The sequence below is a fragment of the Streptomyces olindensis genome, from assembly GCF_040645895.1.
Classification (GTDB): Bacteria; Actinomycetota; Actinomycetes; order Streptomycetales; family Streptomycetaceae; genus Streptomyces; species Streptomyces olindensis.
Map to the genome: position 1 here is coordinate 55,636 of NZ_JBEYZD010000003.1, position 57,671 is coordinate 113,306.

Here is a 57,671-nt window from a genome sequence, read left to right on the forward strand (position 1 = left end):
CTCGACGCCGGCCTCCTGGGCGGGCACCACGTTCATGATCACGGAGGACGGGTACACCGACCGGCCGCCGGGCGCGTACAGTCCGACCCGCTCGACCGGCACCCACTTCTCGGTCACGGAGCCGCCGGGCACGACCTGCGTGGTGTGCGGGGAGCGGCGCTGCTCGCGGTGGACGATCCGGGCGCGGCGGATGGACTCCTCCAGGGCCGCGCGCACGGCCGGGTCGAGCTCCTCGAGCGCGCGCGTGAGCGCGGCGGCCGGCACCCGCACCTGGTCCAGCCGGACCCCGTCGAACCGCTCGGCGTACTCGATCAGCGCCGCGTCGCCCCGATGATGCACGTCCTCGCAGATCGGACGCACCTTCTCCAGGGCGGCCGATACGTCGAACTCGGCTCGGGGCAGCAGGTCACGCAGGGCGGGGCCCTCGGGAAGGGCGTCGCCGCGCAGATCGATTCGGGAGATCACGTGCTCAATTCTCTCAGACCCGGGTGAGGCATCGTCCGCGCGTATCAATGGCTGATACAGAGTGTCGCCGACTCCGGAAGATCCCCTTCACCCAGTGCTTTCGGGGCATCACGCAGCGGGCATGAACAGTTGTACGAAGAACCCAACCGGCGAGTATCCGGGGAGGAAGGAAGAGCTGTGACCGAGGGGGCCGGCGTGCGCGCCGGAGATCTGCCCGACGACCTGACCGCGGCCGAGGCCGGCATGTGGCAGGCCTTCCGCAACGGCACGGTGTACGACCTGAGCAGCGGCGACACCGTGGTGGACGATCCGCACGGCGGCCACCCGTGGGGCGCGGAGCGGACCGTGCGGGCCCGGATCGTGTGCTGGCTGCTGCTCGACGGCCCGCCCGCCCTGGCCGGCCGGGTGTCGTCGCTGAAGCTGGTCGGTGTGCAGGTCAGCGGCTCGCTGGACCTCGCGGGCGGCCAGGTGGTGCCGTACGTCGAGATGCGCCAGTGCCGGTTCGAGCAGGACGTGCTGCTGCCGGAGGCCCGCTTCACGACCGTACGGATGGTGGACTGCTCGGTGCCGCGGCTGGAGGCGGCCCGGGTGCACACCGAGGGCGATCTGCACCTGCCGCGCTGCCGCTTCCACCGCGGCATCCGGCTCACGGACGCGCAGATCGGCACGGACCTGATGCTCAACCAGGCGATCGTGCACCGCGACCGCAGCGGCCGGTCGATCGCCGCGGACGGCATGACCGTCGGGCAGGACTTACAGGCGGAGCTGCTGGAGTCGCACGGCGAGCTGAGCCTGCGCGCCGCGACCATCGGCGTCTCCCTGAGTCTGCGCGGGGCGCGCCTGGCCAATCCCTACGAGCGGCTCGCGCTGAACGCCCCGCAGCTGACCGTCGAGCGCAGCCTGTACCTCACCCCGGCGGGCGTCGGCGCCCAGGCGATGAGCGGCATGACCCCGGCGCGCGGGACCCGGATACAGCGCTTCGAGTGCGAGGGCGGGATCCGGCTGGACGACGGGCGGTTCGGCGACGCCGTCGACTTCGAGCGGGCCCGGTTCACCCTCACGGACGACCAGGAGCTGTCGCTGCGCCGGGTGCAGACGCCGGAGCTGCGCTTCCTCGGGGAGCCTCCGGCGCGCGGGCGGGTGGTGCTGTCGGGCGCGAAGGTCATCAACCTGATGGACCGGGCCGACGCCTGGCCCGGCCCCGGGCGGCTGCACATGGGCGGTTTCACGTACGAGAACCTCGTGCCGCGCGGGCCGTTCCCGCTGGCCGAGCGGCTGGACTGGGTGGCGGCGGCGACCGCCGAGTACAACCCGGAGCCGTACGAGCGGCTGGCGGCCGTGCTGCGGGCCGGCGGGGAGGACGAGGACGCCCGGGAGGTGCTGCTCGCCAAGCAGCGCCGGCACCGCGAGAGCCTGCCGCTCGCCGCCAAGCTGTGGGGCTACGCGCAGGACTGGACGGTCGCCTACGGGTACCGGCCGGGCCGGGCGGCCGTGTGGATGGCGGTGCTGTGGGCGGCGGGCTCGCTGGCGTTCGCGCAGGCCGGCCACCCACCGCTGAAGCGGGGCGAGCATCCGGAGTGGAACCCCACGCTCTTCACCCTCGATCTGCTGCTGCCGGTCATCGACCTGGGCCAGGTGGGCTTCTGGCAGCTGCGCGGGGGCTGGCAGTGGCTGGCGACGGCGATGATCCTGCTGGGCTGGATCCTGGCGACGACGGTGGCGGCGGGGGCGACGCGGCTGCTGCGGCGCAACTGATGGTGCTGCTGTGACTGTAGTTGTTGAACTGTCACATCTTTACGCTCTCTTGACCATCGGGCGTACAACTTTCCGGAGGTTCGATGAACCCTCTGGCGCCGCCGTGACCAGCGGTCTTTCAATGGTCGGCACCATGGCAATGCAGCTGCCGTTCATCCGCGCGAGCCGGATGACAAGGACCGCTCCCCACCCCGTCGGCGAGCCGTGCACCGACGACGAGGTGCTGCTCGACGCGCCCGACGCGCGACTGAGCCCGGCGCTGGTCGCCGCCGCCCGGGGCGATCATGGACCTGCCGCGGGGCTGCTCCTGGCCACCCGCGCGGCAGGCGAGTGGGAGCGGCGCGACCGCTACGTGACCCGGCTGGCCGCCTTCGCCCGCTCGCGCCCCGAGTGGCTGGACGCCTGGCTCGCCACCGCCCCGCAGGACCCCGACGCGCTGCTGGTCGGGGCGCAGCTGGCGGTGGACCGCGCCTGGCAGTCACCGGCCCGGGCGGAGGCGCTGCGCGAGGTCAGTCCGCTGATCACGGCGGCGGCCCGGGGCGACCAGCGGGACCCGGTGCCGTGGCGGCTCGCGCTCGACCACGCCCGGGGCGCGCAGGCCGGGCACACCTACTTCGAGGAGCTGTGGGCGGCGGCCGTGCGCCGGGCCCCGCACCACTACGGCTGCCATGTGGCGGCGCTGCGCTACCTGGCCACGTACTGGCACGGCTCGCACCACGAGTGCTTCGACTTCGCCGACCGGGCCGCGCAGGACGCGCCCGCCGACGCGCTCGTCCAGGCGCTCGGGGTGCGGGCGGCCTTCGGCTACCTCACCGACAGCTGTGGGCCCGAGGTGCCGCGCGAGCGGCTGGACGCGGCCGTCGACCGGGCGATCGCGCTGTCCCCGCTGCTCCCGGCGACCGACCCCTGGCCCGCCCGGATGCGGAACCTGCTCATCTACGTCCTGGTGCGGCTGGAACGCTGGCCGGACGCCGCCGAACAGCTGCGTCTGAACGGCCCGTACGCCACCTCTTTCCCCTGGGACCAGGTGTCGGAGGATCCGCTCGGCCACTTCCTCCGGGTGCGCGACGACGTCCGGGCCGCGGCGGCCGGTGAGCCGTCCGGGCATCCACGGAGTGAACGGGGCGGACGAGTCCGCTCCGGCGACCATTAGGCTTTTGCGTCGTGACCACCGTCCGGCTCCCCCTCTTCCCCCTGAACTCGGTGCTGTTCCCGGGGCTCGTGCTCCCGCTCAACGTCTTCGAGGAGCGGTATCGCGCCATGATGCGCGAGCTGTTGAAGACGCCGGAGGACGAGCCGCGCCGGTTCGCCGTCGTGGCGATCCGTGACGGCCACGAGGTGGCTCCCAGCGCGCCCGGCATGCCCGACCCGACGGCCGTGCCCGAGCGGGGGCCCGCGGCCGGTTTCGGCGCGGACCCGGCGAAGGCGTTCCACAAGGTGGGCTGCATCGCGGACGCGGCGACGATCCGGGAGCGCACCGACGGCTCCTTCGAGGTGCTGGCGACGGGCACGACCCGGGTGAAGCTGCTGTCGGTCGAGGCGTCGGGTCCCTTCCTGACGGCCGAGCTGGAGCCGCTGGCGGAGGAGCCGGGGGACGAGGCGGCGCCGCTGGCCGAGGGGGTGCTGCGGTCGTTCCGCCAGTACCAGAAGCGGCTGGCGGGCGCGCGGGAACGGTCCCTGACGACCGGCGCCGATCTGCCCGACGAGCCGGGCGTGGTGTCGTACCTCGTGGCGGCGGCGATGATGCTGGACACGCCGACCAAGCAGCGCCTGCTCCAGGCGCCCGACACGGCGTCCCGCCTGCGCGACGAGCTGAAAGTCCTTCGCTCCGAGACGGCGATCATCCGTAGTCTGCCGTCATTGCCCGCGTCGGAGCTGACGCGCGGCCCGATGAGCCTCAACTGACCGGCCCGAGCGAGCGGATCGCATGGCGAAGAAGTCGAAGAAGCAGCAGTCCGGCGGCACACCCGCGACCGTGGCCCTCACGGCGGCGGGGGCGGAGTACACGGTCCACTCCTACGAGCACGACCCCGCCCATCCGTCCTACGGCGAGGAGGCGGCCGAGGCGATGGGCGTCTCCCCGGACCGCGTCTTCAAGACCCTGGTCGCGGACGTCGACGGCGCGTTGACGGTGGCGGTGGTCCCGGTGGCGGGCCAGCTGGACCTGAAGGCCCTCGCGGCGGCGGTGGGCGGCAAGCGCGCGACGATGGCCGACCCGGCCCTGGCGGAGCGCACGACGGGTTACGTCCGGGGCGGCATCTCACCCCTGGGCCAGCGCAAGAAGCTCCCGACGGTCCTGGACGCCTCGGCCTCGGCCCACACGACGATCTGCGTGTCGGCGGGGAGGAGGGGGCTGGAGGTGGAGCTGGCGCCGGAGACCCTGACCAAGCTGACGGAAGCGACCCTGGCGCCGATCGGACGCGCCTAGCCTGCGGGCAATCGTGCCGCCAAGGGCGGCACGGGTGGGCGCAGGCGGCACCCCGTACCGCCGGGCTGCGGATCCACCCGGCCCCAGCACCCACACCGGGTTCTAAGCAGCCGGCTGTGACGGATACGCCCCGTGCTCGAACTCCGGCTCGGGATCCCGCGGCCCGAACAACGCCGTGAGCCCCAGGTGCAGCACCAGCGCGGCGAGCGGCCAGGCCAGCAGCGCCCCCTTCGCGCCCAGCTTCAACGGCGCCGAGAACGTCACGCCCTTGCCCACCTCGCGCGCGTGCGCGACCACGTCCTCCGCGGGCCCGAGCCACACGCCGAGCCGCCAGGCCAGCAACGACCCGAGCAGCCCGCCGAGCGCGAGACCCACCACCAGCGGCACACCCCCGCGCCGCCGCAGCAGGAAGACCACGAGCGCGCTCACGACCCCGAACCCCAGCCCGAGCAGGGTGAACGTGCCGTCCACCCCCACGGCCTGCTCCCCCTCGGTGTCCTTGAGGTAGACGACCCAGGAGCCCTCCGCCACGTCACCGACCAGCGGCACGTGCGGCGCGAGCCACCACCACAGCAGGCCCAGCAGCACCCCACCGAGCGCCACGGCCAGGGCGACCACACCGGCCTCCCGCACTTCCGTCTTCATGCCGGGGCCGTCCTGTCCGTACCAGCCGTGCGCGTACTCGGCGTACTCGGCCTGCTGGGACCCGGGAGCCGCAGCCCCGGGCGCCGCGGCCGGCGGCTGCCACGGACCCTGTGCGGAACGTTCATGCGGTGGCGGAGTCAGTGGTGCGGTCACCCTGCCATCGTGCCAGGCCCGCCTGTGCCCCGCGTCACCGGACGATCCCTCCCCGCTCATCGGACGGCCGCCCGACGGTAGGCCCAGGTCGCCACGGCCAGCGACACGACTCCCACGACCCCGCACACGGCCAGGTCGCCGAGGACGAACGCCCAGTCGGGATCCGGCCCGAACGTGCGCGCGAAGGCCTCCACGCCGTAGGTCGAGGGCAGCAGGTCCCGCGCGAAGCGGACCACCTCCGGCATCCGGTCCGCCGGCAGCACGCCCAGCAGCAGCGCCGCCGACATGCCCAGCTGCCCGAGCAGCGTGGCCAGCTCCGGCCGGGGCGCGAGCAGCCCGAGCGCCGCCCCCAGCCCGGCGAGCGCGGCGCCCGCCAGCGGGATCACGGCCATCAGGATCCACAGGTGGGCCAGCGGCAGCCCGAACAGCACACTGCCGGACACCGCCGTCACGACGGTCCCCGGCACCGTGAACGACGCGTACGCGCCCGCCGCGCCGAGCACCACCGCCGCGGGCGGCACCGGCAGGGTCGCGTAGTGGTCGAGCCCGCCGCTGGCCCGCAGCTGACCGAAGTACTGCGCGAGCAGGTTCAGCGCCACGAAGGCGACGACCAGCACCGACGATCCGGCGACGACGGCCTGCGCCTCCGCCCCGTCGTCGACGACCCCGCGCATCAGGATCATGATCCCGATCGACTGGAACGTCGCCACGAACAGCAGCGGGATCCGCGCGACCCGCGCCCGGGACAGCTGCGCCCGGTACACGGCCGCCAGCGACGGCCACAGCCGCGCCCGAGGTCCGAGTTCGGCCGCGCCCGCGGCGGGCTCCTCCGCGGCCAGGGCACTGCCCGGCAGGACATCGGCGGGTACGACACTCACGTCGCGCTGCTCCCCTTCGTCGGGTCCACTGCGGCAGTCGCCCTGTTCGGTACGTACACGGCGGCCCAGGTACTCACGTCCGTCATGCTCCCCACCCCCGCGCTCGGGGCCTTCGTCCTTCTCACGCCTTCACCAGCCCCTGCTGCGCGGCACCGCCCAGGGCCAGGTACACGTCCTCCAGGCTCGGCGTGGCCAGCGTGAAGTCGTCCAGGGCGGCGAAGGCGGCCCCGCCGGTGACGGTGGCGACGACCGCCCGGGCCTCCTCGGGCCCGAGCCGGAGCGTCCAGCGGCGGCCCGACTCCACGGCCCGGTCCCGCAGCGCGGCCACCTCCGGCACGTGCAGCGGCGCCGCGTCCCGCCACACCAGGTCGACGCGCACCTCACCGGCGACCTGTTCCTTCAGCCCGGCCGGGGTGTCGCAGGCGATCACCCGCCCCCGGTCCATGACGGCCACCCGGTCCAGCACGGTCTCGGCCTCGATGACGTTGTGGGTGACGAGCAGCACGGTCGTCCCGCGCTCGGCCCGCCGCCGGTCGACCGCGGACCACACGGCCCGCCGCGCCACCGGGTCCATGCCGGTGGTGGGCTCGTCCAGCACGAGCAGCGGCCGCTCCCCCACCAGCGCCGCGGCGAAGCACGCCAGGCGCCGCTGACCCCCGGAGAGCTTCTTCAGCGGCCGCCCGGCCAGCGGTGTGAGCCCCAGCTCGGCGAGGACGTCGTCCCGCTCGGCCCGCGCCCGCCGGACGTCCAGGCCGCGCAGCCGCCCGGTGGTCTCGGCGGCGAGCGACACGGTCAGTTCGTCGAGGGCGGTCGACTCCTGCCCGAGGTAGGCGAGGATGCGCGCGGCCCGCTCCGGGTGGCGCACGATGTCGTGTCCGAGGATCTCCACGCTGCCGTGGTCGGGCCGCATCAGCCCGGTGAGCTGTCGTACGAGGGTGGACTTGCCGGCGCCGTTCGGCCCGAGCAGGCCGAAGATCTCGCCGCGGCGGATGTCCAGCCGTACGTCGTCCGTGGCCCGGACCTCGGGGGTACCGGGCGTGCCGCGCCGGCCGCGTACCGCCGGATAGGTCTTGGTCAGCCCGCGCACGGCGCACACGACGTCACCATCGTGCCGAAATGCCTGTGCCGCGCGCGTACTCACAAGGGACGAGACTACGGGGTCGGCGGCCCCGGTCCGCCCTCGGGTCGGTACGGGGCCGGAAATCCGGCGGCAAAGTCCTCAGTCGCCGACCGGGGCGTGCTCCACGCCCGTGCGCACGCCGATCTCCTTCCAGAAGCCGGCCCGGATGGCGTACCGGTCGCGTTCGTCGATCTGGTCGTCCTTGTGGGCGAGCAGGCCGAAGCGGGCGGCGTAGCGCAGCAGCTCCCCGTCGACGCGGTGCGGGATGCGCGGGTACATCCCGGAGAGTTTCTGCAGGTGGCTCTGGTCGCCGAGGCGTTCCACCCAGCGCCGGGCGAAGACCTGCCCCACCTCGTAGGGGTCGCCGCCGACGGTGGTGATGTCCTCCTCGCGGTCCGCCCACCGCTGCTCGGCGGTGGTCAGCTGGGCGAGCGTCGGCATCGAGGCGGCCTCGGGGGGCTCGACCGGGGGCCGGTCGACCCAGCCTTTGTCGGAGGACCACCGGAGGGTGGCGGAGGCGGGGGGCTGGGCGGGCTGGGTGCCGGGGGCGCGCAGGGCGGCCAGGTCTTTGGGCGTGGGGACCCCTTTGGCGGCGGGCACCCGCTCCTCGCTGCCGTTCTGCCCGGGGCCGGGCACCGGGTGCGGGGGCTGCGGGGCGGGCCGCTCGGGCGGCGCGGAGAGGGCGGAGTCGGGCAGCGGCGCGGAGAGGATCGCGGCGATCTCGGGCCGGGGCGCGGGCTGCGGGGCGCACACGCCGGTGTGCTCCTTGGCACGGACGGCCTTGGTGATCCACGTGCGGTCGAGGACGCGCCGCTCGTCGGCCTCGGCGACGAGGTCCTCGGACTGGTTGTAGTCGCCGTCGGCGGCCTGCACGGCCCACAGGTGGACGGCGACGCCGTGCTCCTTGGCGGCCATCATGCCGGGCAGCAGGTCGCCGTCGCCGGTGACGAGGACGACGTCGGAGCAGGCGCGGTTGCGGGCCAGTTCGGTCAGCTCGGCGTGCATGGCGGCGTCCACGCCCTTCTGCGCCCAGCGGCCGTCGCTGCGGGTCAGCGCGCCCAGCCGGACGGTGACCCGGGGCATCACGCGCAGCCGGCGGTGCTCGGGCTGCGGGACGCGGTCGGGGGCGCCGTCGAACCAGTAGATGCGCAGCAGTGGCTGCTGTGTGTCGGACTCGGCGCGCTCACGCAACCCCTGGATGAGGGCCGTGTGGTCGACGGTGATGCGGGACCGCGAGGGCTCTCCGGCGAGGAGACTCGCCGCGGCTCCCAGCAGATACCCGGCGTCCACCAGGACGATGCAGCGGTCCACGCGACTCACCCTCTTCCCAGGAGGTTTGCTTCGGGCTTGCTTCGAGTCTGCCCGACGGCGCGGAGGTTAACGGCCGGAACTCGATCTTCGGCGTGGCGTTTCGCGCCACCCTGCTCCGACTCCCCCTGTCACGCAGGGTAATTGTCCGACATGCGATCGTTGTCGGCCTGTGTGAATCTGGTCCCGGCCCTGGCCCCTAGATCCCCCACAGGAGGCATCACCATGGCCAAGAACAAGAACCGTGACCGTAAGCAGCAGCGTCCGACCGAGCGCGGTCAGCGAGCGGACCGCCGTCCCACGGCGGAGACGGAGCCCCAGCCCGAGGTCGAGCTGACCCCCGGTGACGTGGCGTCCCGCAAGCGGAAGCGCAGCTTCGGCCACAACTGACGTCTGTGTGACGGGTTGTTGAGACCCAGGCGCATGCACGAGGGGCGTACCCGGGTACCGGGTACGCCCCTCACGCGCATCGAGAGCCGTCCGCGGCTCCCCCGTCATCCCGCCAGGCAGGACGGCCCGAGCAGCACCTTCAGGTCGCCGAAGAGCGCCGGGTCGGGCTTCACCCGGTGCCGGTCCAGGCGGAGCACGGTCGTCTTGGTCGGTCCCTGGAGCTTGATCCGGACCTCGCTGTCGCCCTTGTGGTGGCTGAGGACCTCGCCGAGACGGCTCACCAGCGGCGGCGTGACGCGGGTGGCCGGAATGGTGAGGACCACGGGCGCGTTGGTGCCCGCGTTCGACAGGTCCGGCACCATCAGTTCCATGGCGACGAGCCGCGGCACGTCCTCGCGCTTGTCGAGGCGGCCCTTGACGAACACCACGGCGTCCTCGACGAGTTGGGTCGAGACGAGCTGGTACGTCGCCGGGAAGAACATGCACTCGATCGAGCCGGCGAGGTCCTCGACGGTGGCGATGGCCCAGGCGTTGCCCTGCTTGGTCATCTTGCGCTGCAGGCCCGAGATGATGCCGCCGATGGTCACCACGGAGCCGTCGGAGTAGTCGCCGCCGGTCAGCTGGGAGATGCCCGCGTCGGCCTTGTCGGACAGGATGTGCTCCAGGCCGAACAGCGGGTGGTCGGAGACGTAGAGACCGAGCATCTCCCGCTCCTGCGCGAGCAGATAGGTCTTGTCCCACTCCTCGTCGGTGAACTGCACGTCGAGGCCGAAGCCGGGCTCGCTGCTCTCCTCCTCGCCCATGCCGCCGAAGAGGTCGAACTGCCCCTCGGCCTCCTTGCGCTTGACCGCGACCACGTTGTCGATCATCGGCTCGTACTGCGCGGTGAGGCCCTTGCGGGTGTGGCCCATGGCGTCGAAGGCGCCGGCCTTGATCAGCGACTCGGTGGTGCGCTTGTTGCAGACGACCGCCTCCACCTTGTCGAGGTAGTCCGGGAAGGAGGTGTACTTCCCCTTGGCCTTGCGGCACCTGATGATCGACTCGACCACGTTCGTACCGACGTTGCGGACGGCGGAGAGGCCGAAGAGGATCACGTCGTCGCCCTGGGCCGCGAAGTTCGACATCGACTCGTTGACGTCCGGCGGGAGCACCTTGATGCCCATGCGGCGGCACTCGTTGAGGTAGACGGCCGACTTGTCCTTGTCGTCCTTCACGGACGTCAGGAGCGCGGCCATGTACTCGGCCGGGTGGTTCGCCTTCAGGTACGCCGTCCAGTACGAGACGAGTCCGTACGCGGCGGAGTGCGCCTTGTTGAACGCGTAGCCGGCGAAGGGGACCAGCACGTCCCAGAGGGCCTGGATGGCTTCGTCGCTGTAGCCCTTCTTGCGGGCACCCTCCTGGAAGAGGACGAAGTTCTTCGCCAGCTCCTCGGGCTTCTTCTTGCCCATCACGCGGCGGAGGATGTCGGCCTCGCCGAGCGAGTAGCCGGCGATGATCTGGGCGGCCTTCTGCACCTGCTCCTGGTAGACGATCAGGCCGTAGGTGACGTCCAGGACCTCCTTGAGCGGCTGCTCCAGCTCGGGATGGATGGGCGTGATCTCCTGCTGGCCGTTCTTGCGCAGCGCGTAGTTCGTGTGGGAGTTCATGCCCATGGGGCCCGGGCGGTACAGGGCCGACACGGCGGAGATGTCTTCGAAGTTGTCCGGCTTCATCAGCCGGAGCAGGGAGCGCATGGGGCCGCCGTCGAACTGGAAGACGCCGAGGGTGTCGCCGCGCTGGAGCAGTTCGAAGGTCGTGGGGTCGTCGAGCGGGAGGCTCAGGAGATCGATGTCGATCCCCTTGTTGGACTTCACCATCTTGACGGCGTCGTCCATGATCGTCAGGTTGCGCAGGCCGAGGAAGTCCATCTTCAGCAGGCCGAGCGACTCGCAGCTCGGGTAGTCCCACTGCGTGATGGTCACGCCGTCGGTGTGCCGGACCCAGACGGGCACGTGGTCGGTGATGGTCTCGCTGGACATGATCACGCCGGCGGCGTGCACGCCCATCTGCCGGACCAGGCCCTCGACGCCCTTGGCGGTGTCGATGACCTTCTTCACGTCCGGCTCGTTCTCGTACATCGCCCGGATCTCGCCCGCCTCCGAGTAGCGCGGGTGCTCGGGGTTGGTGATGCCGTCGAGGTTGATGCCCTTGCCCAGGACGTCGGCGGGCATGGCCTTGGTGAGGCGGTCGCCCATCGCGTACGGGTAGCCCAGCACGCGCGCGGAGTCCTTGATCGCGTTCTTGGCCTTGATGGTGCCGTACGTGCCGATCATGGCGACCTTGTCGGCGCCGTACTTCTCCGTCACGTACCGGATCACCTCGACGCGCCGGCGCTCGTCGAAGTCGATGTCGACATCGGGCATGGAGATGCGCTCGGGGTTGAGGAACCGCTCGAAGATCAGGCCGTGCGGGATGGGGTCGAGGTCGGTGATGCCGAGGGCGTAGGCGACGATCGAGCCGGCCGCGGAGCCTCGGCCGGGGCCGACCGCGATGCCCTGCTTCTTCGCCCACATGATGAAGTCGGCGACGACGAGGAAGTAGCCCGGGAAGCCCATCGAGATGATGGTGTCCATCTCGTACTCGACCTGCTTCATGCGGTCGTCCGGGATGCCGTCCGGGAAGCGGCGGTGCATGCCGCGCAGGGTCTCCTCGCGGAACCAGCTGACCTCCGTGTACCCCTCGGGGATGTCGAACTTGGGCATGAGGTCGCGCTTCTCGAACATGCCCGTGGTGTCGACCATCTCGGCGATCAGCCGGGTGTTGGCACAGCCCTCCTGCCAGGCGTCCGAGGAGTCGATGGCGTACATCTCGTCCGTGGACTTCAGGTAGTAGCCGGTGCCGTCGAACCGGAAGCGGTCGGGGTCGGAGAGGTTCTTGCCGGTCTGGATGCACAGCAGGGCGTCGTGGGCGGACGCCTCGTGCGCGTACGTGTAGTGCGAGTCGTTGGTGACCAGCGGGGGGATGCCGAGCTTCTTGGCGATCTCCAGCAGGCCGTCGCGGACGCGGTGCTCGATCTCGATGCCGTGGTCCATCAGCTCCAGGAAGTACCGGTCCTTGCCGAAGATGTCCTGGTAGTCGGCGGCGGCCTTCAGGGCCTCGTCGAAGTGGCCGAGGCGCAGCCGGGTCTGGACCTCGCCGGAGGGGCAGCCGGTGGAGGCGACGATGCCCTCCGACCACTTGGCGATGGTCTCCTTGTCCATCCGGGGCCACTTCTGCAGCCAGCCTTCGGCGTACGCGTCGGAGGAGAGCCGGAAGAGGTTGTGCAGGCCGGTCTTGTTCACCGCCCACATCGTCTTGTGGGTGTAACCACCGGAACCGGAGACGTCGTCCCGCTTCTGGTGCGGCTGGCCCCACTGGATCTTGCGCTTGTTGCGCCGCGACTCGGGCGCGACGTACGCCTCGATGCCGATGATCGGCGTGACCCCGGCCTTCTGCGCGGAGTGGAAGAAGTCGTACGCCCCGTGGAGGTTGCCGTGGTCGGACATGGCGATGTGCGTCATGCCCATCTCGTTGCACGCGTTGAACATGTCCTTCAGCCGCGCGGCACCGTCCAGCAGCGAGTACTGGGTGTGGACGTGCAGGTGCGTGAACGGCGGCTTTGACACGGCTGCGGCCTCCAGAGGAAACATGGGTCGAATGGGGCCCGACAGGCTGCGGACAGTCTGGGGGACAGCGTCGAAGTCTATGCCTCGACACTGACACGCGGAGGGCTGACCCGCGTACCTTCGGGCGAGGGTCGCGGGCACTCCCGCGGGCCGCCACACGTTACGCAGGGGACGGACCAGCCGTCCCCGAGACGCCCTGCACCAGGAGGCACCCAGCGATGTCGTTCCCCCAGCTCAACGGCGAGCAGCGCGGCGACGAGATCCTCGCCGTCTTCGACACCGCCTTCGGCGAGCTCCTGGCCGCCGACCCGGCCGCGTTCCGGGTGAAGTTCCGGAAGATGGCGGCCTCGGCCTTCGCCTTCTACCGGGGTACGGCCTGCCTCTTCTACCGCGACCTCGACCAGGAGGGGATACTCGGCGGTCCGTACCTGGACGACCGCACCTCGCGCGTGTGGATCCACGGCGACCTGCACGCGGAGAACTTCGGCACGTACATGGACGCGAACGGCCGCCTGATCTTCAACGTCAACGACTTCGACGAGGCCTACGTCGGCCCCTTCACCTGGGACCTGCAGCGCTTCGCCGCGTCCATCGCGCTGATCGGGTACGCGAAGGCGCTCAGCGACGAGCAGATCACCGAGCTGGTGCAGATCTACGCGGGCGCCTACCGGGAGCGGATCCACGCCCTCGCGACGGGCGCCAAGAGCGACGAGGTGCCGCCGTTCACGCTGGACACCGCGCAGGGTCCGCTGCTGGACGCGCTGCGTGACGCCCGCTCGCTGACCCGCTTCGGGCTGCTGGACTCGATGACGGAGATCCGCGACTTCGAGCGCCGCTTCGCGGCGGGCGGCGGCTCCGTGGAGCTGGACGCCGCCACCCGCTACAAGGTCCTCGCCGCCTTCGACGGCTATCTGGAGACGCTCCCGGACAGCTCCCTGGCCCGCCCGGACTCCTACCGCGTGAAGGACGTCGTCGGCCGGCGCGGCATCGGCATCGGCTCGGCGGGGCTGCCGTCGTACAACATCCTCCTGGAGGGCCACAGCGACGCCCTGGAGAACGACGTCGTGATCTACATCAAGCAGGCCCAGACCCCGGCGGTCTCCCGGCACATCACGGACCCGTCGATCCGCGACTACTTCCAGCACGAGGGGCACCGCACGGTCATCTCCCAGCGCGCCCTCCAGGCGCACGCCGACCCGTGGCTGGGCTGGACCGAGCTGGACGGCGCGGGCCAGCTGGTCGCCGAGGTCTCGCCGTACGCGGTGGACCTCGACTGGGGCGACATCGACGACCCGGAGGAGATCGCCCAGGTGGTGGCCGACCTCGGCCGGGCGACGGCCACGATGCACTCGGCGGCGGACGACCAGTCCGGCGAGTCCCTGGTGCCGTTCTCCACGGAGCGGGCCATCGACGCGGCGATCGCGGCCGACGAGGACGGCTTCGCGCCGCTGCTGGTCGACTTCGCGCACGGCTACGGCGCACGCGCGCGTGCCGACCACCAGATCTTCGTGGACCTGTTCCGCAACGGCCGGATTCCGGGTCTGTGACGGCGGGTCTGTGACGGAAAGAACCTTCACAGGCATCCTTTAGGGGTCCCTTACAGGCCCCCGTGACAGACTCTTCTCTCGCTATGGACATATCCGGGATCCAGCTCAGAGCCGTACGCGCGGCGCTGTTCACGGCAGTGGTCGTGACGCTCAGCACCGCGTCGCACGTGCTGCTGTCCGGGGCCCCGCTCCCGCTGGGCACGGTGGCCGCGGTCGCCGCCGCCGTGTTCCTGATCGCCTACGCCCTCGCGGGCCGCGAGCGCTCCTTCGGGCGCATCGCGGCCCTGCTGATCCCGCTGGAGCTCGCCGCCGACACGGTGTTCACCACGGGTCAGCACGCCTGTTACGGCCGCGCGGGCGGCCCGGTGGCGGGCCCGCTGCGCTCGGTCGGCCTGGACGTGCTGTGCGGGGGCGGCGAGGTCGGCACCCCGCTGGCCCGCATGGCCGGGGCCACGGGCACGGAGCGCCTCGCGGCCGTGGTCGCCCACGCCGACCCGGCCACCGCCTGGCTGCTGCTCGGCGCGCACATCGGCGTCGGCCTGGTCGCCGCCGTGTGGCTGCGCCGCGGCGAGCGGGCCCTGGCCGAACTGCTGCGGGCGGTGGCGGCGACGTCGTTCCGGCCGCTGCTGCTGGCGGTCGCCGCGGTGACGGCGCGACGGCGACCGGCAGGGCGTCCGCTGCCGCCGCGCGCCGCCGACCGCACGGCCACCGCCCGCGACCTGGTCCTCGCGTACTCCCTGGGACGGCGCGGACCGCCGTGCTCGCCCGCCTTCGCATGAGGCATACGCCTTCGAAGGCCCCCGCCTTCGCTCAGGGCATACGCCTTCGCGCAAGGCGCTTTCGAGCACCGGCAGTCCCCCCTACGTATCCCGCACACGAGTGTGCGCGTCCCCGACGGAGAACATCACCATGAGCAAGAGGAACAGCCAGGCGGCGAAGACGGCGGCCCGTGAGCGGCTGCGCGCCGAGCGCGAGCGCGAGGCCAAGCGGGCGAAGGCCAAGCGGCAGGTCATCGTCGCCTGCTCCATCGTCGGCGTCCTGGCGATAGCCGGCGGCATCGGCTACGCGGTCGTCCAGGCCAACAAGCCGACCCACTGGGAGGCGGTGAAGGACGAGAAGGTCGTCACCCCGGCCAACACCACGGGCACCGACGGCACCACGGTCGTCATCGGCAAGGACTCCGCCAAGAAGACCCTGAAGATCTACGAGGACCCGCGCTGCCCCATCTGCGCCCAGTTCGAGCAGACGGTCGGCCCGACGGTGAAGAAGGACATCGACGACGGCAAGTTCAAGCTGCAGTTCGTCGGCGCCACCTTCATCGACAACAAGGACAACGGGGAGGGCTCCAAGAACGCGCTGAGCGCCCTGGGCGCCGCGCTGAACGTGAGCGACACGGCGTTCCTCGACTACAAGGCCGCGCTGTACTCGGCGAAGTGGCACCCGGAGGAGACGACCGACAAGTTCAAGGACGACAGCTACCTCATCAAGGTCGCGGACACCGTCCCCGAGCTGAAGGACAACAAGAAGTTCCAGGACGCGGTCGAGAAGGGCACCTACGACGCCTGGGCGATGGCCATGTCCAAGACCTTCGACGACAACAAGGACGGCGTGCAGGGCACCCCGGCCTTCGTCATGGACGGCAAGGAGCTGAACGGCGGCAACCCGCTGATGACGGTGGACGACTTCAACCGGGTGGTGGGCGAGGCCCTCAAGAAGTGACGGCAGGTCAGGGACCGGCCGGCATGTGAAGAGCGGGCGAACTTCCTTCAGTTCGCCCGCTCCGGTGCATACCGACCAGTAACCTGATCGCTCGTGACCAGTCGATACAGATCATCGAACACGTCAGAGGGCTTCAACTCCCTCACCCCGCGCCGCCGTACGGTCGTCAAGGCCGCGGCGGCGACCGCTGTCCTGGCCGGGCCGCTGGCGGCGACCCTGCCGGCGCGCGCCGTCGACCAGGCCCCCGCCTTCCTGCACGGCGTGGCCTCCGGTGACCCGCTGCCGGACGGCGTGCTGCTGTGGACCCGGGTGACGCCGGTACCGGAGGCGATACCCGGCTCCGGGCTCGGCCCGGACACCGAGGTGAGCTGGGTGGTCGCCCGGGACAGGGCGTTCACCACCGTCGTCGCCAAGGGCTCCACCACCGCGACCGCCGCCTCCGACCACACCGTGAAGGCCGACATCCGCGGCCTGGAGCCGGGCACGGACTACTGGTTCCGCTTCTCCGCCGGCGGCACCGACTCCCCCGCCGCCCGCACCCGCACCGCCCCGGCGGCCGGCGCGGCCGTCACGAACCTCCGCTTCGGTGTGGTCTCCTGCGCCAACTGGGAGGCCGGTTACTTCTCCTCGTACCGCCACCTGGCGGCCCGCGGTGACCTGGACGCCTGGCTGCACCTGGGCGACTACATCTACGAGTACGGCACCGGCGAGTACGGCACCCGCGGCACGGTCGTCCGCCCGCACGCCCCGGCCCACGAGATCGTCACCCTCGCCGACTACCGCGTCCGGCACGCGCGGTACAAGACCGACCCGGACCTCCAGGCGCTGCACGCGGCGGCCCCGGTCGTGGCGATCTGGGACGACCACGAGTTCGCCAACGACGCCTGGACGGGCGGCGCCGAGAACCACACGGAGGGCGCCGAGGGCGCCTGGTCCGCCCGCCAGGCCGCCGCCAAGCAGGCCTACTTCGAGTGGATGCCGGTGCGTCCCGCGATCGCCGGCACCACCTACCGCCGACTGCGCTTCGGCAAGCTGGCCGACCTCTCGCTCCTCGACCTGCGGTCCTTCCGCTCCCAGCAGGTCAAGGTCGGCGACGGCGAGGTCGACGACCCGGACCGCACGCTCACCGGCCGCGCCCAGCTCGACTGGCTCAAGGCGGGCCTGAAGTCCTCCGACACCACCTGGCGGCTCGTCGGCAACTCCGTGATGATCTCGCCGTTCGCCATCGGCTCGCTCTCCGCCGACCTGCTGAAGCCGCTGGCCAAGCTGCTGGGCCTGCCGCAGGAGGGCCTCGCCCTCAACACCGACCAGTGGGACGGCTACACCGACGACCGCCGCGAGATCCTGGCGCACCTGCGGACGAACGCGATCCGCAACACCGTCTTCCTCACCGGCGACATCCACATGGCCTGGGCCAACGACGTCCCCGTGGACGCGGGCACGTATCCGCTCTCCCCGTCGGCCGCCACGGAGTTCGTCGTCACCTCGGTCACCTCGGACAACCTCGACGACATCGTCAAGGTCCCGCAGGGCTCGGTCTCCGCGGTCGCCGCGCCGGTCATCCGCGCGGCCAACCGGCACGTCCACTGGGTCGACACCGACCGCCACGGCTTCGGCGTCCTGGACATCACGGCCGAGCGCGCGCAGATGGACTACTACGTCGTCTCCGACCGCGCCGAGCCCGACGCGACGGCCAAGTGGTCCCGCTCGTACCGCACGCGCAGCGGCACGCAGAAGGTCGAGCGCTCCTACGACCCGGTGTAGCCGCCGCTACAGGGTGTCGAGGAAGCCGAGTGCCACCCGCCAGGTGGCCTCGGCCGCCTCGGCGTCGTAGTCCGGCAGGTCGGGGTCGGTGTACAGGTGACCGGCCCCGGCGTACCGGTACACCTCGACGTCGGCGCCCGTGCGGCCCATCTGGAGGTACCAGGCGCTGAGCCAGTCGTCCGTCTCGAACGGGTCGGGCTCCGCCACGTGCAGCTGGACCGGCAGCTCGTCCACCGCGACGCCCGGCGCGATGTCCGACGTGCCGTGCAGGAGCAGCAGGCCGCGTGCCTTGTCGTCGCCGAGGGCGAGGGTCTGGGCGATGGAGGCGCCGAGCGAGAACCCGGCGTACACCAGCCCGCGCTCCGAGTAGGGCGCGGCCGCGAGCACGGCCCGCTTCAGCAGCTCGTCCTTGCCGATCTTCTCCTTGTGCTCCATGCCCTCCTCGACCGTCTCGAACGTGCGTCCCTCGAAGAGGTCGGGCGTCCACACCTCGTGACCGGCCGAACGCAGCCGGTCAGCGGCCTGGTGCAGCGCGGGCCGCAGTCCGAAGGCCGAGTGAAAGAGCATGATGTTCATGAGGCCATGGTGCCAGCCGGGTGTGACAAGCCAGGCTCGCGGCACTACCCAGGACGCCGCCGAAGTCACATGTTCATGCCCCCCGGGAGCCGGTTAGGTTCGGTGGCATGGAGAACCTCCTGCGACCGCTGATCGTGGTCGGTGGCTCGGTCGTGCTCACGCTGGTGATCGGCTGGGCCACCGACTTCCTGCTGCGCAAGGCCGACGAACGGCACCACGACACCCCGCTGTGGGGGCTGCTGCGCCGTGGCCGCATCCCGTACCAGCTCGTCCTCCTCGCGGCCCTGCTGAGAGGGTCCTACGACGAGGCCCAGCTGCTGGAGAGCCGCCGCGAGGGCATCGGCCAGACGCTGACCCTGGTGCTGATCGGGTCGACCGCCTGGCTGGTGATCCGTATCGCCGCGGCGATCGTGGAGACCTCGTACAGCCGCTACGCGAGCGCCCGGGCCCATCGCGACCCGGCCAGGGTCCGCCGGGTGCGCACCCAGGTGACGCTGATCATGCGGGTGGTGTCGGCGATCGTCGGCGTGGTGGCCGCGGCCAGCATGCTGCTGACGTTCCCGGCGTTCCGCGCGGCGGGTGCCTCGCTGCTGGCCTCGGCCGGCATCCTCGGCATCGTCGCCGGTGTCGCGGCGCAGTCCACGCTGAGCAACATGTTCGCGGGCTTCCAGATCGCCTTCGGCGACATGGTGCGCATCGGGGACACCGTGGTCGTGGACGGCGAGTGGGGCACGGTCGAGGAGATCACCCTGACGTTCCTGACCGTGCGCACCTGGGACGAGCGCCGGATCACCATGCCGGTGTCGTACTTCACGTCCAAGCCGTTCGAGAACTGGTCGCGCGGCACGCCGCAGATGACCGGCACCGTCTTCTGGCACGTCGACCACACGGCGCCCGTGGAGGCGATGCGCGAGAAGCTCCGCGACATCCTGCGCGAGTGCCCCGCCTGGGACGGCCGTGCCTACGACCTGTCCGTCACGGACACCACGCCGAACACCATGCAGGTGCGGGCCCTGGTGACGGCCAAGGACGCGGACGACATCTGGACCGCGCGGGTCACCGTCCGCGAGCAGATGCTCCGCTGGCTGTCCGAGGAGCACCCGTACGCCCTGCCCCGGGTCAACACGGCCGACGCGGTCCTGCCGCCGTCCTGGAACGGCCACCGCCCGTCCCCGGACGGCGTCCCGAACCAGCAGCGCCGCTTCCACGGCTCGGCCCGCCCGGAACGCTGACGGACACGGACACGGACACGGATACGGATACGGACACGGACACAGCAGGAGGGCTGCCCGCCGCTGGGGCAGGGCAGCCCTCCTGTTGGTGCCGCTGTCAGTGACCGCGCTCGGCGCCGCCGTTGACCTGGATGATCTGGGAGGTGATGTGCCCGGCCCCCGGGGAGGCGAGCCAGTGCAGCGTCCCGGCGACGTCGTCGGGGGTCCCGGCCCGGCCGGTCGAGGTCTCGCCGACGAGCCGCGCCCGCCGCTCCTCGGCCATCGAGTCCCCGAAGAACTCGGTGTCCTCGATGTAGCCGGGCGCGACGACGTTCACGGTGATGCCGCGCGGCCCCAGCTCCCGCGCCAGGTCGTGGGCGTACGGGTGCAGCCCCGCCTTGGCCGCCGCGTAGGCCCCGCTCCCGGAGCCCCGGTAGGCGGCGATGGAGCTGAGGAACAGCACCCGGCCACCGGGCTCGGCGAGCCGCGGCTTCAGCGCCTCGGTGAGCAGCGCGGCGGTCAGGGTGTTGAGCCGGAAGTTCACGGTCCAGGTGTGCGCGACGGCCTCCAGCGGATCGTCGCCCGCGGCGTCCGGTTCCAGCAGTCCGTTGCCCCCGGCACTGTGCACGAGGACGTCCACGGACCCGAACTCCCGCTCCACGAAGGCGGCGACACCCCGCACGTCCTCCGGCTCGGCGAGATCGGCCGCATACGTCAGCGCCCCGGGCACCCCGGCCTTCTCCAGCACCGCGGCCCGCCGCCCGAGCAGCAGCACCCGATCCCCGCCCGCGGCGAACATCCGGGCCGCCGCAAGCCCAATTCCCGTTCCTCCACCACTGATTACCACGTTCCGTGCCATACGAACGACCCTACGATCCGTCGGCCGCCGAGGGCGAATCAGCGCAGGCTGCGCACGTCGAGATGCCGCAAAACCCGGTCCACCACCTCGGGGTCCGCCCCGGGTTCGCTCCGCGCCGCCAGCACCTCGTGCCGCGCCGCGCTCAGCATCTCCTGCTGGATCCGCCGCACCCGCTTCACCCGCCGCGCCCGCTCCCGGTACGCCTCCCGCCGCTCGTCCTCCGCGAGTTCGGGACTGATCCGCACCCCGATGTCGAAGGCCCGCCGCAGCATCTGCTCGGAGAGGTCCTCCGGCAGCTCCTCGTCCTCCTCGATCTCCCGGAGCCTGCGCTTCGCCGCCTTCGCCGCCCGGATCGCCAGCGCCTTCGCGAACTCCTTCTCCTGGTCGGTGTCGGCCTTCACCCCGAGCCGCCGCACCAGCCACGGCAACGTCAGGCCCTGCACCACCAGCGTCGCCATGATCACCCCGAAGGCGATGAAGATGAGCTCGTCCCGGTTCGGGAACGGCGCCCCGGAATCCGTCTCCAGCGGAATGGCCAGCACCAGCGCCACCGACGCCACCCCGCGCATCCCGGACCACCACATCACCACGGTCTCGCGCCAGCTCACCGGGATGTCCTCGTCGTAGTCCCGCCGCGCGTGCAGCCGCTTGGTCAGCCACGTCGCCGGCAGCAGCCACAGCAGCCGTACGAGGACGACCACGCACACCACGAGCGCCGCCCACCCGAGCAACTGGCCCCACCGGCCGGTCGCGGTGTGGATGGCGTTGTGCAGTTCGAGCCCGACCAGCCCGAACGCCACACCGGTGACGAGGGTGTCGACGATGTTCCAGAACGTGTGCCCGGCCAGCCGCGTCATGACGTCGTCGGCGTCCGAGCCGTACTCCGCGAGGAACAGCGCGGTGGTGAGCACGGCGAGCACCCCGGACCCGTGCAGTTCCTCCGCCATGACGTAGGAGGCGTACGGCACCAGCAGGGTCAGGCCGATCTGCAGGGTCGCGTCCCCGAGCAGCTCCATCAGCTTGTTGGCGCCCCAGCCCAGCGCCAGGCCGACGGCCACCGCCACCACGGCCGACAGCACCAGGTCGAGGCCGGCCTTCCAGGGAGAGAACGTCCCGCTCACGGCGGCGGCGATCGCCACGTGGTAGAGGACGATGGCCGTCACGTCGTTGAACAGCCCCTCGCCCTCCAGGATCGACACCAGCCGGCGCGGCAGCCCCAGCTGCCCGGCGACGGCCGTCGCCGCGACCGGGTCCGGCGGCGCGACCAGCGCGCCGAGCGCGAACGCCGCGGCGAGCGGCAGCCCCGGCACGATCGCGTTGGCCGCGGCGGCCACGCAGGCCATGGTGACGAACACCAGGGCCACGGCCAGCAGGAAGATCGGTCTCTTGTTCGCCGCGAACTGCCGCCACGAGGTGCGCCGTACGGCCGCGTACAGCAGGGGCGGCAGCAGCAGCGGCAGGATCAGGTCCGGCGGGATGTCGACGTTCGGCACGAAGTCGAGCAGGGCGAGGACTATGCCCAGGAGCGTCATCAGCACCGGCGCGGGCACCCCGAGCCGGTCCCCGACCGGCACGCTGATCACGGCCCCGAGCAGCAGCACGAACAACAGGGCCAACTGATCCACGGTCAGCGCTCCGGGAGGTCAGACGGTCACACGACTGCCCTCAAGCCTGCCACGCAACTCCCAGGACAAACCGTTCCGGCGCCCATCGCGACGGGCCGGTGCCTCTCGTGCGGCTCAGGCCTGGAGCGAACGCCGCATACCCCGGTGGGCGATGCCCGCCTCCAGGTACTCCGGTCCGTACGGCTCGTAGCCGAGCCGCTCGTAGAAGCCGAGGGCGTGCGTCTGCGCGTGGAGGTCGACGGCCGTGAGGCCTCGCGCGCGTGCCGCGTCCTCGATGGCCCGCACGAGGGCGGCGCCGACGCCGAGCCCGCGCGCACGGCTCGTCACGGCGAGCCGGCCGAGGGAGCCCACGGACGGGTCGGCTCCGGTCTGCGCCACGGCCGCCTCCCCGTACAGCAGCCGCCCGGTCCCCAGCGGCACGCCGTCCTCCCGGACCGCCAGCACATGGACGGCCCCCGCGTCGTAGGCGTCGTACTCCAGGTCCTCCGGCACGCCCTGCTCGCCGACGAAGACCTCCTTGCGCACCGCGAAGCACGCCTCACGGTCGCCCGGGCCCTCGGCGACCCGCACCACGTACGCCGGGCTGCTCACGCGTAGGTCTCCTCCCGGACCTGGTCCAGGGCCTTTTGCAGGTCCTCCGGGTAGTCGCAGGAGAACTCCGCCCACTGTCCGTCCCCGGGGTGCTCGAAGCCGAGCCGCACCGCGTGCAGCCACTGGCGGGTCAGACCGAGGCGCTTGGCGAGCGTCGGGTCGGCGCCGTAGGTCAGGTCGCCGACGCAGGGGTGCCGGTGTGCGGCCATGTGGACGCGGATCTGGTGCGTGCGGCCGGTCTCCAGCTTCACGTCGAGCAGGGAGGCGGCGCGGAAGGCCTCGATGAGGTCGTAGTGCGTGACGGACGGCTTGCCCTCGGCGGTGACGGCCCACTTGTAGTCGTGCTGCGGGTGCCGTCCGATGGGCGCGTCGATGGTGCCGCTGGTCGGGTCCGGGTGGCCCTGGACGAGCGTGTGGTACCGCTTGTCGACCGTGCGCTCCTTGAACTGGCGCTTCAGTGACGTGTACGCGTACTCGGACTTGGCGACGACCATCAGCCCGGACGTGCCGACGTCGAGGCGGTGGACGATGCCCTGGCGCTCGGCGGCACCGGAGGTGGAGATCCGGTATCCGGCGGCGGCCAGGCCCCCGATGACGGTGGGCCCGGTCCAGCCCGGCGAGGGGTGCGCGGCCACACCGACCGGCTTGACGATGACGACCACGTCATCGTCGTCGTGCACGATCTCCATGCCCTCGACCGGCTCGGCCACCACCTGCACCGGCGCGGGCGCCTGCGGCATCTCGACCTCCAGCCAGGCGCCGCCGTGCACGCGCTCCGACTTGCCGACCACCGATCCGTCGACCGTGACCTTCCCCGCGGCGGCGAGCTCGGCCGCCTTGGTCCGGGAGAAGCCGAACATGCGGGAGATGGCGGCGTCGACGCGCTCGCCCTCCAGGCCGTCGGGTACGGGCAGGGTACGGATCTCGGGAATCGTGCTCACCCGTCGAGTATGCCGGACGGGTCCGACAGCCCCGTACGAGAGTCCGACGGCCCCTCAGTCCTTGTGGACGGTGCCGTCCGGGTCGAGCCCCTTGAACGACAGCAGCACGATCAGGATGCCGCCGCACACGATCGCCGAGTCGGCCAGGTTGAACACGGCGAAGTGCTTGGGCGCGATGAAGTCCACGACCGCGCCCTCGAAGACGCCCGGTGCCCGGAAGATCCGGTCGGTGAGATTGCCCAGCGCACCGCCGAGCAGCAGGCCGAGCGCGATCGCCCAGGGCAGGCTGTACAGCTTGCGGGCGAGGCGGGCGATGACCACGATCACCGCCGCCGCGATCATGGTGAAGATCACGGTGAAGGCCTCGCCGAAGCCGAAGGCCGCGCCCGCGTTGCGGATCGCCTCGAACTTCAGCCAGTCCCCGATGATCTCGATGGGCGGGTGGTGCTCCAGCTTGGCCACCACGATCATCTTGCTGATCAGGTCGAGGGCGTAGGCGAACGTGGCGACGGCGAACAGCACCGCGATCCGGCGCCTGCCCCGGGGCCTTGCGGCCGTGGCCTCCGACTCGTCCGTGCCCGACGCGCCGGCGGCCGCCGCCGTATCGTCGGTGCCGGACTCGCCGGGCCGGTCCTGCCCGTTCCCGGCCGCGTCCGGTGTGTCCGGCGTACCGATGATGCGCTCCGCCTCTGCCACGTGAGTCCCTCAACCTAGGTGCCTGACTGAGGACGAGGGTACGGCACACGCCGGGCCGCCCACGTGCTCAGGAGGCATTCGGCGGCCGGTCAGTACCGGCGCTCCTGCTTCTGCTTGCACTCCACGCACAGCGTGGCCCGCGGGAAGGCCTGCATCCTGGCCTTGCCGATGGGGTTGCCGCAGTTCTCGCAGAGGCCGTAGGTGCCCGCGTGGAGGCGTTCCAGCGCGCGCTCGGTCTGGACGAGCATCTCGCGCGCGTTGGCGGCCAGGGCCAGCTCGTGCTCGCGCGTGATGTTCTTGGTGCCGGTGTCCGCCTGGTCGTCGCCCGCGCCGTCCCCGGAGTCCCGCATCAGGCCGGCGAGCGACCGCTCCGACGAGGTGATCTCCTCGCGCAGCCGCGCCTCCTCCGACATCAGCTCGGAGCGCGCCTCCTCGACCTCCTCCGTCGTCCAGGGGTCCTCGCCCGGGCGTACCGCCAGCTCACCGGGCTCCGCCGCGCCCGCCCGCGCCTTCGGAACGGCGGTCTTCGCCGCCGTGGCCGTGCCAGGAGTCTTCTTCGCACCCACCGTCGTCGCTCCCGTCTGCGGCGCGGCCTCGGCCGCACCCGCCTTCTTGGCCGTGCTGGTCCCGGCCATGTCCTGTGTGGCCCCGCCGGTCCGGGCAGTGCCCTTCCCGGCCGGGCCCTTCGTGGTGGTGCTCCCGCCTCCGGCGCCCTGCCCGGCGACACCCTCGGCGCTCTTCTTCGCGGCGTCGGCCTTGGCGGCCTTCGCCCTGGTGACAGCGGCCTTCTTCGCCGCCGCCCCCTTGGCGGCCGCCTTCCCGGCCCCTGGTTCCCTACCCACCGCTTCCCCAACGACCGCCTTCTCGGCCCCCGCTTCCTCGGCCCGCGCCCCCTTGGCGACGGCCCTCTTGCCCGCCGCCTTCCCGACAGCCGACTTCTTGGCGGCCGCCTTACCGGCCGCCGCCTTAGCGGCCCCAGTCCCGGCCGCCGCCTTACCGGCCCCAGTCCCGGCCGCCGTCTCCTCGGCCGCCACCTTCTTGGCCGCCGCCTTACCGGCCTCTGTCCTGGCCGCCGTCTTACCGGCCCCGGTCCTGGCCGCCGTCTTAGCGGCCCCTGTCCTGGCCGCCGTCTTACCGGCCCCTGTCCCGGCCGCCGTCTCCTCGGCCGCCACCTTCTTGGCCGCCGCCTTACCGGCCTCTGTCCTGGCCGCCGTCTTACCGGCCCCGGTCCCGGCCCCGGTCCCGGCCGCTGTCTCCTCGGCCGTCACCTTCTTGGCCGCTGACTTCTTGGGGGTCGCCTTCCCTGCAGGCGCTTCCTTGGCCGCCGTCTTCCCCGCAGGCGCCTTCTTTGCCGCCGTCTTCCCGGCCACCGCCTTCTTGGCAGGAGCCCTGTCGCCCACGGCCTTCTCGGCGACCCTCTTACCGGCCGCCGCTTTCTCGGCCGGGGCCTTCCCGGCTGCTGCCTTCCCCGCCGGGGCCTTCCCAGCCAGGGCCTTCCCAGCCAGGGCCTTCCCAGCCAGGGCCTTCCCGGCCGGTGCCTTGGCAGCCGCCTTCCCAGGCGCGGCTCTCCCGGTCGCACCCTCCTGGGCCCTGCCCTGCTGATCAGTGCCCGCACGGGCCGTGCCCGGCTCGGCCGTCCCCGGCTGGGCGGTGCCCGCCTCCGGCGGGCCCTGCTTGGCTGCGTCCTGATCGGCCGCGCCCATCCTGGCCGTCACCTTCCTGACGGCCTCCTTGGTCTTCTTGACGGCGGCCTTCGTCCCCTCGGTCGCCTTCCCCGCCGCCCCCTTCGCCGCCCGCCCCGCCGAGCCCCCCTGGGTGGACTTCTTCCCGCCCACGTCCTTGGCCGCACCGCCGGAGGCCTCCCCGGACCTGCCGGACGCCGGCTGCTGTACGGCGGTCTTCTTCGCCACCATGGCCGCGGCCCCTTCACATATTGTGATCTTGCTCGCGAATCGTGCTGGGACGATAAATCGACTCGAGTCCCGCGGCAACGGGGCACACCGCCCGATTCGCCCGCCTCGCGCACGCCGCGCGGCGAACCTGCATCCGTTGTGCCCAGCTCCCCGCCCGGTAATCCGCCGAGCCGGACGTCCCAGGATCCGAACACCCATACCACCCCATTCGGGTCATCAAACCCATAAGCCACCCCCCTGCGCCACCCCGGCTCCGGCGGCCCGGAAAAGCGGTCGGCCGCTGTCCGCCCGGCGCCGTACACTGGGCGGAGCGAAAAGCGTGGATGGGGACGAGTAGCGGCGTACGCAGCCCAGAGCGACCCGGGGACGGTGGAAGCCCGGGGGCGAGCGCGACGTGAAGATCACCCCGGAGCCGCCGGAAGAACGCCACGGCCGAGAGCGGTGGCCAGTAGACCCGGCATCGCGACCCCAATGAGGGGGCTCCTCGGCGCACACCCCGCGCCGGAGGGCCAAGGAGGGTGGTACCGCGGGAGCGCGCCGAAGGCGGCGCAGGCAGACGTAGCTCTCGTCCCTCCGGACGGAAGGCAGCAAGTCCGCCGGAGGAAGCCCGCTGATGACATCGCCGACGTACCGCCAGGTACCCGCCCAGGTCGACCTGCCCGCCCTCGAGCACGCCGTGCTCGACTTCTGGCGCGAGCAGAAGATCTTCGCCAAGAGCCTGGAGCAGTCCGAGGGCCGCCCCGAGTGGGTGTTCTACGAGGGCCCGCCCACCGCCAACGGCATGCCCGGCGCCCACCACATCGAGGCCCGCGTCTTCAAGGACGTCTTCCCCCGCTTCCGCACCATGCGCGGCTACCACGTGGCCCGCAAGGCCGGCTGGGACTGCCACGGCCTCCCGGTGGAGCTCGCCGTCGAGAAGGAGCTCGGCTTCTCCGGCAAGCAGGACATCGAGGCGTACGGCATCGCCGCGTTCAACGCCAAGTGCCGCGAGTCGGTGACCCGCCACACGGACGCCTTCGAGGCGCTCACGACCCGCATGGGCTACTGGACCGACCTCCAGGACCCGTACCGCACGATGGACCCCGAGTACATCGAGTCGGTCTGGTGGTCGCTGAAGGAGATCTTCAACAAGGGCCTGCTGGTCCAGGACCACCGCGTCGCCCCCTGGTGCCCCCGCTGCGGCACGGGCCTGTCGGACCACGAGCTGGCACAGGGCTACGAGACGGTCGTCGACCCATCCGTCTACGTCCGCTTCCCGCTCACCTCCGGCCCGCTCGCCGGCGAGGCCGCGCTCCTGGTGTGGACCACGACCCCGTGGACCCTGGTGTCCAACACCGCGGTCGCCGCCCACCCCGAGGTCACCTACGTCGTAGCGAGCAACGGCGAAGAGAAGCTGGTCGTCGCCGAGCCGCTCGTCGCCAAGGCCCTCGGCGAGGGCTGGGAGACCACCGGCCAGACCTTCACGGGCGCCGAGATGGAGCGCTGGACGTACCAGCGCCCCTTCGAGCTGGTGGAGTTCCCCGAGCCGGCGCACTTCGTCGTCAACGCCGAGTACGTCACCACCGAGGACGGCACGGGTCTGGTCCACCAGTCCCCCGCCTTCGGTGAGGACGACCTCAAGGTCTGCCGCTCCTACGGCCTGCCGGTCGTGAACCCGGTCCGCCCGGACGGCACCTTCGAGGAGGACGTCCCGCTCGTCGGCGGCGTCTTCTTCAAGAAGGCCGACGAGAAGCTCACCGCCGACCTCGACGAGCGCGGCCTGCTCTTCAAGCACATCCCGTACGAGCACAGCTACCCGCACTGCTGGCGCTGCCACACCGCGCTGCTCTACTACGCGCAGCCCTCCTGGTACATCCGCACCACGGCGCTCAAGGACCGCCTGCTCGCGGAGAACGAGAACACCAACTGGTTCCCGGAGACGGTCAAGAACGGCCGGTACGGCGACTGGCTGAACAACAACATCGACTGGGCGCTGTCCCGCAACCGCTACTGGGGCACCCCGCTGCCGATCTGGCGCTGCGAGGACGACCACCTCACCTGCGCCGGCTCCCTCACGGAGCTGACCGAGCTGACCGGCACCGACCAGTCGGGTCTGGACCCGCACCGCCCGTTCATCGACGAGGTCACCTTCGCCTGCCCGCAGGACGGCTGCGGCAGGACGGCCACGCGCGTGCCCGAGGTGATCGACGCCTGGTACGACTCGGGCTCGATGCCGTTCGCGCAGTGGGGTTACCCGTACAAGAACAAGGAGCTGTTCGAGGCCCGCTACCCGGCGCAGTTCATCTGCGAGGCCATCGACCAGACCCGCGGCTGGTTCTACACGCTGATGGCGGTCGGCACGCTCGTCTTCGACAAGTCCAGTTACGAGAACGTGGTCTGCCTCGGCCACATCCTCGCCGAGGACGGCCGCAAGATGTCCAAGCACCTGGGCAACACCCTGGAGCCGATCCCGCTCATGGACCGGCACGGCGCCGACGCGGTCCGCTGGTTCATGGCGGCCGGCGGCTCCCCGTGGGCGGCCCGCCGCGTGGGCCACGGCACCATCCAGGAGGTCGTCCGCAAGACCCTCCTGACGTACTGGAACACGGTCGCCTTCCAGGCCCTGTACGCGCGTACGACGGGCTGGGCCCCGTCCGAGGCCGACCCGGCCCCGGCCGACCGCCCGGTCCTGGACCGCTGGCTGCTGTCCGAACTGCACGCGCTCACCGACCAGGTCACGCAGGCCCTGGACGCCTACGACACCCAGCGCGCCGGCAAGCTGCTGTCCGCGTTCGTCGACGACCTGTCCAACTGGTACGTGCGCCGTTCCCGCCGCCGCTTCTGGCAGGGCGACAAGGCGGCGCTGCGCACGCTGCACGAGGTCGTCGAGACGGTCACGCAGCTGATGGCCCCGCTGACCCCGTTCATCACCGAGCGGGTCTGGCAGGACCTGATCGTCCCGGTCACCCCGGGCGCCCCGGAGTCGGTCCACCTCTCCTCCTGGCCCGAGGCGGACCTCACGGCCATCGACCCGGAGCTGTCCAGGCAGATGGTGCTGGTGCGCCGCCTGGTGGAGCTGGGCCGTGCCACGCGCGCGGAGTCGGGCGTCAAGACGCGTCAGCCGCTCTCCCGCGCCCTGATCGCCGCGACGGGCTTCGAGTCGCTGGACTCCGAGCTGCGCACGCAGATCACGGAGGAGCTGAACGTCGAGTCCCTGGCGACGCTGAGCGACGTCGGCGGCTCCCTGGTCGACACCACCGCGAAGGCCAACTTCCGCGCGCTGGGCAAGCGGTTCGGCAAGCGCGTCCAGGACGTGGCGAAGGCCATCGCCGACACGGACGCGGCCGCCCTGTCCCTGGCCCTGCGCGAGGGCACGGCGTCGGTGGAGGTCGACGGCGAGACCATCACGCTGGCGCCCGACGAGGTCATCATCACGGAGACCCCGCGCGAGGGCTGGTCGGTGGCGTCCGACGCGGGCGCGACGGTCGCCCTGGACCTGGAGATCACGGAGGAGCTGCGCCGCGCGGGCCTCGCCCGTGACGCGATCCGCCTGATCCAGGAGGCCCGCAAGAACAGCGGCCTCGACGTGGCCGACCGCATCGCGCTGCGCTGGACCGCGACCGACCCGGCCGTCGCCGAGGGCCTGACCGAGCACGCGGCCCTGATCGCCGACGAGGTCCTCGCCACGGACTTCGCCCAGGGCGAGGCGGACGACACCTACGGCGAGCCCTTCACCGACGAGGGCCTGTCCCTGACGTTCCGCCTGCGCAAGGCGTAACCGTCCAGGGCCTCCCCGGACCAAGGCCGTCAGACCGAAGGCCCGGCCCCGCCAAAGATCTTGGCGGGGCCGGGCCTTCGGCGTTGCGTACGCAGAACGCCGGTGCGCGGCGGCGAACACGCGTGGCAAAAGGGCGAGGCCCCGGGGTGAACCCGGGGCCTCGCCCTGAACGCTGCCGACGTCTACGCCGTACTACTGGCCATCAGGCCGTCAGTTGTCATCCTCGTCGATCAGGAAGCCCCGCATCGGCGAGGGCGCCTGACCCATCGGGGACGGGCCCTGCGGACGCACCGGCGCCATCGGCTGGGTCATCGCCGGCGACATCTGCTGCTGGCCGCCGTAGGACGGAGCGGACGGCGACGGGGCACCGCCCATCGTCTGGTTGCCGCCGTACGACGGGGCGCTCGCGCCGGCCGGAGCCATGGAAGGCGCCGGGGACGGCGGGAGGGACGCGGTCGCCGGAGTGCGCGGCGGGGCCAGCGAGTCGTCGGCCTGGGTCTCCAGCTGACGCAGCTGCGACTCCAGGTACGACTTCAGGCGCGTGCGGTACTCGCGCTCGAAGCCGCGCAGGTCCTCGACCTTGCGCTCCAGCGTGGCGCGGGCGGACTCCAGGGAGCCCATCGCGACGCGGTGCTTCTCCTGCGCGTCCCGCTCCAGGGCATCGGCCTTGGCTCGGGCGTCACGCTCCAGACCCTCGGCACGCGAACGCGCCTCGCCGACGATCTTGTTGGCTTCGGAACGGGCCTCGGCGATCGCCTGGTCGGCGGTCTGCTGGGCCAGCGAGAGGACACGCGCGGCGCTGTCGCCACCGGGGCCTCCCTGACCGGGGCCGCCCATCGGACCGCCCATGGGGCCGCCCATCGGACCACCCATCTGCTGCTGCATCGGGGGCTGACCCATGGGACCCGGACCCTGGCCCATCGGACCGGGACCACCAGGACCCTGGGGACCACCCTGACCGCCGGGACCGGCGGGCAGCTGCGGGGCACCGCTCGGCAGCTGGGGCGGACCACCCATGGGGCCACCCATCTGCTGCTGCGGCGGGCCCGATATGCCGGCGGGAACGGGACCGCCGGGACCGCGCATGCCCTGCTGCTGTTGCTGCTGATCCTGCTGCTGCTCCGGAGGCTTGCGCATGTTCTGCTGGTTCTGCGCAGCAGCGCGCGTGGCCGCGGCCAGTTTGGCGCGCAGGTCCTCGTTCTCACGGAGCAGGCGGGTCAGTTCGGCTTCGACCTCGTCGAGGAAGGCATCGACCTCGTCCTCGTCATAGCCTTCTCGGAGGCGGACGGTCGTGAACTGCTTGTTCCGCACGTCCTCGGGGGTCAACGGCATCTCTTCACCTCAACGTAGTCGTCGGCATTCGGCAAGACCGTATCTGTCACATCGCTCACATCGCGCTCCGCACGAGTGTGATCAGGATGTAGACGATGATCATCAACACGAAGAAGGACAGGTCGAGCGCCACGCCCCCGAGACGCAGCGGCGGGATGACCCGCCGCAGAAGCTTGAGCGGTGGATCAGTGGCAGTGTAGGTGGCCTCCAGAACGACCACCATCGCCTTGCCGGGTTGCCATGAGCGGGCGAACTGGAAGACGTAGTCCATGACCAACCGGAAAATGAGCACGATGAGGAAGACCATCAGCGCGATGTAGAGAACCTGCAGAACCACGCTCATGACCTGTCGCTTCCCTCTCCCCTGTGCCCTGCTGTAGTGCTGTCTACTGCTGTTTCCGGTGTTGCGTCTCAGCTCTGGTTGAAGAACCCGCCCTCTGCGATGCGGGCCTTGTCCTCCGCCGTGACATCGACGTTAGCAGGCGACAACAGGAACACCTTCTGCGTCACCCGCTCGATACTGCCGTGAAGACCAAACACCAAACCGGCCGCAAAGTCGACAAGTCGCTTCGCATCTGTGTCGTCCATCTCAGTCAGATTCATGATCACCGGGGTGCCTTCACGGAAGTGTTCCCCGATGGTACGGGCCTCGTTGTAGGTCCGTGGGTGGAGCGTGGTGATCCGGTAAGGCTCTCGTTCGGACACGACCTTGGGCATGATCACCGGTGCGTTCTTCTCCAGGCTTGCGCGTTCTTGTGTGATGGATGCCACGGGCGCGATGCGCGCCGGGCGGCCGGATTCCGCGGGGAGCGAAGCGGAGCGGGGAGCAGGCTCGCGAGGTGCGGGCGGTTGTACGACTCGTACCTCTTCGTCCCTTTGGGGCTGATGTGAGACATGAGGCTGATGGGACGGCTCGTGCCGTCGGTGGTCCCGCTCGGGCTCCGGGTCCAGTTCGGGTTCGAAATCGTCGTCGGGGTCGAATCCGCGGCCGTCGTACCCATCGTCCTCCACGAGGCCGAGGTAGACCGCCATCTTGCGCATCGCGCCGGCCATGCTCTGAGTCCTCCGCTCTGTGGTGGATCGGCTGACGACTGCCAGGTGCCTGCGATCCACGTGGTCCTTGAATCCGCCTTTCGGCGGCAATGACCATATTTTCTGCTGTGGTCCGACTTCTTGGCGACGTTACCCGAGCCTGGGGCGGACTCCGAGTACCGCGCTGCCGACGCGCACATGTGTCGCTCCGGCCGCCACGGCCTGTTCGAGGTCCGCACTCATCCCTGCCGAGACCATGGTGGCAGCCGGATGACTCCGGCGCAGGTCAGTCGACAAATCCATCAACCGCTCGAAGGCCGCCTGTTCGCGTCCCGCGTACTCCCCGGTGAGCGGTGCGACGGTCATCAGTCCGTCGAGCCGCAGCCCCGGGGCACCGGCCACGAGGTCGGCCAACTCCTCGATCCCGCCGGGTGCCACGCCACCGCGTTCGCCCCGCTCGCTCTCGCCCGCGTCCAGTGCGACCTGGAGGAGGCAGCCCAGCTCGCGACCTGCCCGGACGGCCTCCTTCGACAGAGCTGTGACGAGCTTGGAACGATCGACGGACTGCACGAAGTCCGCGTAACCGGCCACGGAGCGCACCTTGTTGGTCTGGAGTTGACCGACAAAGTGCCAGGTAAGGGGCAGATCCGCACAGGCCGCGGCCTTGGGTGCCGCGTCCTGGTCACGGTTCTCGGCGACATGGCGGACGCCGAGTTCCGACAGCGCCCGCACATCGCTGGCCGGATAGGTCTTCGTGACCACGATCAGGGTCACGTCCTCGCGCCCGCGGCCGGCGGCCGCGCACGCGTCGGCGATGCGCCGCTCAACTTTCGCCAGATTTGCGGCGAGTTCGTCCTTACGGTCCGTCATGTCCTGTCAGTCCAGCCACACATAACCCGCGAGCCGCCCGGTGGTGCGGTCACGGCGGTACGAGAAGTGATCACGCGATTCCAGCGTGCACACCGGCGACTGCTCCCGGTCGCGCACCCCGAGCCGTTCCAGCTGGGCGTGCACTCCGGCGCTCACATCGACCGCCGGTGTGCCCCAACTCGTCTCGGCGTACGCCGCCGGCTCGATGGCGGACACCTCGGCGCGCATCGCCTCGGGCACTTCGTAACACCGGCCGCAGACGGTGGGTCCGGTGCGGGCCACGATCCGGGAGGGGTCGGCGCCCAGGTCCGTCATCGCGCGTAGCGCGGCCGGGACGACTCCGGCGATCATGCCCGGCCGGCCCGCGTGGGCCGCGGCGGCGATCCCGGCGACCGGGTCGGCGAGCAGCACCGGCACGCAGTCGGCGGTGAGCACGGCGAGGGCGAGCCCGCGCCGCGCGGTGACGATCGCGTCGACCGGCGGGATGGCGGACGACGATTCCCACGGTCCGGCCACCACCGACACGTCCGCCCCGTGCACCTGGTTCATCCAGACCACCCGGTCCGGCTCGATGCCCAGGAACTTGGCGGCCAGTTCCCGGTTGGTGCGTACGGCGTCCGGGTCGTCTCCGACCGCTCCGCCGAGATTGAGCTCCTCATACGGAGCGGCGCTCACCCCGCCCCACCGGTCGGTGAAGGCGAAGTGCGCGCCGCTCGCGCTCTCGCGCTGTCCTATCACGTCAGAAGGATCACTTGAGGAAGTCCGGTACGTCCAGCTCCTCGGCCGCGCTGTCCGAGTAGGTGCGCGGCGCCGGCGGGACCGGCGGGGCGACCGGGATGTCCTCGACCGGCTTCGGAGCGGGCTCCGGGTCCTCCTTCGGGGTCACGCTGCCGAGCGATCCGAAGGACGGGCGGCTCTCGGTCGGCCGCGCCGGGGCCGGCTCCTCGCGCTTGGCCGAGGCCGAGCCGATCACGTTCTCCCGGCGGGCCGGGGGCTGGCCCCCGTCGAAGCCGGCGGCGATCACGGTGACCCGGACCTCGTCGCCGAGCGCGTCGTCGATGACCGCGCCGAAGATGATGTTGGCCTCGGGGTGGGCGGCCTCGCTCACCAGCTGGGCGGCCTCGTTGATCTCGAACAGACCGAGGTCCGAGCCGCCGGAGATCGAGAGCAGCACACCGCGGGCGCCGTCGATGGAGGCCTCCAGCAGCGGCGAGGAGATCGCCATCTCGGCTGCGGCCACCGCGCGGTCGTCGCCGCGGGCCGAGCCGATGCCCATCAGGGCCGAGCCGGCCTCGGACATGACCGACTTGACGTCGGCGAAGTCGAGGTTGATGAGGCCGGGGGTGGTGATGAGGTCGGTGATGCCCTGCACACCGGAGAGCAGGACCTGGTCGGCCGACTTGAAGGCGTCGAGCACCGAGACCTGGCGGTCCGAGATGGACAGCAGCCGGTCGTTCGGGATGACGATGAGGGTGTCGACCTCTTCGCGGAGCTCGGCGATGCCGTCCTCGGCCTGGTTCGCGCGGCGCCGCCCCTCGAAGGTGAACGGGCGCGTGACCACACCGATGGTGAGGGCACCGAGCGAGCGGGCGATGTTGGCCACGACGGGCGCGCCGCCGGTGCCGGTGCCGCCGCCTTCACCGGCTGTCACGAAGACCATGTCGGCCCCCTTGAGGACCTCCTCGATCTCCTCGCGGTGGTCCTCGGCGGCCTTGCGGCCCACGGCCGGGTTGGCTCCGGCGCCGAGTCCGCGGGTGAGTTCACGGCCGACGTCCAGCTTGACGTCGGCGTCGCTCATCAACAGAGCTTGCGCGTCGGTGTTGATGGCGATGAACTCGACGCCCTTGAGACCGACCTCGATCATCCGGTTGATGGCATTGACACCACCGCCGCCGACACCGATGACTTTGATGACTGCGAGGTAGTTCTGCGGTGCTGCCACGTCGAAGGCCTCTCGCCTCGAGTTACGTGTCGCCGAATCCCCGTGACGCCCTGCGCCCCGCGACCCGACGACTGATGCCGAATGGGACGGTCCGTATCGCCGACCCGAACCCTAACCCTGAAGTTTAGGGTTACCAGTGTGTCTGTTCCTTGGAGTCTTCTGAACAGGACACTAAGTCGACAAGTGGCGCACGTTCAACGAACACGCCGAACCTCCCGTTTTTCTTTTCACCCTATGTGATCAGCCGTAGCACTGCCCAACCAGGGTGCTGGCCTGCGCGGATGTGCGTCAACTCGCTGATGACGCGGGCGCGGTGGGGACGCTGACGTCGAAGTGCCGCGCGCCCGGCGAGGCTTTCATCAGAGCGGTGAGCGTACGGGCCTTCGCGGGGCCCTTCTCGCTGCTTCCCCAGACGACCGTGCGGCCGTCCCGCAACTCCAGCGAGATGTCGTCGTAGGAACGGACCTTGACGGTCCGTGTGTCGCGCGCGACGGCGGCCGGAACGGCGCGGGCGACGAGCACCGCCTCGCGCACCAGCCGGGACTCGCCGAAGCGGCGCAGGCTGGCGGCGGCGGAGCTGGACCGCGCGAGCGTCAATTCCAGGGCGGGCACGCCTTTCGGCGCCTCAGAAACCGTGGCGAAACGGACACCTTCATCGTCCACTTCGACGAACTTTCCGCCCTTTTGGACAATCAGAACCGGAGTCCGCTCAACCACTTTCAGGTCGATTCCATGAGGCCAGGAACGGACCACGTCAACGGTGTCAATTCGGGGCAATTTCCGGCGCAGTCGCGTCTCGATCGCATCGGTGTCCACTGAAATGAGCGGCTTCCCGAGCGGCACCTCGGCGGCCGCCTCGACCTGAGCCGGTGTCAGGACCCGGGTGCCCGACACGGAGACCTGCTCGGCGCGCAGCCAGTCGGAGCCGTAGAACAGCCACAGCGTCGGGATGCCGAGGAAGACCAGGGCGAGGACCGAGATGACGATCACACGAACGTGGCGCCGCCGCAGACGCCTGACGGGCGGCGGGCCGGACGACTCCTGCTGGCGTTCACCGCGCTCGGCGGTGGTCGATCCGGCCACGCTCCCCTGCCTTCCGTCATCCGTGCCTAGCGGTGTGCACGAGCGGCGGCGATCGCCTCGTACACCATGCCGACGAGCAGGTCGTCGGCGTCCCGGCGGCCGAACTCGGCGGCGGCGCGGGACATCTGGTACAGCCGGTGCGGGTCGGCGAGCACAGGCAGGACGTGTCGCTGGACCCACTCGGGGGTCAGCTCCGCGTCGTCGACCAGCAGGCCGCCGCCGGCCTTGACCACCGGCTGGGCGTTGAGCCGCTGTTCGCCGTTGCCGATGGGCAGCGGGACGTAGGCGGCCGGGAGCCCGACGGCGGAGAGTTCGGCGACGGTCATCGCGCCCGCGCGGCAGAGCATCATGTCGGCCGCGGCGTACGCGAGGTCCATCCGGTCCAGGTAACTTACCGGGATGTAGGGGGGCATCCCCGGCATCTGCTGGACCTGCGGCAGTTCGTTCTTCGGGCCGACCGCGTGCAGGATCTGGATGCCGGCCTGCTGGAGCCAGGGCGCGACCGTCTGCACGACCTCGTTGAGGCGGCGGGCGCCCTGGGAGCCGCCGGAGACCAGCAGCGTGGGCAGGTTGGGGTCGAGCCCGAACGCGGCGCGTGCCTCAGGGCGTACGGCGGCCCGGTCCAGGGTGGCGATGGAGCGGCGCAGCGGGATGCCGATGTACCGGGAGTTCCGCAGCTTGCTGTCCGGCGTCGAGACGGCGACCTGGCTGGCGTAGCGCGAGCCGATCTTGTTGGCCAGGCCCGGGCGGGCGTTGGCCTCGTGGATGACGATCGGCACGCCGAGGCGCTTGGCCGCGAGGTAGCCGGGCAGGGCGACGTAGCCGCCGAAGCCGACCACGGCGTCCGCCTTGGTGCGCTCCAGGATCTGCTCGGTCGCCCTGATGGTGCCGCGCAGCCGGCCCGGGACGGTGATCAGCTCGGGCGTGGGCTTGCGTGGCAGCGGCACGGCGGGGATCAGCGCGAGTTCGTAACCGCGCTCGGGTACGAGACGCGTCTCCAGGCCTCGCTCCGTGCCCAGGGCCGTGATGCCCACGGACGGATCCTGCCTGCGCAGGGCGTCCGCGAGGGCGAGCGCGGGCTCGATGTGGCCCGCGGTTCCTCCGCCGGCGAGTACGACATGCACCGAAATTCACCGCTCTCCGGACGGACGCGCCGCCGAGGCGCGCCGTCGCATCGTGTTCCATCTCCGGGGACTCCGACCCGAACCGGTTCCCCCGGCCCCCCGCTTTCTACCAAAGCGAGGTTGCCGCATCGCAAGCGCTGCCCGCGCAGCGGGCTCGTCGCGCGCGAAGGCGATCAGCAGCCCGATGGCGAACATGGTCGGCAGCAGGGCGGATCCTCCGTAGGAGAACAGCGGGAGAGGCACACCGGCGATCGGCAGCAGACCGAGCACCGCACCGATGTTGATCACGGCCTGGGCCGTGATCCAGGTGGTCACGCCTCCCGCGGCATACCTCACGAAGGGGTCCTCCGTGCGTCCGGCAACGCGGATACCCGCATAGCCTAGAGCCGCGAAGAGGGCGAGGACCGACAGCGTCCCCGCCAGGCCCAGTTCCTCACCGGTGACGGCGAAGATGAAGTCGGTGTGGGCTTCGGGGAGTTGGCCCCATTTCTCCACACTCGCACCCAGCCCGGAACCGAAGATTCCGCCGGAGGCGAGGGCGTAGATGCCGTGTACGGCCTGCCAGCAGTCGACGGGTCCGGACTGGGGTTCGGTGGCGCCGAGGCACTGCAGGCGCGCCATGCGGTTGGGGCTGGTCTTGATGAGGATCAGGCCGAGCACGGCGGCGATCGACAGCACTCCGGCGAACAGCCGGGTGGGCGCGCCGGCCAGCCAGAGCAGGCCGAACAGGATGGCCGTGAGGATGATCGCGGTGCCCATGTCGCCGCCGATCATGATCAGCCCGAGCAGCATGAAGGCGGCCGGCACCAGCGGGACGAGCATGTGCTTCCACTGGGTCAGCAGCCGCTTGTCCTGCTTGCGGGCGAGCAGGTCGGCGCCCCACAGCACCAGCGCGAGCTTGCCGAACTCACTGGGCTGGATCTGGAAGGAGCCGCCGAGGGCGATCCAGTTCTGGTTGCCGTTGACCGACACCCCTATCCCGGGGATCTGCACCAGGGCCATGAGGAAGACGGCGCCCGCGAGGATCGGATAGGCCAGCGCCCGGTGCAGCTTCACCGGCATGCGTGAGGCGGCGAACAGCAGACCGGCGCCGATCAGCGCCGCGAGCAGCTGCTTGCGGAAGAAGTACGAGCCCGGCAGGGACATCTGCAGCGCGGTGATCTGGGAGGCCGAGTAGACCATCACCAGGCCGAGCACGGTGATCAGCAGGCTGCCGCCGAGGATCAGGTAGTAGGCGGTCAGCGGCCGGTCCCAGCCCCGGCGGGCACGGGTGTAGAAGTTCAGGACGGGGTTGTCGCGCAGGGACCGGGGAGGGACGGGGCGCTTGGGGGCGCGCTGGACCGGGGGCCGTCCGGTGCGGCTGGTGGGCATCGCCGATCACCCGGCCAGGCCGGGGGGAAACGCTCCGCCGCGCAGGCCCCCAGGCCGCCGCTCGGGCACCAGCCGCATCCGTGTCACGCGTCCCTCCCAGGTACGCCCGGCACTCCCGCCGGGCGAGGCGGACCCGGGTCAGCCTTCGGCGGAGCCGAGCTCACGAACGGCGTCCGCGAAAGCGTCCCCGCGCTTGTTGTAGTTGACGAACATGTCCATGGAGGCGCACGCCGGAGCCAGCAGCACCGTGTCACCGGGGCGGGCGAGCCGCCGTGCCTCCTGAACCGCCGCGCGCATCGCCCCAGTGTCGGTCCGGTCGAGGTCGACGACGGGTACTTCCGGCGCGTGTCGCGCGAGGGCTTCGCGGATGAGGGCGCGGTCCGCGCCGATCAGCACGGCACCGCGCAGCCGCTTCGCCGCCTTGGTGACCAGTTCGTCGAAGACGGCGCCCTTGGCGAGCCCGCCCGCGATCCACACGATCGACTCGTAGGCCGCCAACGAGGCTTCCGCCGCATGCGTGTTGGTCGCCTTGGAGTCGTCGACGTACGCGACCCCGTCCACGTCCGCCACGTGCGCGATGCGGTGGGCGTCCGGGGTGAACGCCCGCAGGCCGTCCCGTACGGCTTTGGCGGGGACGCCGTAGGCGCGGGCGAGGGCCGCCGCCGCGAGGGCGTTGGCGATGTTGTGCGGGGCGGGCGGGTCGACGTCCGCGACCTCGGCGAGCTCCTGGGCGTTCTTCTGCCGGTTCTCGACGAAGGCCCGGTCGACGAGGATGCCCTCCACGACGCCGAGTTGGGAGGGCGCCGGGGTGCCGAGGGTGAAGCCGATGGCCCGGCAGCCCTCCTCGACGTCGGCCTCGCGGACCAGGTCCTCGGTGGCCTTGTCGGCCACGTTGTAGACGCAGGCGACCCGATTGCCCTCGTAGATGCGGCCCTTGTCGGCGGCGTAGGCCTCCATGGAGCCGTGCCAGTCGAGGTGGTCGGGGGCGAGGTTGAGCACCGCCGCCGAGTGGGCGCGCAGGGAGGGCGCCCAGTGCAGCTGGTAGCTGGACAGCTCCACGGCGAGGACGTCGTACTTCTCCTCGCCGAGCACCGCGTCCAGCAGGGAGACGCCGATGTTGCCGACGGCGGCGGTGCGCAGGCCCGCCGCCTTCAGGATCGAGGCGAGCATCTGGACGGTGGTGGTCTTGCCGTTGGTGCCCGTGACGGCCAGCCAGGGGGCGGCGTCGGGGCCGCGCAGGCGCCAGGCCAGTTCGACGTCGCCCCAGACCGGGACGCCCGCCTGTGCCGCGGCCGCGAACAGCGGCTTGTCCGGCTTCCAGCCGGGCGCGGTGACGATCAGCTCGGAGCCCTCGGGCAACGTGTCGCCGTCGCCGAGGCGCACGGTGATCCCGAGCGCCTCCAGTTCGGCCGCCTGCGCCCGGGCGCGCTCGTCGGCGCCGTCGTTGACGACCGTGACGGTCGCGCCGAGGCCGTGCAGCACCTTGGCCGCCGGGACGCCGGAGACGCCGAGTCCGGCGACGGTGACGTGCTTGCCCTGGAAGTCGAAGGGCTCCGAGGAGGTCACTTGTCCGCTGCCCATCCTGCGTAGAAGAGGCCAAGTCCGACAATCACACAGATGCCCTGAATGATCCAGAAGCGGACCACGACGAGCACTTCGGACCAGCCCTTGAGTTCGAAGTGGTGCTGGAGTGGCGCCATCCGGAAGACGCGCTTGCCGGTGAGGCGGAACGAACCGACCTGGATCACCACGGACATGGTGATCAGGACGAAGAGGCCGCCGAGGATGGCGAGCAGCAGCTCGGTGCGCGAGCAGATCGCGAGGCCGGCGAGCACACCGCCGAGCGCGAGCGAACCGGTGTCACCCATGAAGATCTTGGCCGGCGAGGTGTTCCACCACAGGAAGCCCAGGCAGGCTCCCATCAGCGCGGAGGCGACCACCGCCAGGTCGAGCGGGTCGCGGACCTCGTAGCACGCGCCCGGGTTGGTCAGGGTCTGCGCGTTGGCGCAGGACTCCTGGAACTGCCAGACGCCGATGAAGGTGTAGGCGCCGAAGACGAGCACCGAGGCGCCGGTGGCCAGACCGTCCAGACCGTCGGTGAGGTTCACGCCGTTCGACATCGCGAGGATCATGAACAGCGCCCAGACCACGAACAGCACCGGGCCGATCGTCCAGCCGAAGTCCGTGATGAAGGAGAGCTTCGTGGAGGCCGGGGTGTTGCCGCGGTTGTCCGCGAACTGCAGGGACAGCACCGCGAAGGCGATGCCGACGATCAGCTGGCCGGCCATCTTCGCCTTGGCCCGCAGGCCCAGCGAACGCCGCTTGACGATCTTGATGTAGTCGTCGAGGAAGCCGACCAGGCCCATGCCGACCATCAGGCCGAGCACCAGCAGACCCGAGAAGGTCGGCGCCGCGTCGGCCTCCGGGTCCAGGTAGCCCGTGATCACCTTCGCCAGGAAGTACGCGGCGACCGTCGCCAGGATGAAGGCGATGCCGCCCATGGTCGGCGTACCGCGCTTGCTGGCGTGCTCGCGCGGTCCGTCGTCGCGGATGTACTGGCCGTAGCCCTTGCGCGCGAGGAGCTTGATCAGCAGCGGGGTGCCGATCAGCGTGAGAAAGAGACCAATGACTCCTGCGAACAGGATCTGCTTCATCATCGGGCGGAAACCTCACCCTCGGCACCGGTCTCGAGCAGCGCCTGGGCAACGCTTTCGAGCCCGACCGAACGGGACGCCTTCACGAGCACGACGTCCCCCGGGCGCAACTCGCTGCGCAACAGGTCGACCGCCGCCTGTGCGTCGGACACGTGCACCGACTCCTCACCCCACGAACCCTCGTTATATGCGCCCAGTTGCAGCCAGGCGGCTTCCCTGCCACCGACCGCGACGAGCTTGCTGACGTTGAGCCGGACGGCGAGCCGTCCGACCGCGTCGTGCTCGGCGAGAGCGTCGTCCCCGAGCTCGGCCATCTTGCCGAGCACCGCCCACGTACGGCGTCCCTTGCCCATGGCCACCAGCGCGCGCAGGGCGGCCTTCATGGACTCGGGGTTCGCGTTGTAGGCGTCGTTGACGACCGTCACGCCGTCCGGGCGCTCGGTGACCTCCATCCGCCAGCGGGAGAGGGAGCCCGCCTCGGAGAGCGCGACGGCGATCTCGTCTGCGGACATGCCCAACTCGTGGGCGACGGCGGCCGCGGCGAGCGCGTTCGACACGTGGTGCTCACCGTACAGGCGCATGGTCACATCGCTTGCACCGGAGGGTGTGTGAAGGCGGAACGCGGGCTGTCCGGTGTCCGTGAGTCGCACGTTCTCGGCGGACACGTCCGCTTCGCCGGACTCTCCGAAAAAGACCACCTTCGCCTTCGTACGGGAGGCCATGGCCCGTACGTAGGGGTCGTCCGCGTTGAGGACGGCCGTTCCGCCGTCGGCCTCGGCGGGGAGGGACTCGACGAGTTCGCCCTTGGCCTGGGCGATCTGCTCGCGGCCGCCGAACTCGCCGATGTGGGCGGATCCGACGTTCAGCACCAGGCCGATCTTCGGCGGGGTCAGTTCCGTGAGGTAGCGGATGTGCCCGATGCCGCGGGCGCCCATCTCCAGGACGAGGAACCTCGTCTCCTCGGTGGCGCTGAGCGCGGTCAGCGGCAGCCCGATCTCGTTGTTGAGCGAGCCGGGCGTGAACACCGTCGGCGCCTTGCGCTGGAGCACCTGCGCGATGAGGTCCTTGGTGCTGGTCTTGCCCGCCGAGCCGGTGAGGGCGACGAGGGTGGTGCCGAGGCGGGCCACGACGTGCCGGGCGAGGGCGCCGAGGGCGGTCTGCACGTCCGCCACGACGATCGCGGGCACGCCGACGGGGCGGGTGCCGAGCACGGCCACCGCCCCCGCCTCGACGACCGCCGCCGCGAAGTCGTGGCCGTCCACGCGCTCCCCGGCGAAGGCCACGAACAGGCTGCCCGGCACCGCCTCACGGGAGTCCCGGACGACCGGGCCGGTGACCTGGACGGACGGATCCGGTATGTCGTGCGTCTGCCCGCCGACGACTTCTGCGATCTCGGCGAGGGAGAGGGCGATCACAAGTTCATCCCCTGGGTCTTCTGGATTTTCATCCCTGGGTCTTCTGGATGGCTTCGCGGAGCACCTGGCGGTCGTCGAAGGGACGGACCACACCGGCGATGTCCTGGCCCTGCTCGTGGCCCTTGCCCGCGACCAGCACGGTGTCGCCGGGCTCGGCGCGCGCCACGGCGGCGGCGATCGCGGCGGCCCGGTCCTCGAAGACCTGCACCTCGCCGCGCTCGTGCGCGGGCACGGACGCCGCGCCCTGCAGCATCGTCGCGAGGATCGCGAGGGGGTCCTCGGAGCGGGGGTTGTCGGAGGTCAGTACGGCGGTGTCGGCGAGCCGCGCCGCCGCGGCACCCATGGGCGCGCGCTTGGTGGTGTCCCGGTCGCCGCCGCAGCCGAGGACGATGTGCAGCCTGCCCTCGGTGACCTTGCGCAGGGCGCGCAGCACGGACTCGACGGCGTCGGTCTTGTGCGCGTAGTCGACGACCGCGAGGTACGGCTGCCCGGCGTCCACGCGCTCCAGCCGGCCCGGCACGCCCGGTACGGCGGCCACACCGTCGGCGGCGGCCTGCGGGTCGAGGCCGGCCACGGCGAGGGCGACGATCGCGGCCAGGGTGTTGGCCACGTTGAAGGGGCCCGGCAGCGGCGACTTGGCGCTGATCCGCTCGCCCTTGGGCCCGATGACGGTGAACGTCGAGTCCAGCTGGCCGACCTCGACGTCCTCGGCGCGCCAGTCGGCGTCGGGGTGGCCCTCGGCCGAGTAGGTGACGACCGGGACGGTGGCCTCCTTGGCCAGCCTGCGGCCGTACTCGTCGTCGACGTTGACCACGCCGAGCTTGCCCCGTTTCGGGGTGAACAGCTGCGCCTTCGCCTGGAAGTAGTCCTCCATGCCGGAGTGGAACTCCATGTGCTCCGGGCTGAGGTTGGTGAAGACGCCGATGTCGAAGACGCAGCCGTCGACGCGGCCGAGGACCAGGGCGTGGCTGGAGACCTCCATGGCGACCGCGTCGACCCCCCGCTCGCGCATGACGGCGAACAGGGCCTGCAGGTCGGTCGCTTCGGGCGTGGTGCGCTCGGACTTGATGCGCTCGTCACCGATGCGCATCTCGACGGTGCCGATCAGGCCGGTGGAGCGGACCGTCCTCAGGCCGCCCTCGACGAGGTAGGCGGTGGTGGTCTTGCCGGACGTGCCGGTGATGCCGATCTGGAGCAGGTCCCGGCCGGGGTGGCCGTAGATCGTGGCGGCCAGCTCGCCCATCCGCCCGCGCGGGTCGTCGACGACCAGGACCGGCAGCCCGGAGGCGGCGGCGCGCTCGGCGCCCGTGGGGTCGGTCAGCACGGCGGCGGCGCCCAGGCCCGCGGCCTGGTTCACGAAGTCGGCACCGTGCAGCCGGGCGCCCGGGAGGGCGGCGTACAGGTCGCCGGGGCGTACGGCGCGGGAGTCATGGGTGATGCCCGTGACCTCGGCGGCGCTCTCCGGCGCGGGGGCACCCAGCTGATCGGCGAGTTCCGCGAGGGGTGTGGCGGAGACCTGCACCGGCCTGGGCGGCCCGGGGTATGTCACGGGATGGCCCTTCTGGGTGGTTTGGGACTGATCAGCGTGTGGCACGGCGGTGAGCGTACCGGGCGTACCCGCCTCCGGGCGAAGCGAGGGGCCGGGGGCGTTCTGGTTCCCGGGGTCGGGGGTGATCGTCGTCACGAGGTGGTTCCTGGCTGGTTTCCATGCTGACCTGGGCCTGGGCCCGTCAGCGCCTGAAGGTGACCGGGAGCTTGGCGGGCTTGGCGCCGGTCGGCGGGACCTGGAGGGACTTCAGTGCGAACTCCATGACCTGCTTGTAGACGGGGCCGCAGATCTGGCCGCCGAAGTAGCTGCCCTCGGTGGCGTTCTGGATGGCGCAGTAGACGGTGACGCGGGGCTTGTCGGCGGGCGCGAACCCGGCGAACGACGAGGTGTAGCCGCGGTACTTGCCGGTGGCCGGATCCACGCGGTTGGCCGTGCCCGTCTTGCCCGCGACGCGGTAGCCGGGGATGCGCGCCTTGGTGCCGGTGCCCTCCTCGTCGTCCACGACGGACTCCAGCATCTGGGCGAGGGTCTTCGCCGTCTTGGCGCTCACGACCCTTGTCTTCCCGGGCTTGGGGGCGGGGGTGAAGCGGCCGTCGGGGCCCTTGGTGCCGCGCACGAGCGTGGGTTCGACGCGGACGCCGCCGTTGGCGATGGTCGAGTACACGGACGCCGCCTGCATGGCGTTGATGGAGACGCCCTGGCCGAAAGGGATCGTGTACTGCTGCGAGGTCGACCACTTGTCGGGCGGGGCGAGGATGCCCGGGGTCTCGCCGGGGAAGCCGAGGCCGGTGTAGCTGCCGAGGCCGAACTTGCGCAGGTAGTCGTAGAGGACCTTGTTGGCCTGGGCCTGGGTCTTGCCGAGCTGGCCGGTGGCGAGGATGGTGCCGATGTTGCTGGACTTGGCGAGGACGCCGTTGAGGGTCAGGTACCAGGTCGGGTGGTCGATGTCGTCCTTGAAGAGCCGGTCGCCGCGGTGCAGCCGGTTGGGCACGACGACGTGGGTCATCGGGGTGGCGGCGTTCTCCTCCAGCACGGCGGCCATCGACATGACCTTGGCGGTGGAGCCGGGCTCGAAGGCGTCCTGGAGGGCGGCGTTGCCGAGGGCGGCCGGGTCGGCGTCGGACAGGTCGTTCGGGTCGAAGCCGGGCGAGTTGGCCATGGCCAGGATCTGCCCGGTGCGGGTGTCCTGGACGATGACGTAGCCGCGGTCGGCCGCGGACTCCTTCACCTGGTCGGTGATGGCCTTCTGGGCGGCCCACTGGATGTCGCGGTCGATGGTGAGCTCGACGTCGCTGCCGGGGACGGCGGGGGTCTCGGTGGAGCCCCCGGCGGTGGGCACGAGCCGGCCGCCGGACTGGGCGTAGCGGATCTTGCCGTCCTTGCCGGCCAGCCGCTTGTTCAGCTGGAGCTCGATGCCGCCGCCGGGCTTGCCCTCGCCGTTGACCCAGCCCAGTATCCCGGCCGCGAGGTCGCCGTTGGGATACACGCGCTTGCTGGTCGCGACGGAGAAGACGCCCGCGAGCACGTTGTGGGCGGACTTGTCCGTCTCCGCCTTCTTGGCGAGCGCGGACTTCAGGTCCTTGATCTGCTTCCAGACCTGCGGGGTCTGGCGGGAGGCGAGCTTGACGTAGCGCAGGGCCTTGTTCTTCGGCCGCAGCTTCTTGACCAGGGTCTCCTGCTCCTGGCCGAGGATGGGCGCGAGCAGGGCCGCCGCCTGTTCCGGCCCGTCGCCGATCTTCAGCTGGCCGGGGGCGAACATCGTGGGGTCGGCGGTGATGTCGTAGGCGTCCTCGCTGGTCGCCAGGGCGACACCGCCCCGGTCGGTGATCTCGCCCCGGTCCGCGGCCAGCACCTGACCGACGTAGCGGTTCTGCTCGGCCTTGGCGGCGTACGTGCTCGCGTCGACGGCCTGCACCTGGAACAGCCGCACGACGAAGGCGATCAGCACCAGTGTCAGCGCCAGCCCCACCAGACGCAGCCGGGGGCGGGGGCTGCCCAGCCGCAGCGGCTTGGGCGCCGCCGGGCGGCCCGGCCCGGGCCGCCGGGCCGGACGGGCGCCGGGCCCGGGCCGGCGGCGGGCGTCGGGGCGGGCGGGCCGGGCGGGGCCGGGCACGCGGCGGCGCGGGGGTTCCCTGTCGGACACTTCCGTCACCTGCCGGGGGTCGGGGTGGACTGGGGACTGGAGGAGGCGGTGACGGCCGGACGCGGGCCGGGACGGTACCCGGCACTGCGGACAGCGGTCGCCGACAGCCGGGCCGACGGCCACTCCACCACCGCGCGGCACGCGCCACGGTGGCCACGGACCTCCGGACCGCCCGCCTCGGCAGGGCCGGGCCCGCGGCTGTGCGGTGACCGCCCGGCGGACACCACCGGCCGAGGCGGCAGCGGCCACCGAGCGGCCTGCGCCCCGCCGTCGGCGGGCACCGCTGGGCCCGGCACGCGGCGGCGCGGGGGTTCCCTGTCGGACACTTCCGTCACCTGCCGGGGGTCGGAGTCGGGGCGGGGCCGTCGGGCATGGCTTCGGGGGCGAGGACCAGGGGGACGTGGGCGGCGGTCCGCCGGACGCCGGGGGCGGGGCTGGGGACGCCCTTGACCGAGCCGTCGGGCGCGAGGAAGGCGGGGTCGCCGCCGGGGACCATGCCGAGTTCACGGGCGCGGCGCTGGAGGGCCTCGGGCGCGGAGTAGGCGTCGATGTCCCGCTGGAGGGCCTGTTCCTCGTCGGTGAGGTTCTTCGTCTCGCGCTGGAGGTCGTCGAGCTTGAACGCGCCTTCGCTGAGGGCCGAGTTGAGCACCAGCAGGGCGATGAGACCGCCGCCGAGGAGGAGGACGACCAGGAGGACGAAGGGCGTGCGGGCCGCCTGGCCGGGGCCGGTCGGGAAGAGCCGGGCGAGACGCGCGGCCCTCCCCTTCAGTTCGGGTGTGCTGCTCACTCGCGCTCCCTCGGTCCGGCCTGCACGCGCCTCACTCGACGTCCTCCCTGATGCGCTGGGCCCCGCGCAGCCGCGCCGGCGCCGCCCGCCGGTTCTCGGCGATCTCCTCCTCGGTGGGGAGTTCGGCACCGCGCGTGAGCAGCTTGAGCCGCGGCTGGTAGCGCTCGGGCACGACGGGCAGTCCGGGCGGCGCGGTGGTGGCGGCACCGGCCGCGAACACCTGCTTGACCAGCCGGTCCTCCAGCGAGTGGTACGACAGCACCGCGATCCGCCCGCCCACGTCGAGCGCCTTCACGGCGGCCGGGATCGCCCGCTCCAGGACGGCGAGTTCGCCGTTGACCTCGATGCGCAGGGCCTGGAAGGTGCGCTTGGCCGGGTTGCCGCCGGTGCGCTTGGCGGCCTGCGGCAGCGCGTCCCGGATCAGCTCGACCAGCCGCGCGCTGTTGCTGAACGGCTCCTTCTCCCGCTCCCGGACGATCGCGGACACGATCCGCTTGGCCTGCTTCTCCTCGCCGTACGCCCGGAGGATGCGGACGAGTTCGCCCGGCGGGTACGTGTTCAGGACCTCGGCGGCGCTGACCCCGGTCGTCTGGTCCATCCGCATGTCGAGCGGGGCGTCCTGGGCGTAGGCGAAGCCGCGGTCGGCCTCGTCGAGTTGCATGGAGGAGACGCCCAGGTCGAACAGGACGCCCTGCACGCGCGCGATGCCGAGCCTGCGCAGCACCTCGGGGAGTTCGTCGTAGACCGCGTGGACGAGGGTGGCGCGCTCCCCGTGGGGCGCGAGGCGCTCGCCGGACAGGCGCAGGGCCTCCTTGTCGCGGTCCAGGGCGACGAGGCGGACGCCGGGGAACCGCTCCAGGAGCGCCTCGCTGTGCCCGCCGAGGCCGAGGGTGCAGTCGACGACCACCGCGTCCGGCCCTTCCAGGGCGGGTGCCAGCAGGTCCAGGCACCGCTGGAGCATCACCGGGACGTGTCGACTCTCGCTCAAGGGGCCCTCTCAGATCCGGCGGGCCCGTACGCACCGCCGGGTCCCCGCCCGCTCGTGAAGGGGAGGCCTGCCGGCGCCGGAAGCGTCAGCCGACCGGGAGCGAGAGGAGGCCGAGCCGCACGTACGCGCCGCGCACGCGGGGAGATCTCCGGTCGTCGCCGGGGTCTCCGAAGAAATCAGTCCAGCGGGGAGAGTCTCGCCTCCCGCTTCGCGTCACTTTAGTCCACCCTGTCTCCCGGTCAATCAACCGGCCTGCGCGTCGCGACCGCCGGCACACCACCCTTGTGGGTTACCTCACTACAAGACCCGATGGCGTTCTTTGTCCCCTCTCACAGCGGGACGGGAACACTCGTGACCAGTAACGTCATGGATATGACGACTTCTGCATCGGTTCCCACTGGCCCTGACGCCGCGACCACCGGCGGCACCGTCACCGACCGGCTCGTGGACGCGAACCAGCGCTACGCCGCGGCCTTCACCGACCCGGGCATGGACGCCCGTCCGGTGCTGCACGTCGCCGTCGTGGCCTGCATGGACGCCCGCCTCGACCTGCACGCGGCGCTCGGCCTGGAGCTCGGCGACTGCCACACCATCCGCAACGCGGGCGGCGTCGTCACCGACGACGTGATCCGGTCCCTCACCATCAGCCAGCGCAAGCTGGGGACGCGCAGCGTCGTGCTCATCCACCACACCGGCTGCGGCCTGGAGAGCCTCACCGAGGACTTCCGCAACGAGCTGGAGGTCGAGGTCGGCCAGCGCCCGGCGTGGGCGGTGGAGTCCTTCCGGGACGTCGACCAGGACGTCCGGCAGTCGATGCAGCGCGTGCGCACCTCGCCGTTCCTGCTGCACACCGACGATGTGCGGGGGTTCGTCTTCGACGTGAAGACCGGCCTGCTGCGGGAGGTCGACCCCGCCTCCTGACCTGCTCGCCCGCCCCGGAAAACCACCTGCTGTAGCTGTCGAAAGCCTGTCAGTCACGCGTTCGAACAGGCGCAAGACCGACATATCGCAGCCAGTTGTCCCCAGTCGAGTGACACGAATCGGTAACGGCAGCAAGAATGCGGGGAGTGGCGTCACGCTGAACATCTCTCGCGTGGTGTCCGTGGTTCGGGGTGGGCCGGCCCGCGTCATGGGGCGTCGGCCCGGGAAATTGGGGTATCCCGTGCTTCCTGGGAGCAGGGGAAAGGCCGAGGAGGGCCGGGTGACGACCTATGACGATCGAGCGAGCCTCACTGATCTGACCGCCGTGGTGGAGCGCGTGCGGGATTCGGTGGAAGGCGTGATCGAGGGAAAGCCCGAGGTCGTACGGCTCTCGCTGACCGTGCTGCTCGCCGAGGGACATCTGCTGATCGAGGATGTCCCTGGCGTCGGCAAGACGATGCTGGCCAAGGCGCTGGCGCGGTCCATCGACTGCTCGGTGCGGCGCATCCAGTTCACGCCCGACCTGCTGCCGTCGGACATCACCGGTGTGTCCATCTGGGACCAGCAGCGCCGCGACTTCGAGTTCAAGCCGGGCGCGATCTTCGCGCAGGTGGTGATCGGCGACGAGATCAACCGCGCCTCGCCCAAGACGCAGTCCGCGCTCCTGGAGTCCATGGAGGAGCGCCAGGTCACCATCGACGGCAAGACCTACGAGCTGCCCAGCCCCTTCATGGTGGTGGCGACGCAGAACCCGGTCGAGATGGAGGGCACCTACCCGCTGCCGGAGGCCCAGCGCGACCGTTTCATGGCCCGGGTCTCGGTCGGCTATCCGAGCGCGGAGGCCGAGCTGCAGATGCTGGACGTGCACGGCGGCGTCTCGCCGCTGGAGGACCTCCAGCCCGTGGCGCACGCGCACGAGATCCTCAAGCTGATCGAGGCGGTGCGCGGCGTGCACGTCGCCGAGCCGGTCCGGCGCTACGCGGTGGACCTGGTCGGCGCCACGCGCACGCACCCCGACCTCAGACTGGGCGCCTCGCCGCGCGCGACGCTGCATCTGCTGCGCGCGGCGAAGGCGACCGCGGCCCTGAGCGGCCGGGAGTACGCGCTGCCGGACGACGTGCAGGCCCTCGCCGTCGCCGTCCTGGCCCACCGCCTGCTGCCCACCGCCCAGGCCCAGCTCAACCGCCGTACGGCCGAGCAGGTCGTCGAGGAGATCCTGCAGCGCACCCCCGTACCGGCGGCGCCGCAGCAGCAGAGCGGCTTCGGCGGGCTGGGCCGGGGCGCGCCGGCGTATCCCCAGCAGCCGCCGCGGAGGCTGTGATGACCACCGCGGGGACGGGGCACGCGGAGGCCGGCCGGGGCGAGAAGGGCGGCATCCGCACCGCCCTGGCCGGTCTGACCACCCGCGGACGCTCCTTCCTGGCCGCCGGCGTCGCGGCCGCCGTCTGCAGTTACGTGCTCGGCCAGAGCGACCTGCTGCGCGTCGGCCTGCTGCTGGCGGTGCTGCCGCTGGTGTGCGCGACGGTGCTGTACCGCACGCGTTACCGGGTCGCGGGCAGCCGCCGGCTCTCCCCCGCGCGCGTGCCCGCCGGCAGCGAGGCCCGGGTCCACCTGCGGATGGACAACGTCTCGCGCCTGCCCACGGGACTGCTGATGCTCCAGGACCGGGTGCCGTACGTGCTCGGTCCCCGGCCCCGCTTCGTCCTCGACCGGATGGAGGCGGGCGGCCGGCGCGAGGTGTCCTACCGGGTCCGCTCCGACCTGCGCGGCCGCTACCCGCTGGGCCCGCTCCAGCTGCGCCTGACCGACCCGTTCGGCATGTGCGAACTCACCCGGTCCTTCTCCACCTACGACACCCTGACGGTGATCCCGCGCGTGGAGCCGCTGGCGCCGGTGCGCCTCAGCGGCGAGGCGAAGGGCTACGGCGACGGACGGCAGCGCTCCCTCGCGCTGGCCGGCGAGGACGACGTCATCCCGCGCGGCTACCGCTACGGCGACGACCTGCGCCGCGTGCACTGGCGCTCCACGGCCCGCTACGGCGAGCTGATGGTGCGCCGCGAGGAGCAGCCGCAGCGCGCCCGCTGCACGGTCCTGCTCGACACCCGGGGCATCGCCTACCGGGGCGCGGGCCCGGACTCGGCCTTCGAGTGGGCCGTGTCGGGCGCCGCGTCCGTGCTGGTGCACATGCTCGAACGGGGCTATTCCGTGCGGCTGCTGACGGACACCGGCAACGCGGTGCCCGGCGAGGGCGGTGACGGCTTCGCGGGCGCGAGCCAGGAGTCGGCCGACGCGGCCGGGCTCATGATGGACACCCTCGCGGTGATCGACCACTCCGACGGGGCGGGCCTGTCCCGGGCCTACGACGTGCTGCGCGGCGGGAACGAGGGGCTGCTGGTGGCCTTCCTCGGCGACCTGGACGAGGAGCAGGCGGCGGTGCTGGGCAGGATGCGCCGGCGCAGCCCGGGGGCGGTGGCCTTCGTGCTGGACAGCGACACCTGGATGCGGGAACCGAGCGACGTTCCCGGTCCGTTGGAGGAGAGCGGGGAGCGGCTGCGCATGCTGCGCGAGGCGGGCTGGACGGCCCTCGGCGTGCCGCGGGACGCCTCGCTGGACGAGCTGTGGCGGCAGGCCGACCGCGAGCGCAGGGGGATGGCCGCCGCGAGCGGCGGGGAGGGGCCGTGATGAGCGGGCGGGTACGACTGACGCTGGGCGCGTGGGCGGCCACGCTGATGGCCGCGTGCGCCCTGCTGCCCCTCGTCCGGCCGGCCACGTGGATCGTGCAGGCCGCTTTCCTGCTGGGCATCCAGTCGGGCGTGGGAGCGGCGGCCCGCAGGGTGCCGCTGGCGCGTCCGCTGACAGTGGCGGCGCAGGCCCTGGTCACCGTGGTGCTGCTGACGTTCGTGTTCACCCGCGAGCAGGCCCTCGCCGGGCTGATCCCCGGGCCGGACGCCGTCAACCGCTTCACGCTCCTGCTCCAGCAGGGCGGGGAAGACATCGCGCGCTACGCGATTCCCGCGCCCCTGGAGTCCGACGGCATCCGGCTGATGCTCATCGGCGGGGTCCTGGTCATCGGGCTGCTGGTGGACACCCTGGCGGTGACGTTCCGCAGCGCCGCCCCGGCCGGTCTGCCGCTGCTCGCCCTGTACTCGGTGGCCGCGGGGCTGTCCGACGGGGGCACGGACTGGCTGTGGTTCCTGGTCGCGGCAGCCGGCTACCTGATGCTGCTGCTGGCCGAGGGCCGGGACCGGCTCTCCCAGTGGGGCAGGGTCTTCGCCGGGGCCTCGCGCACGCCCGGCGGGGAGTCGAGCGGCGTGGTCGCCCCGGTCCGCACGGGCCGGCGCATCGGCGTGGTGGCGCTGGGCATCGCCCTGGTGGTGCCGCTCGGGCTGCCCGCGATGAACGGCGGCCTGCTGGACTCCGTGGGAGCGGGCGCGGGCGGCGGCAGGGGCGGCGGCGGCACGATCTCCGCCGTGAACCCGCTGGTGTCCCTGCGCGACAGTCTGAACGCGGACGAGGACCAGCAGGTCCTGTCCGTGAAGACCGAGATGGCGGACGTCTCGGACCTGTATCTGCGGATCGTGTCCCTGGACGACTTCGACGGCACCACGTGGAAGCCGTCCCGGCGGTCCATCACCGCCGTCCCCGACGGCACATTCCCGCCCCCGATCGGCCTCAGCCCCGACGTCAAGCGCGCGGAGGTCGACACCACCATCACGGCGGCCGACTGGTACGCCCAGGACTGGCTGCCCATGCCGTACCCGCCGAGCGGCGTGACCATCAGCGGCAACTGGCGTTACGAGCCGCTGGGCATGACCCTCGTCGGCGACCACGGCCAGAACACGCGCGGGCTGAAGTACCAGGTCAAGAGCCTGGACGTGCAGCCGACGGCGGAGCAGCTGGCCTCGGCGGGGCAGCCGCCCTCGGCCATCGAGCGCGACTTCACGAAGCTGCCCGACTCCCTGCCGGCGATCGTGGCCCGCACCGCCCGCCAGGTCACCGCGGGCGCCACCAACCCGTACGACCAGGCGGTCAAGCTCCAGGACTACTTCGCGGTGACGGGCGGCTTCGAGTACGACACGCAGGTGCAGGTCGGCAGCGGCTCGCAGGCGATCGCCCGCTTCCTGACGGACAAGCAGGGCTTCTGCGTGCACTTCTCCTTCGCGATGGCGGCGATGGCCCGTTCCCTGGGCATCCCGGCCCGGGTCGCGGTGGGCTTCGCACCCGGCTCCCCGCAGGCGGACGGCACGGTGTCGGTGGGGCTGCGAGACGCGCACGCCTGGCCGGAGCTGTACTTCGAGGGCGTGGGCTGGACCCGCTTCGAGCCGACGCCGAACCGCGGCTCGATGCCGTCGTACACCCTGCCGGACACCCCGGGCAGCTCCGTGCCGGACGAGGCGCGCCCGACCCAGTCCACGTCGGCCGCGCCCTCCCCGACGCCCTCGACGAGCGAGAGCTGCACGCCGGAGCAGAAGAGGCTCGACGGCGGCTGCGCGAGCGAGTCCCCGGCGGCGGCGCTGCCCACGGGCGGTGACGGCCCGAAGTGGTACGCGATCCTGGCATGGGCCCTCGCCGGGCTCGCCGTCCTGGTCCTCCCCCTGGCACCGATGCTGTGGCGCCTGCGGACCCGCTCGGTCCGGCTCGGGGCGCACGGCCGTAGCGACGCGGACGCGGTGCCGCACACGCTGGCCGTGTGGCAGGAGCTGACGGACACCGCGTGGGACTTCGGCATCGTGCCGGAGGAGTCGCAGACGCCACGCAAGGCGGCCGCCCGCATCGTCCGGTTGGGCAGCCTCGATGCGACGGCCGCGGCCTCCGTGCACCGGGTGGCGAACGCGGTGGAGCAGGTCCTGTACGCGCCGCACCCCCGCCCGACGGCGGGCCTCACGGAGGACGTGCGCCGGGCGACAGCGGGCCTGAGCGCCGCGGTCAGCCGCCCCGCCAGGCTCCGCGCGCTGGTGGCCCCGCGCTCCACGGCCCGCGTGCTGTGGGCGGCATCGGCCTGGTGGTCGGGGGTCCGGGAACGCGCCCTGGCGCTGCGGCCGACTTGGCGGAAGGCGTCGGGACAGCAGGGCTGAGACAGGCAGGCAGACAGGCTGCGGCAGTGGGGCCGGTCGGACGCGGGTGCGTGCGACCGGCCCCCGCCGCGTCCGGGGGCCGGTCGCGTCCGGGGGATCGAAGAACGCGCACCCCAGACGCATGCCGCGCGGCCGACTCCGGGCAGATGCTGCGGCCGCAGCCCCCGGGATGTCGGTCGTCCCCGGCACGCAGGCATGCGTCAGGGGGTGACCACCTGGTCGGTGGTCACCCCCTGACGTACGTGTTCACGTAGTCCTGGCGAGCGGTGGGGCGGGCTAGTGACCGCCCTGCTCATCGCGGCGCTTCTGCCAGCGCTGCTCGATGCGATCCATCATGGAGCGGCGCTGCCTGCCCTGGCGGCGGGCCTGCGGTCCTCCGGCGGCACCGGCGGCCTGTTGTTCGCCGGGCTTGGGAGCCTTGCGCCAGCCGGTCACGGCGAGCACCGCGCAGCCCAGCATGACGAGGAAGCCCACGACGCTGAGCCAGACCTGCTTGGCGACCATACCGGCCATGAGGAGCGCAATACCTACGAGGAAGCCCGCGACCGCCTGGTAGACCCGCCGCCGGGTGTACGTACGCAGCCCGCTTCCCTCAAGCGCCGACGCGAACTTGGGATCTTCGGCGTACAGCGCTCGCTCCATCTGCTCGAGCATGCGCTGCTCGTGCTCCGAGAGCGGCACGGAGTCCTCCTCATCGTGCAGTCGCCGGGGCGACCCGGGGGGTCTCTTCAGGATAGGCAGGGAATCGCCCCCGTGAAACCCGCCCCTCTGCGCCAATTGGCCAACCGGAATCCGCCATGGGCGTCCCGACTCGCTGAGGCTTCCATTCCCCGGCGGCCGACCCGTCATGCCGGAACGGTCTCCCTCGATCATACGGCGCTCAGCCGCCATTCGGGGGGCCTGTGGCGTACTCCATCCGCAGCCCAGGCGCTGATCAGCGGCGGTGACTCAGGAAGCGGCTCAGGCCTCGGTGGACCCACCGGCCCCATCGGTCTCGATCGCCCCACGAGTCTCACCGAGCACATGGAGCTGCGTGGCCACCGAGTGGAAGGCCGGCAGCTCGGCCGCGGCCTCCTCCAGCTTCAGCAGCGCTTCCAGGGCTCCGGGCTCGGTGTCGACGAGGACGCCGGGCACGAGGTCGGCGAAGACCCGCACGCCGTGCACGGCGCCGACCCGCAGGCCCGCGGCCTCGACCAGCTCCGTGAGCTGCTCGGCGGTGAAGCGGCGCGGCACGGGGTCACCCGCGCCCCATCGTCCGTTCGGGTCGTCGAGCGCCTGCCGGGCCTCCTTGAAGTGGCCGGCCAGGGCGCGGGCCAGCACGGCACCGCCGAGACCGGCGGCGAGCAGGCTGAGGACGCCCTCCGGGCGCAGCGCCGCCACCGCGTTGCGGACGCCCTCGGCCGGGTCGTCCACGTACTCCAGGACGCCGTGGCACAGCACCACGTCGTAGCCGCCGCGCTCGGCGACGTCGAAGAGGCCGTGGGCATCGCCCTGCACGCCCTTGACCCGGTCGGCGACGCCGGCCTCGGCGGCGCGGCGCTCCAGGGCGAACAGCGCGTTCGGGCTGGGGTCGACGACGGTGACGCGGTGGCCGAGGCGGGCGACGGGCACCGCGAAGTTGCCGCTGCCGCCTCCGGTGTCGAGGACGTCCAGCGACTCCCGACCCGTGGCCTTGACCCGGCGGTCCAGGGCGTCCTGGAGGACCTCCCAGACCACGGCGGTACGGAGTGAGGCGCGGGGGCGCATCGGGTCCGACACGTCAGTTGACTCCTCGGCGCGGCACCGCCTCTTGCACGGCGGAGCGGAACGGGGCGCCTTCCCGGCCCCGGCCACGGGGAGGGAAGACTTCAGGCGTCCCCCACCTTATTGCCTCCGACGCGGCGGCAGGCATGACCCGGTGCCATGACCACGACCGGCCGGTCAGCCCGCGTCCGGCATGTCCCTCCCCGGCCCCGGGTCCTCCGGCCGCTCCTGGTCCGGGCGCGGCTGCGGGAGGACGGGCTGGAGGACGAGCATGCGCTCGACGAGCCGGAGGAACATCGCGACGTCCCGTATGAGGTCGTCGGCGTCCCGGCCGGTGGCCGCGCCCTCGATGCCCGCCTCCGCCCGGGCGCGGCGCCGGGCTCCGGAGGCGAAGAGCGCGCTCCACTCGGTCAGTTCGGGCGCGATCTCGGGGAGCACTTCCCAGGCGCTCCGGATCTTGGCCCGGGCCCGGGGCGAGGTCTCCGGCCGCCCCCGGGCGGCGAGCACGGCGGCGGCCGTGCGCAGGGCGGCGAGGTGGGCGGTCGCGTAGCGCTCGTTCGGGGTTTCCAGGGCACTGGCCTCGTCCAGTCCGGCGCGGGCCTGGGCGAGCAGGTCGAGGGCGGCGGGCGGGGCCGTGGCCCGGCGGAGCACGGGGTGCACGTCGCTCGCCGGGCCGGTCAGTGAGGGGGCAGGGCCGGTGGCGCGGCGCCGGCGGGCGGCTGCTGCGTGGTAGCTGGCCATGACGAACCTCCTGTCGTCTGTGTGACGGCGCGTCCGTTACGGAGTGCCGTATGTGACCCATCGTGAGGTATGGCACTGACAATCCGTTCTGACCTGCTGTTTTGCCTCGATCGTAGGTTCGGAGTAGTTTTTGCACTGACCAGTCAGTTCAAATTCAGGGGAGACTCGTGGGGGAACGGACGGGAGGGGTGCGGATCACCGCCGAGGGTCTCGGGATCAAGGGGCCGAGGGGGTGGGCGGTCCGCGGGATCTCCGTCGACGCCGAGCCGGGATCGCTCATCGCGGTCGAGGGTCCGTCCGGGTCCGGCCGGACGTGCCTGCTGCTCGCGCTGACGGGGCGGATGAAGATCACGGAGGGCACCGCGGCCGTCGGCGACGCCCTGCTGCCCAAGCAACTGTCGGCGGTGCGGCGGATCAGCGCCCTGGCGCACGTCCCGGGGGTCACCGACCTCGATCCGGCCCTGACCGTCGGGGAGCACCTGCGCGAGCGGGCGCTGCTCCAGCGGCGCTTCGGGGACTCGCTGCGCGGGCTGCTGCGGCCCCGCGGCGAGCGGGCGGCCGCGGCCGGGCAGCGCGTCGACGCGGCGCTCTCCGCCGCCGGTCTCGACCTGGAGGCGCTGCCGAAGGGCCCTCGTACCGCCGTCCGCGATCTGGAGCGCCTGGAGGCCTTGCGGCTGTCGGTCGCCCTCGCCCTCGTCGGCCGGCCGCGGCTGCTCGGCGTCGACGACACCGACCTCAAGCTCTCGGACGGCGAGCGGGAGGAGGCCTGGGCCCTGCTCAGGTCCCTGGCCGGGACCGGGACGACGGTCGTGGCGGTGTGCAGCGAGGCGCCCGAGGACGCGGTCCGGGTGTCCACTCACGAGAACCACGAGAACCACGAGAGCCACGAGACCCACGAGGAGCGGGACGCCCAGGA

At 71.7% G+C, this 57,671-nt stretch carries 48 protein-coding genes (2 of these 48 only partly in view); 16 read left to right on the forward strand and 32 right to left on the reverse strand.

Going from position 1 to position 57,671, the window contains the following annotated elements:
* Positions 1-465, reverse strand: partial view of a histidinol dehydrogenase gene (gene hisD, locus ABZ948_RS02380; RefSeq protein WP_359756476.1) — the beginning only. It extends 861 nt beyond the left edge of the window; 465 of the gene's 1,326 nt are visible here — the first part of the coding sequence; the start codon lies at positions 463-465; its stop codon lies off the left edge, out of view.
* A 177-nt stretch (positions 466-642) separates the two neighbouring features.
* On the opposite strand from hisD, the gene ABZ948_RS02385 reads away from it, so the two are divergent.
* The 4 genes from ABZ948_RS02385 to ybaK all read left to right on the forward strand — a co-directional run bounded on the left by ABZ948_RS02385 (position 643) and on the right by ybaK (position 4,648).
* Positions 643-2,220: an oxidoreductase gene (locus ABZ948_RS02385; protein ID WP_359756478.1), complete on the forward strand. Its 1,578-nt coding sequence runs from the start codon at positions 643-645 to the stop codon at positions 2,218-2,220.
* Positions 2,221-2,341: 121 nt separating this feature from the next.
* Complete coding sequence (locus tag ABZ948_RS02390; protein ID WP_359756480.1) at positions 2,342-3,373, forward strand: hypothetical protein; 1,032 nt, start codon at positions 2,342-2,344, stop codon at positions 3,371-3,373.
* An 11-nt stretch (positions 3,374-3,384) separates the two neighbouring features.
* Positions 3,385-4,125 (forward strand): LON peptidase substrate-binding domain-containing protein, encoded by a 741-nt coding sequence (locus ABZ948_RS02395; protein WP_031115723.1) that lies wholly within the window; start codon positions 3,385-3,387, stop codon positions 4,123-4,125.
* 22 nt (positions 4,126-4,147) lie between these two features.
* A complete protein-coding gene (gene ybaK, locus ABZ948_RS02400) occupies positions 4,148-4,648 on the forward strand; it encodes a Cys-tRNA(Pro) deacylase (protein ID WP_359756483.1) in 501 nt (166 codons plus the stop codon).
* Positions 4,649-4,750: 102 nt separating this feature from the next.
* Here the strand turns inward: ybaK and ABZ948_RS02405 are convergent, their stop codons facing one another.
* From ABZ948_RS02405 to ABZ948_RS02420, 4 genes are all read right to left on the reverse strand, one after another.
* Complete coding sequence (locus tag ABZ948_RS02405) at positions 4,751-5,446, reverse strand: AAA family ATPase (protein WP_359756485.1); 696 nt, start codon at positions 5,444-5,446, stop codon at positions 4,751-4,753.
* 56 nt (positions 5,447-5,502) lie between these two features.
* On the reverse strand, positions 5,503-6,324 hold the full coding sequence (locus tag ABZ948_RS02410) for an ABC transporter permease (protein WP_359756487.1): 822 nt from the start codon (positions 6,322-6,324) through the stop codon (positions 5,503-5,505).
* Between the two features lie 121 nt (positions 6,325-6,445).
* On the reverse strand, positions 6,446-7,420 hold the full coding sequence (locus tag ABZ948_RS02415) for an ABC transporter ATP-binding protein (RefSeq protein ID WP_359756489.1): 975 nt from the start codon (positions 7,418-7,420) through the stop codon (positions 6,446-6,448).
* Positions 7,421-7,543: 123 nt separating this feature from the next.
* On the reverse strand, positions 7,544-8,755 hold the full coding sequence (locus ABZ948_RS02420; protein WP_359756491.1) for an NYN domain-containing protein: 1,212 nt from the start codon (positions 8,753-8,755) through the stop codon (positions 7,544-7,546).
* 222 nt (positions 8,756-8,977) lie between these two features.
* On the opposite strand from ABZ948_RS02420, the gene ABZ948_RS02425 reads away from it, so the two are divergent.
* Positions 8,978-9,142, forward strand: a complete 165-nt coding sequence (locus ABZ948_RS02425) for a hypothetical protein (RefSeq protein WP_359756493.1) — start codon at positions 8,978-8,980, stop codon at positions 9,140-9,142.
* Positions 9,143-9,246: 104 nt separating this feature from the next.
* Here the strand turns inward: ABZ948_RS02425 and dnaE are convergent, their stop codons facing one another.
* The gene (gene dnaE / locus ABZ948_RS02430) at positions 9,247-12,786 is read right to left on the reverse strand and encodes a DNA polymerase III subunit alpha (RefSeq protein WP_359756495.1); all 3,540 of its coding nucleotides are present in this window, start codon (positions 12,784-12,786) and stop codon (positions 9,247-9,249) included.
* Positions 12,787-13,004: 218 nt separating this feature from the next.
* On the opposite strand from dnaE, the gene ABZ948_RS02435 reads away from it, so the two are divergent.
* From ABZ948_RS02435 to ABZ948_RS02450, 4 genes are all read left to right on the forward strand, one after another.
* Positions 13,005-14,333 carry a DUF2252 domain-containing protein gene (locus tag ABZ948_RS02435; RefSeq protein WP_359756497.1) on the forward strand — a complete coding sequence of 443 codons (1,329 nt, stop codon included), beginning with the start codon at positions 13,005-13,007 and terminating at the stop codon, positions 14,331-14,333.
* Between the two features lie 83 nt (positions 14,334-14,416).
* Positions 14,417-15,112 carry a cytochrome P450 family protein gene (locus tag ABZ948_RS02440; protein WP_359756499.1) on the forward strand — a complete coding sequence of 232 codons (696 nt, stop codon included), beginning with the start codon at positions 14,417-14,419 and terminating at the stop codon, positions 15,110-15,112.
* A 130-nt stretch (positions 15,113-15,242) separates the two neighbouring features.
* Complete coding sequence (locus tag ABZ948_RS02445; protein WP_359756501.1) at positions 15,243-16,052, forward strand: thioredoxin domain-containing protein; 810 nt, start codon at positions 15,243-15,245, stop codon at positions 16,050-16,052.
* A 93-nt stretch (positions 16,053-16,145) separates the two neighbouring features.
* Positions 16,146-17,816, forward strand: a complete 1,671-nt coding sequence (locus ABZ948_RS02450) for an alkaline phosphatase D family protein (RefSeq protein WP_359756503.1) — start codon at positions 16,146-16,148, stop codon at positions 17,814-17,816.
* A gap of 6 nt (positions 17,817-17,822) precedes the next feature.
* Here ABZ948_RS02450 and ABZ948_RS02455 read toward each other — a convergent pair whose 3' ends face one another.
* Positions 17,823-18,437, reverse strand: a complete 615-nt coding sequence (locus ABZ948_RS02455) for a dienelactone hydrolase family protein (RefSeq protein ID WP_359756505.1) — start codon at positions 18,435-18,437, stop codon at positions 17,823-17,825.
* Between the two features lie 62 nt (positions 18,438-18,499).
* Here ABZ948_RS02455 and ABZ948_RS02460 point away from each other — a divergent pair, with 62 nt between their 5' ends.
* The gene (locus ABZ948_RS02460; RefSeq protein ID WP_359756507.1) at positions 18,500-19,624 is read left to right on the forward strand and encodes a mechanosensitive ion channel family protein; all 1,125 of its coding nucleotides are present in this window, start codon (positions 18,500-18,502) and stop codon (positions 19,622-19,624) included.
* 97 nt (positions 19,625-19,721) lie between these two features.
* Here ABZ948_RS02460 and ABZ948_RS02465 read toward each other — a convergent pair whose 3' ends face one another.
* From ABZ948_RS02465 to ABZ948_RS02490, 6 genes are all read right to left on the reverse strand, one after another.
* Complete coding sequence (locus ABZ948_RS02465) at positions 19,722-20,462, reverse strand: SDR family NAD(P)-dependent oxidoreductase (RefSeq protein ID WP_359756509.1); 741 nt, start codon at positions 20,460-20,462, stop codon at positions 19,722-19,724.
* Between the two features lie 38 nt (positions 20,463-20,500).
* Positions 20,501-22,087, reverse strand: coding sequence for a Na+/H+ antiporter (locus tag ABZ948_RS02470; protein ID WP_359756511.1), 1,587 nt, complete (start codon positions 22,085-22,087; stop codon positions 20,501-20,503).
* Positions 22,088-22,201: 114 nt separating this feature from the next.
* On the reverse strand, positions 22,202-22,678 hold the full coding sequence (locus ABZ948_RS02475; RefSeq protein ID WP_359756513.1) for a GNAT family N-acetyltransferase: 477 nt from the start codon (positions 22,676-22,678) through the stop codon (positions 22,202-22,204).
* Positions 22,675-23,619: an RluA family pseudouridine synthase gene (locus ABZ948_RS02480; RefSeq protein ID WP_031115740.1), complete on the reverse strand. Its 945-nt coding sequence runs from the start codon at positions 23,617-23,619 to the stop codon at positions 22,675-22,677. Before ABZ948_RS02480 ends, ABZ948_RS02475 begins: the two co-directional genes overlap by 4 nt.
* Positions 23,620-23,673: 54 nt before the next feature.
* Positions 23,674-24,315: a signal peptidase II gene (gene lspA / locus ABZ948_RS02485; RefSeq protein ID WP_359756516.1), complete on the reverse strand. Its 642-nt coding sequence runs from the start codon at positions 24,313-24,315 to the stop codon at positions 23,674-23,676.
* 89 nt (positions 24,316-24,404) lie between these two features.
* Positions 24,405-26,228: a TraR/DksA family transcriptional regulator gene (locus tag ABZ948_RS02490; RefSeq protein WP_359756518.1), complete on the reverse strand. Its 1,824-nt coding sequence runs from the start codon at positions 26,226-26,228 to the stop codon at positions 24,405-24,407.
* A 613-nt stretch (positions 26,229-26,841) separates the two neighbouring features.
* Between ABZ948_RS02490 and ileS the strand changes: the two genes are divergently transcribed.
* Complete coding sequence (gene ileS, locus ABZ948_RS02495) at positions 26,842-29,985, forward strand: isoleucine--tRNA ligase (protein WP_359756520.1); 3,144 nt, start codon at positions 26,842-26,844, stop codon at positions 29,983-29,985.
* Between the two features lie 210 nt (positions 29,986-30,195).
* Here the strand turns inward: ileS and ABZ948_RS02500 are convergent, their stop codons facing one another.
* The 16 genes from ABZ948_RS02500 to rsmH all read right to left on the reverse strand — a co-directional run bounded on the left by ABZ948_RS02500 (position 30,196) and on the right by rsmH (position 48,275).
* Complete coding sequence (locus tag ABZ948_RS02500) at positions 30,196-31,317, reverse strand: DivIVA domain-containing protein (RefSeq protein ID WP_157993090.1); 1,122 nt, start codon at positions 31,315-31,317, stop codon at positions 30,196-30,198.
* Between the two features lie 55 nt (positions 31,318-31,372).
* Positions 31,373-31,660, reverse strand: coding sequence for a YggT family protein (locus ABZ948_RS02505; RefSeq protein WP_114251539.1), 288 nt, complete (start codon positions 31,658-31,660; stop codon positions 31,373-31,375).
* Positions 31,661-31,728: 68 nt separating this feature from the next.
* The gene (locus tag ABZ948_RS02510; RefSeq protein ID WP_356519242.1) at positions 31,729-32,370 is read right to left on the reverse strand and encodes a cell division protein SepF; all 642 of its coding nucleotides are present in this window, start codon (positions 32,368-32,370) and stop codon (positions 31,729-31,731) included.
* Between the two features lie 129 nt (positions 32,371-32,499).
* The gene (locus ABZ948_RS02515) at positions 32,500-33,219 is read right to left on the reverse strand and encodes a YggS family pyridoxal phosphate-dependent enzyme (RefSeq protein WP_359756524.1); all 720 of its coding nucleotides are present in this window, start codon (positions 33,217-33,219) and stop codon (positions 32,500-32,502) included.
* 6 nt (positions 33,220-33,225) lie between these two features.
* Positions 33,226-33,957 (reverse strand): peptidoglycan editing factor PgeF, encoded by a 732-nt coding sequence (gene pgeF, locus ABZ948_RS02520; RefSeq protein ID WP_359756526.1) that lies wholly within the window; start codon positions 33,955-33,957, stop codon positions 33,226-33,228.
* 10 nt (positions 33,958-33,967) lie between these two features.
* Positions 33,968-35,161 carry a cell division protein FtsZ gene (gene ftsZ, locus ABZ948_RS02525; RefSeq protein WP_359756528.1) on the reverse strand — a complete coding sequence of 398 codons (1,194 nt, stop codon included), beginning with the start codon at positions 35,159-35,161 and terminating at the stop codon, positions 33,968-33,970.
* Positions 35,162-35,449: 288 nt separating this feature from the next.
* Entirely contained in the window at positions 35,450-36,244 is a 795-nt protein-coding gene (locus ABZ948_RS02530; protein ID WP_359756530.1) for a cell division protein FtsQ/DivIB, read from the reverse strand.
* Between the two features lie 26 nt (positions 36,245-36,270).
* A complete protein-coding gene (gene murG, locus ABZ948_RS02535) occupies positions 36,271-37,368 on the reverse strand; it encodes an undecaprenyldiphospho-muramoylpentapeptide beta-N-acetylglucosaminyltransferase (protein WP_359756532.1) in 1,098 nt (365 codons plus the stop codon).
* A gap of 6 nt (positions 37,369-37,374) precedes the next feature.
* Entirely contained in the window at positions 37,375-38,739 is a 1,365-nt protein-coding gene (gene ftsW, locus ABZ948_RS02540) for a putative lipid II flippase FtsW (RefSeq protein ID WP_359756534.1), read from the reverse strand.
* A 138-nt stretch (positions 38,740-38,877) separates the two neighbouring features.
* Positions 38,878-40,320 carry a UDP-N-acetylmuramoyl-L-alanine--D-glutamate ligase gene (gene murD / locus ABZ948_RS02545; RefSeq protein ID WP_359756536.1) on the reverse strand — a complete coding sequence of 481 codons (1,443 nt, stop codon included), beginning with the start codon at positions 40,318-40,320 and terminating at the stop codon, positions 38,878-38,880.
* Entirely contained in the window at positions 40,302-41,393 is a 1,092-nt protein-coding gene (gene mraY, locus ABZ948_RS02550; RefSeq protein WP_338785313.1) for a phospho-N-acetylmuramoyl-pentapeptide-transferase, read from the reverse strand. The genes murD and mraY overlap by 19 nt, the downstream gene beginning before the upstream one ends.
* Positions 41,393-42,808, reverse strand: coding sequence for a UDP-N-acetylmuramoyl-tripeptide--D-alanyl-D-alanine ligase (locus ABZ948_RS02555; RefSeq protein WP_359756538.1), 1,416 nt, complete (start codon positions 42,806-42,808; stop codon positions 41,393-41,395). Before ABZ948_RS02555 ends, mraY begins: the two co-directional genes overlap by 1 nt.
* 28 nt (positions 42,809-42,836) lie before the next feature.
* Positions 42,837-44,357, reverse strand: coding sequence for a UDP-N-acetylmuramoyl-L-alanyl-D-glutamate--2,6-diaminopimelate ligase (locus ABZ948_RS02560; RefSeq protein WP_359756540.1), 1,521 nt, complete (start codon positions 44,355-44,357; stop codon positions 42,837-42,839).
* A 181-nt stretch (positions 44,358-44,538) separates the two neighbouring features.
* Positions 44,539-46,500: a peptidoglycan D,D-transpeptidase FtsI family protein gene (locus ABZ948_RS02565; RefSeq protein WP_359756542.1), complete on the reverse strand. Its 1,962-nt coding sequence runs from the start codon at positions 46,498-46,500 to the stop codon at positions 44,539-44,541.
* 331 nt (positions 46,501-46,831) lie between these two features.
* Entirely contained in the window at positions 46,832-47,287 is a 456-nt protein-coding gene (gene ftsL, locus ABZ948_RS02570) for a cell division protein FtsL (RefSeq protein ID WP_359756544.1), read from the reverse strand.
* A 31-nt stretch (positions 47,288-47,318) separates the two neighbouring features.
* Positions 47,319-48,275 carry a 16S rRNA (cytosine(1402)-N(4))-methyltransferase RsmH gene (rsmH, locus tag ABZ948_RS02575; protein WP_359756546.1) on the reverse strand — a complete coding sequence of 319 codons (957 nt, stop codon included), beginning with the start codon at positions 48,273-48,275 and terminating at the stop codon, positions 47,319-47,321.
* 372 nt (positions 48,276-48,647) lie between these two features.
* Here rsmH and ABZ948_RS02580 point away from each other — a divergent pair, with 372 nt between their 5' ends.
* From ABZ948_RS02580 to ABZ948_RS02595, 4 genes are all read left to right on the forward strand, one after another.
* Positions 48,648-49,196, forward strand: a complete 549-nt coding sequence (locus ABZ948_RS02580; protein WP_359756547.1) for a beta-class carbonic anhydrase — start codon at positions 48,648-48,650, stop codon at positions 49,194-49,196.
* Between the two features lie 280 nt (positions 49,197-49,476).
* Complete coding sequence (locus ABZ948_RS02585) at positions 49,477-50,517, forward strand: AAA family ATPase (RefSeq protein ID WP_359756549.1); 1,041 nt, start codon at positions 49,477-49,479, stop codon at positions 50,515-50,517.
* Entirely contained in the window at positions 50,517-51,878 is a 1,362-nt protein-coding gene (locus ABZ948_RS02590) for a DUF58 domain-containing protein (RefSeq protein ID WP_359756551.1), read from the forward strand. Before ABZ948_RS02585 ends, ABZ948_RS02590 begins: the two co-directional genes overlap by 1 nt.
* Entirely contained in the window at positions 51,878-54,271 is a 2,394-nt protein-coding gene (locus ABZ948_RS02595; RefSeq protein WP_359756553.1) for a transglutaminase TgpA family protein, read from the forward strand. Before ABZ948_RS02590 ends, ABZ948_RS02595 begins: the two co-directional genes overlap by 1 nt.
* Positions 54,272-54,547: 276 nt before the next feature.
* On the opposite strand, the gene ABZ948_RS02600 is transcribed toward ABZ948_RS02595, so the two are convergent.
* The 3 genes from ABZ948_RS02600 to ABZ948_RS02610 form a co-directional block, all read right to left on the reverse strand.
* Positions 54,548-54,952 (reverse strand): SCO2097 family morphological protein, encoded by a 405-nt coding sequence (locus ABZ948_RS02600; protein ID WP_359756555.1) that lies wholly within the window; start codon positions 54,950-54,952, stop codon positions 54,548-54,550.
* A gap of 279 nt (positions 54,953-55,231) precedes the next feature.
* On the reverse strand, positions 55,232-56,029 hold the full coding sequence (locus ABZ948_RS02605) for a methyltransferase (RefSeq protein WP_359756557.1): 798 nt from the start codon (positions 56,027-56,029) through the stop codon (positions 55,232-55,234).
* A 162-nt stretch (positions 56,030-56,191) separates the two neighbouring features.
* Positions 56,192-56,755 carry an SAV_6107 family HEPN domain-containing protein gene (locus ABZ948_RS02610; protein WP_359756559.1) on the reverse strand — a complete coding sequence of 188 codons (564 nt, stop codon included), beginning with the start codon at positions 56,753-56,755 and terminating at the stop codon, positions 56,192-56,194.
* Between the two features lie 167 nt (positions 56,756-56,922).
* On the opposite strand from ABZ948_RS02610, the gene ABZ948_RS02615 reads away from it, so the two are divergent.
* A protein-coding gene (locus tag ABZ948_RS02615) for an ATP-binding cassette domain-containing protein (RefSeq protein ID WP_359756561.1) crosses the window boundary here: on the forward strand, positions 56,923-57,671 show its 5' portion. The gene runs 88 nt beyond the window's last position; the window shows 749 of its 837 coding nt (coding positions 1-749); it begins with the start codon at positions 56,923-56,925; the stop codon falls past the right edge of the window.

What these genes read in the sequence shown, in the direction of transcription:
- ABZ948_RS02390 (WP_359756480.1), top strand. Translation starts at nt 2,342, where the DNA reads ATGGTCGGCACCATGGCAATGCAGCTGCCGTTCATCCGCGCGAGCCGG.
- ybaK (WP_359756483.1), top strand. Translation starts at nt 4,148, where the DNA reads ATGGCGAAGAAGTCGAAGAAGCAGCAGTCCGGCGGCACACCCGCGACC.
- ABZ948_RS02425 (WP_359756493.1), top strand. Translation starts at nt 8,978, where the DNA reads ATGGCCAAGAACAAGAACCGTGACCGTAAGCAGCAGCGTCCGACCGAG.
- ABZ948_RS02435 (WP_359756497.1), top strand. Translation starts at nt 13,005, where the DNA reads ATGTCGTTCCCCCAGCTCAACGGCGAGCAGCGCGGCGACGAGATCCTC.
- ABZ948_RS02440 (WP_359756499.1), top strand. Translation starts at nt 14,417, where the DNA reads ATGGACATATCCGGGATCCAGCTCAGAGCCGTACGCGCGGCGCTGTTC.
- ABZ948_RS02445 (WP_359756501.1), top strand. Translation starts at nt 15,243, where the DNA reads ATGAGCAAGAGGAACAGCCAGGCGGCGAAGACGGCGGCCCGTGAGCGG.
- ABZ948_RS02460 (WP_359756507.1), top strand. Translation starts at nt 18,500, where the DNA reads ATGGAGAACCTCCTGCGACCGCTGATCGTGGTCGGTGGCTCGGTCGTG.
- ABZ948_RS02465 (WP_359756509.1), bottom strand. Translation starts at nt 20,462, where the DNA reads ATGGCACGGAACGTGGTAATCAGTGGTGGAGGAACGGGAATTGGGCTT.
- ABZ948_RS02490 (WP_359756518.1), bottom strand. Translation starts at nt 26,228, where the DNA reads ATGGTGGCGAAGAAGACCGCCGTACAGCAGCCGGCGTCCGGCAGGTCC.
- ileS (WP_359756520.1), top strand. Translation starts at nt 26,842, where the DNA reads ATGACATCGCCGACGTACCGCCAGGTACCCGCCCAGGTCGACCTGCCC.
- ABZ948_RS02500 (WP_157993090.1), bottom strand. Translation starts at nt 31,317, where the DNA reads ATGCCGTTGACCCCCGAGGACGTGCGGAACAAGCAGTTCACGACCGTC.
- ABZ948_RS02505 (WP_114251539.1), bottom strand. Translation starts at nt 31,660, where the DNA reads ATGAGCGTGGTTCTGCAGGTTCTCTACATCGCGCTGATGGTCTTCCTC.
- ABZ948_RS02510 (WP_356519242.1), bottom strand. Translation starts at nt 32,370, where the DNA reads ATGGCCGGCGCGATGCGCAAGATGGCGGTCTACCTCGGCCTCGTGGAG.
- ABZ948_RS02515 (WP_359756524.1), bottom strand. Translation starts at nt 33,219, where the DNA reads ATGACGGACCGTAAGGACGAACTCGCCGCAAATCTGGCGAAAGTTGAG.
- ftsW (WP_359756534.1), bottom strand. Translation starts at nt 38,739, where the DNA reads ATGCCCACCAGCCGCACCGGACGGCCCCCGGTCCAGCGCGCCCCCAAG.
- murD (WP_359756536.1), bottom strand. Translation starts at nt 40,320, where the DNA reads ATGGGCAGCGGACAAGTGACCTCCTCGGAGCCCTTCGACTTCCAGGGC.
- mraY (WP_338785313.1), bottom strand. Translation starts at nt 41,393, where the DNA reads ATGAAGCAGATCCTGTTCGCAGGAGTCATTGGTCTCTTTCTCACGCTG.
- ABZ948_RS02580 (WP_359756547.1), top strand. Translation starts at nt 48,648, where the DNA reads ATGACGACTTCTGCATCGGTTCCCACTGGCCCTGACGCCGCGACCACC.
- ABZ948_RS02590 (WP_359756551.1), top strand. Translation starts at nt 50,517, where the DNA reads ATGACCACCGCGGGGACGGGGCACGCGGAGGCCGGCCGGGGCGAGAAG.
- ABZ948_RS02595 (WP_359756553.1), top strand. Translation starts at nt 51,878, where the DNA reads ATGAGCGGGCGGGTACGACTGACGCTGGGCGCGTGGGCGGCCACGCTG.
- ABZ948_RS02610 (WP_359756559.1), bottom strand. Translation starts at nt 56,755, where the DNA reads ATGGCCAGCTACCACGCAGCAGCCGCCCGCCGGCGCCGCGCCACCGGC.